The 56,418-nt window shown below is 62.4% G+C and carries 48 protein-coding genes and 1 tRNA gene (1 of these 49 running past the window's edge); 25 read left to right on the top strand and 24 right to left on the bottom strand.

The annotated features are described in order from the left end of the window. Nucleotides 1-41 precede the first annotated feature (41 nt). Nucleotides 42-491 carry a hypothetical protein gene (locus ACLRDN_RS18470; RefSeq protein WP_413457469.1) on the top strand — a complete coding sequence of 150 codons (450 nt, stop codon included), beginning with the start codon at nucleotides 42-44 and terminating at the stop codon, nucleotides 489-491. A 158-nt stretch (nucleotides 492-649) separates the two neighbouring features. On the opposite strand, the gene ACLRDN_RS18465 is transcribed toward ACLRDN_RS18470, so the two are convergent. Next, nucleotides 650-1,749, bottom strand: a protein-coding gene (locus tag ACLRDN_RS18465; protein WP_413457468.1) for an IS3 family transposase whose coding sequence is annotated in 2 segments (ribosomal slippage) — nucleotides 650-1,497 and nucleotides 1,497-1,749 — 1,101 coding nt in all. Because the reading frame shifts where the segments join, the coding sequence is not laid out codon by codon here. Nucleotides 1,750-1,850: 101 nt separating this feature from the next. Here ACLRDN_RS18465 and ACLRDN_RS18460 point away from each other — a divergent pair. The 3 genes from ACLRDN_RS18460 to ACLRDN_RS18450 all read left to right on the top strand — a co-directional run bounded on the left by ACLRDN_RS18460 (nucleotide 1,851) and on the right by ACLRDN_RS18450 (nucleotide 3,647). Continuing rightward, complete coding sequence (locus ACLRDN_RS18460; RefSeq protein WP_413457467.1) at nucleotides 1,851-2,549, top strand: hypothetical protein; 699 nt, start codon at nucleotides 1,851-1,853, stop codon at nucleotides 2,547-2,549. A gap of 95 nt (nucleotides 2,550-2,644) precedes the next feature. Continuing rightward, nucleotides 2,645-2,836, top strand: a complete 192-nt coding sequence (locus tag ACLRDN_RS18455; RefSeq protein ID WP_413457466.1) for a hypothetical protein — start codon at nucleotides 2,645-2,647, stop codon at nucleotides 2,834-2,836. A gap of 196 nt (nucleotides 2,837-3,032) precedes the next feature. Then, on the top strand, nucleotides 3,033-3,647 hold the full coding sequence (locus ACLRDN_RS18450) for a hypothetical protein (RefSeq protein WP_413457465.1): 615 nt from the start codon (nucleotides 3,033-3,035) through the stop codon (nucleotides 3,645-3,647). A 287-nt stretch (nucleotides 3,648-3,934) separates the two neighbouring features. On the opposite strand, the gene ACLRDN_RS18445 is transcribed toward ACLRDN_RS18450, so the two are convergent. Together ACLRDN_RS18445 and ACLRDN_RS18440 are read right to left on the bottom strand one after the other, a co-directional pair. After that, nucleotides 3,935-4,010: transfer RNA gene (locus ACLRDN_RS18445), tRNA-Thr, on the bottom strand. 142 nt (nucleotides 4,011-4,152) lie between these two features. Further along, entirely contained in the window at nucleotides 4,153-4,659 is a 507-nt protein-coding gene (locus tag ACLRDN_RS18440) for a hypothetical protein (RefSeq protein WP_413457464.1), read from the bottom strand. A 293-nt stretch (nucleotides 4,660-4,952) separates the two neighbouring features. On the opposite strand from ACLRDN_RS18440, the gene ACLRDN_RS18435 reads away from it, so the two are divergent. Continuing rightward, nucleotides 4,953-5,279, top strand: coding sequence for a plasmid stabilization protein (locus ACLRDN_RS18435; protein ID WP_413457463.1), 327 nt, complete (start codon nucleotides 4,953-4,955; stop codon nucleotides 5,277-5,279). Nucleotides 5,280-5,535: 256 nt separating this feature from the next. Here ACLRDN_RS18435 and ACLRDN_RS18430 read toward each other — a convergent pair whose 3' ends face one another. After that, nucleotides 5,536-6,678: a branched-chain amino acid ABC transporter substrate-binding protein gene (locus ACLRDN_RS18430; protein WP_252695452.1), complete on the bottom strand. Its 1,143-nt coding sequence runs from the start codon at nucleotides 6,676-6,678 to the stop codon at nucleotides 5,536-5,538. Nucleotides 6,679-6,880: 202 nt separating this feature from the next. On the opposite strand from ACLRDN_RS18430, the gene ACLRDN_RS18425 reads away from it, so the two are divergent. From ACLRDN_RS18425 to rpiA, 3 genes are all read left to right on the top strand, one after another. Continuing rightward, nucleotides 6,881-7,393 carry an Lrp/AsnC family transcriptional regulator gene (locus tag ACLRDN_RS18425; protein WP_008331218.1) on the top strand — a complete coding sequence of 171 codons (513 nt, stop codon included), beginning with the start codon at nucleotides 6,881-6,883 and terminating at the stop codon, nucleotides 7,391-7,393. Between the two features lie 478 nt (nucleotides 7,394-7,871). Next, on the top strand, nucleotides 7,872-9,635 hold the full coding sequence (locus ACLRDN_RS18420; RefSeq protein ID WP_088754804.1) for a cation:proton antiporter: 1,764 nt from the start codon (nucleotides 7,872-7,874) through the stop codon (nucleotides 9,633-9,635). An 84-nt stretch (nucleotides 9,636-9,719) separates the two neighbouring features. Further along, on the top strand, nucleotides 9,720-10,400 hold the full coding sequence (gene rpiA, locus ACLRDN_RS18415; protein WP_039784469.1) for a ribose-5-phosphate isomerase RpiA: 681 nt from the start codon (nucleotides 9,720-9,722) through the stop codon (nucleotides 10,398-10,400). An 88-nt stretch (nucleotides 10,401-10,488) separates the two neighbouring features. Here rpiA and ACLRDN_RS18410 read toward each other — a convergent pair whose 3' ends face one another. From ACLRDN_RS18410 to argA, 3 genes are all read right to left on the bottom strand, one after another. After that, the gene (locus ACLRDN_RS18410; RefSeq protein WP_413457462.1) at nucleotides 10,489-13,254 is read right to left on the bottom strand and encodes a M16 family metallopeptidase; all 2,766 of its coding nucleotides are present in this window, start codon (nucleotides 13,252-13,254) and stop codon (nucleotides 10,489-10,491) included. Between the two features lie 147 nt (nucleotides 13,255-13,401). Then, complete coding sequence (locus ACLRDN_RS18405) at nucleotides 13,402-13,674, bottom strand: oxidative damage protection protein (protein ID WP_008331210.1); 273 nt, start codon at nucleotides 13,672-13,674, stop codon at nucleotides 13,402-13,404. A 98-nt stretch (nucleotides 13,675-13,772) separates the two neighbouring features. Next, the gene (argA, locus tag ACLRDN_RS18400; protein WP_413457461.1) at nucleotides 13,773-15,086 is read right to left on the bottom strand and encodes an amino-acid N-acetyltransferase; all 1,314 of its coding nucleotides are present in this window, start codon (nucleotides 15,084-15,086) and stop codon (nucleotides 13,773-13,775) included. 186 nt (nucleotides 15,087-15,272) lie between these two features. Here argA and hrpA point away from each other — a divergent pair, with 186 nt between their 5' ends. Next, complete coding sequence (hrpA, locus tag ACLRDN_RS18395; protein ID WP_413457460.1) at nucleotides 15,273-19,331, top strand: ATP-dependent RNA helicase HrpA; 4,059 nt, start codon at nucleotides 15,273-15,275, stop codon at nucleotides 19,329-19,331. A 110-nt stretch (nucleotides 19,332-19,441) separates the two neighbouring features. After that, the gene (dcd, locus tag ACLRDN_RS18390) at nucleotides 19,442-20,011 is read left to right on the top strand and encodes a dCTP deaminase (protein WP_008331199.1); all 570 of its coding nucleotides are present in this window, start codon (nucleotides 19,442-19,444) and stop codon (nucleotides 20,009-20,011) included. Nucleotides 20,012-20,115: 104 nt separating this feature from the next. Here the strand turns inward: dcd and arsH are convergent, their stop codons facing one another. From arsH to ACLRDN_RS18360, 6 genes are all read right to left on the bottom strand, one after another. Then, nucleotides 20,116-20,838, bottom strand: coding sequence for an arsenical resistance protein ArsH (arsH, locus tag ACLRDN_RS18385; protein ID WP_413457459.1), 723 nt, complete (start codon nucleotides 20,836-20,838; stop codon nucleotides 20,116-20,118). Continuing rightward, nucleotides 20,819-21,247, bottom strand: a complete 429-nt coding sequence (gene arsC / locus ACLRDN_RS18380) for an arsenate reductase (glutaredoxin) (protein ID WP_413457458.1) — start codon at nucleotides 21,245-21,247, stop codon at nucleotides 20,819-20,821. Before arsC ends, arsH begins: the two co-directional genes overlap by 20 nt. Before the next feature lie 47 nt (nucleotides 21,248-21,294). After that, entirely contained in the window at nucleotides 21,295-22,578 is a 1,284-nt protein-coding gene (locus tag ACLRDN_RS18375) for an arsenic transporter (RefSeq protein ID WP_413457457.1), read from the bottom strand. Nucleotides 22,579-22,652: 74 nt separating this feature from the next. Further along, nucleotides 22,653-23,162: an arsenate reductase ArsC gene (locus ACLRDN_RS18370; protein ID WP_413457456.1), complete on the bottom strand. Its 510-nt coding sequence runs from the start codon at nucleotides 23,160-23,162 to the stop codon at nucleotides 22,653-22,655. 43 nt (nucleotides 23,163-23,205) lie between these two features. Next, nucleotides 23,206-23,541, bottom strand: a complete 336-nt coding sequence (locus ACLRDN_RS18365; RefSeq protein WP_413457455.1) for an ArsR/SmtB family transcription factor — start codon at nucleotides 23,539-23,541, stop codon at nucleotides 23,206-23,208. 160 nt (nucleotides 23,542-23,701) lie between these two features. Continuing rightward, nucleotides 23,702-24,628 carry a LysR family transcriptional regulator gene (locus tag ACLRDN_RS18360; protein ID WP_134137515.1) on the bottom strand — a complete coding sequence of 309 codons (927 nt, stop codon included), beginning with the start codon at nucleotides 24,626-24,628 and terminating at the stop codon, nucleotides 23,702-23,704. Between the two features lie 100 nt (nucleotides 24,629-24,728). On the opposite strand from ACLRDN_RS18360, the gene ACLRDN_RS18355 reads away from it, so the two are divergent. After that, nucleotides 24,729-25,361 carry a chromate transporter gene (locus ACLRDN_RS18355; RefSeq protein ID WP_413460414.1) on the top strand — a complete coding sequence of 211 codons (633 nt, stop codon included), beginning with the start codon at nucleotides 24,729-24,731 and terminating at the stop codon, nucleotides 25,359-25,361. Next, nucleotides 25,358-25,888 carry a chromate transporter gene (locus tag ACLRDN_RS18350; protein ID WP_069374536.1) on the top strand — a complete coding sequence of 177 codons (531 nt, stop codon included), beginning with the start codon at nucleotides 25,358-25,360 and terminating at the stop codon, nucleotides 25,886-25,888. Before ACLRDN_RS18355 ends, ACLRDN_RS18350 begins: the two co-directional genes overlap by 4 nt. Before the next feature lie 80 nt (nucleotides 25,889-25,968). Here the strand turns inward: ACLRDN_RS18350 and ACLRDN_RS18345 are convergent, their stop codons facing one another. Both ACLRDN_RS18345 and ACLRDN_RS18340 read right to left on the bottom strand, forming a co-directional pair. Next, nucleotides 25,969-28,221, bottom strand: a complete 2,253-nt coding sequence (locus ACLRDN_RS18345) for an arginine/lysine/ornithine decarboxylase (RefSeq protein WP_034330200.1) — start codon at nucleotides 28,219-28,221, stop codon at nucleotides 25,969-25,971. 209 nt (nucleotides 28,222-28,430) lie between these two features. Beyond that, nucleotides 28,431-28,925, bottom strand: a complete 495-nt coding sequence (locus ACLRDN_RS18340; RefSeq protein WP_413457454.1) for a dihydrofolate reductase — start codon at nucleotides 28,923-28,925, stop codon at nucleotides 28,431-28,433. A 345-nt stretch (nucleotides 28,926-29,270) separates the two neighbouring features. Between ACLRDN_RS18340 and ACLRDN_RS18335 the strand changes: the two genes are divergently transcribed. From ACLRDN_RS18335 to ACLRDN_RS18320, 4 genes are all read left to right on the top strand, one after another. Next, nucleotides 29,271-30,896 (top strand): glucan biosynthesis protein G, encoded by a 1,626-nt coding sequence (locus tag ACLRDN_RS18335; RefSeq protein ID WP_413457453.1) that lies wholly within the window; start codon nucleotides 29,271-29,273, stop codon nucleotides 30,894-30,896. Then, entirely contained in the window at nucleotides 30,869-33,535 is a 2,667-nt protein-coding gene (gene mdoH / locus ACLRDN_RS18330) for a glucans biosynthesis glucosyltransferase MdoH (protein WP_413457452.1), read from the top strand. Before ACLRDN_RS18335 ends, mdoH begins: the two co-directional genes overlap by 28 nt. A gap of 109 nt (nucleotides 33,536-33,644) precedes the next feature. Next, nucleotides 33,645-34,844, top strand: a complete 1,200-nt coding sequence (locus ACLRDN_RS18325; protein WP_413457451.1) for an efflux RND transporter periplasmic adaptor subunit — start codon at nucleotides 33,645-33,647, stop codon at nucleotides 34,842-34,844. Between the two features lie 45 nt (nucleotides 34,845-34,889). Further along, on the top strand, nucleotides 34,890-36,368 hold the full coding sequence (locus tag ACLRDN_RS18320; protein WP_413457450.1) for an efflux transporter outer membrane subunit: 1,479 nt from the start codon (nucleotides 34,890-34,892) through the stop codon (nucleotides 36,366-36,368). A gap of 40 nt (nucleotides 36,369-36,408) precedes the next feature. Here the strand turns inward: ACLRDN_RS18320 and ACLRDN_RS18315 are convergent, their stop codons facing one another. The 4 genes from ACLRDN_RS18315 to ACLRDN_RS18300 form a co-directional block, all read right to left on the bottom strand. Next, nucleotides 36,409-37,470 carry an NAD(P)H-dependent flavin oxidoreductase gene (locus ACLRDN_RS18315; RefSeq protein WP_413457449.1) on the bottom strand — a complete coding sequence of 354 codons (1,062 nt, stop codon included), beginning with the start codon at nucleotides 37,468-37,470 and terminating at the stop codon, nucleotides 36,409-36,411. A 55-nt stretch (nucleotides 37,471-37,525) separates the two neighbouring features. Continuing rightward, a complete protein-coding gene (locus ACLRDN_RS18310; protein ID WP_413457448.1) occupies nucleotides 37,526-38,497 on the bottom strand; it encodes a thymidylate synthase in 972 nt (323 codons plus the stop codon). A gap of 163 nt (nucleotides 38,498-38,660) precedes the next feature. Further along, nucleotides 38,661-39,593 (bottom strand): 3-keto-5-aminohexanoate cleavage protein, encoded by a 933-nt coding sequence (locus ACLRDN_RS18305; RefSeq protein WP_413457447.1) that lies wholly within the window; start codon nucleotides 39,591-39,593, stop codon nucleotides 38,661-38,663. A gap of 53 nt (nucleotides 39,594-39,646) precedes the next feature. Next, on the bottom strand, nucleotides 39,647-40,432 hold the full coding sequence (locus ACLRDN_RS18300; RefSeq protein ID WP_413457446.1) for an SDR family oxidoreductase: 786 nt from the start codon (nucleotides 40,430-40,432) through the stop codon (nucleotides 39,647-39,649). 375 nt (nucleotides 40,433-40,807) lie between these two features. Between ACLRDN_RS18300 and ACLRDN_RS18295 the strand changes: the two genes are divergently transcribed. After that, on the top strand, nucleotides 40,808-41,449 hold the full coding sequence (locus tag ACLRDN_RS18295) for a DedA family protein (protein WP_413457445.1): 642 nt from the start codon (nucleotides 40,808-40,810) through the stop codon (nucleotides 41,447-41,449). Nucleotides 41,450-41,536: 87 nt separating this feature from the next. Here the strand turns inward: ACLRDN_RS18295 and ACLRDN_RS18290 are convergent, their stop codons facing one another. Together ACLRDN_RS18290 and ACLRDN_RS18285 are read right to left on the bottom strand one after the other, a co-directional pair. Further along, entirely contained in the window at nucleotides 41,537-42,655 is a 1,119-nt protein-coding gene (locus ACLRDN_RS18290; RefSeq protein ID WP_413457444.1) for an NADH:flavin oxidoreductase/NADH oxidase, read from the bottom strand. A gap of 97 nt (nucleotides 42,656-42,752) precedes the next feature. Then, on the bottom strand, nucleotides 42,753-44,594 hold the full coding sequence (locus ACLRDN_RS18285) for an ABC transporter transmembrane domain-containing protein (protein ID WP_413457443.1): 1,842 nt from the start codon (nucleotides 44,592-44,594) through the stop codon (nucleotides 42,753-42,755). Between the two features lie 333 nt (nucleotides 44,595-44,927). On the opposite strand from ACLRDN_RS18285, the gene egtD reads away from it, so the two are divergent. Further along, entirely contained in the window at nucleotides 44,928-45,902 is a 975-nt protein-coding gene (egtD, locus tag ACLRDN_RS18280; protein ID WP_413457442.1) for an L-histidine N(alpha)-methyltransferase, read from the top strand. Between the two features lie 59 nt (nucleotides 45,903-45,961). Then, entirely contained in the window at nucleotides 45,962-47,341 is a 1,380-nt protein-coding gene (egtB, locus tag ACLRDN_RS18275) for an ergothioneine biosynthesis protein EgtB (protein WP_413457441.1), read from the top strand. A 52-nt stretch (nucleotides 47,342-47,393) separates the two neighbouring features. On the opposite strand, the gene ACLRDN_RS18270 is transcribed toward egtB, so the two are convergent. Next, on the bottom strand, nucleotides 47,394-49,139 hold the full coding sequence (locus tag ACLRDN_RS18270) for a methyl-accepting chemotaxis protein (RefSeq protein ID WP_413457440.1): 1,746 nt from the start codon (nucleotides 49,137-49,139) through the stop codon (nucleotides 47,394-47,396). Between the two features lie 328 nt (nucleotides 49,140-49,467). Beyond that, the gene (gene leuA, locus ACLRDN_RS18265; RefSeq protein ID WP_413457439.1) at nucleotides 49,468-51,171 is read right to left on the bottom strand and encodes a 2-isopropylmalate synthase; all 1,704 of its coding nucleotides are present in this window, start codon (nucleotides 51,169-51,171) and stop codon (nucleotides 49,468-49,470) included. A gap of 779 nt (nucleotides 51,172-51,950) precedes the next feature. On the opposite strand from leuA, the gene ACLRDN_RS18260 reads away from it, so the two are divergent. The 6 genes from ACLRDN_RS18260 to ACLRDN_RS18235 all read left to right on the top strand — a co-directional run bounded on the left by ACLRDN_RS18260 (nucleotide 51,951) and on the right by ACLRDN_RS18235 (nucleotide 56,237). After that, nucleotides 51,951-52,592, top strand: a complete 642-nt coding sequence (locus ACLRDN_RS18260; RefSeq protein ID WP_413457438.1) for a paraquat-inducible protein A — start codon at nucleotides 51,951-51,953, stop codon at nucleotides 52,590-52,592. Then, complete coding sequence (locus ACLRDN_RS18255) at nucleotides 52,589-53,350, top strand: paraquat-inducible protein A (RefSeq protein WP_413457437.1); 762 nt, start codon at nucleotides 52,589-52,591, stop codon at nucleotides 53,348-53,350. The genes ACLRDN_RS18260 and ACLRDN_RS18255 overlap by 4 nt, the downstream gene beginning before the upstream one ends. Continuing rightward, the gene (locus ACLRDN_RS18250; protein ID WP_413457436.1) at nucleotides 53,347-54,975 is read left to right on the top strand and encodes an intermembrane transport protein PqiB; all 1,629 of its coding nucleotides are present in this window, start codon (nucleotides 53,347-53,349) and stop codon (nucleotides 54,973-54,975) included. The genes ACLRDN_RS18255 and ACLRDN_RS18250 overlap by 4 nt, the downstream gene beginning before the upstream one ends. Then, on the top strand, nucleotides 54,972-55,607 hold the full coding sequence (locus ACLRDN_RS18245; RefSeq protein ID WP_413457435.1) for a membrane integrity-associated transporter subunit PqiC: 636 nt from the start codon (nucleotides 54,972-54,974) through the stop codon (nucleotides 55,605-55,607). Before ACLRDN_RS18250 ends, ACLRDN_RS18245 begins: the two co-directional genes overlap by 4 nt. Before the next feature lie 110 nt (nucleotides 55,608-55,717). Continuing rightward, nucleotides 55,718-55,978 carry a DUF4160 domain-containing protein gene (locus ACLRDN_RS18240; RefSeq protein ID WP_413457434.1) on the top strand — a complete coding sequence of 87 codons (261 nt, stop codon included), beginning with the start codon at nucleotides 55,718-55,720 and terminating at the stop codon, nucleotides 55,976-55,978. Nucleotides 55,979-55,982: 4 nt separating this feature from the next. Further along, nucleotides 55,983-56,237, top strand: a complete 255-nt coding sequence (locus tag ACLRDN_RS18235; RefSeq protein ID WP_413457433.1) for a DUF2442 domain-containing protein — start codon at nucleotides 55,983-55,985, stop codon at nucleotides 56,235-56,237. A 78-nt stretch (nucleotides 56,238-56,315) separates the two neighbouring features. Here the strand turns inward: ACLRDN_RS18235 and ACLRDN_RS18230 are convergent, their stop codons facing one another. After that, nucleotides 56,316-56,418 carry the 3' end of a DEAD/DEAH box helicase gene (locus ACLRDN_RS18230; protein ID WP_413457432.1) on the bottom strand. 1,463 nt of this gene lie beyond the right edge of the window, so the window shows 103 of its 1,566 coding nt (coding positions 1,464-1,566); the start codon falls outside the window, past its right edge — the gene reads right to left on this strand; the stop codon is at nucleotides 56,316-56,318.

The following is a 56,418-nucleotide window of genomic DNA, read 5'->3' as shown; positions in this document are numbered from 1 at the left end:
GTTCTAATACGGCCACACGCGAATCGTGGGAAACATAAAAAATGGCATATACCCTTCAGGCATTCGTTCTGCCGCGATCTTCTTTAGAAAAAGGAGACTCAGCCGTCTTTCCGGGTTTGGTCGAGTTAAATCAGGGGTTGGCTATGATTCCCATTACAAGCGCTCTGCGAGCGGCCACCGGCATTCCTTTCCTTCCTCTGACGGAGGGTGGTGAAATAGCTATGCCACAGTCATTGATTGTTCTTTGTAAAAAAATCGATCTTCCAGGTCCGGTCCTATACTTGGAAGCCGAATACTTTGGTGGCGTCGGGACACAAGCGTATGCGGTGATCAACGGCGGCGAATTGGTTTCAGCTCCGGTTGTCGGTGTTGACGCAATTAATTCGGCGCTCGCTTTGGTCGGCGTCAATGTCTCCGGCGATCAGGATAGATTTGGCGCTGTGGGACTGAATAAATATCGCGATACGGATCAATGGGTTCCAAGATCGTAGACGTCTGCAATCGGCCAGAAACAGACAATCTGCACTGGCGGAGATTCGCCATATATCAATCACAACGAATTAAAAATATGTCCATTTTTTTCTGGAAGCATTTGCGGCGTGCTCTACATCTGATCCTGCCGTGACCTGCGTCGGTAATTTGTAGCCAGTCAGGCAGTGAGTCGGTTGTCGATCATATTCGATTCCAGCCAAGTTCGACGGACCGTAGCTGGAGGTTGGTAGTTATGTGCGCTATGCGGCCTGCGCTCGTTGTAGAACTGACGCCATCTTTCAATCAGCACTTTCGCCTCTGCCCGGCTGCGGAACCACTCCCGGTTAAGCAGTTCGTCACGCAGTTTGCCATTGAAGCTTTCGACGAATCCGTTCTGCCATGGACTGCCTGGCGCAATGAAGGCGGGACCAACGGAGGCATCCCGCAGCCAGCGCATGACCTTGGCCGCTGTGAACTCGGCTCCATTGTCCGACCGAACGTAGGCCGGCTTTCCATGTAACCGCATCAAGCGCGAGAGCGTCAGGATGACGTCCTGAGAACGCAAATTGGCAGCAACTTCGATGGCCAGGCATTCCCTGGTGTATTCATCGATCACGCACAGCATCTTCAATGAGCGTCCATCCACCATCTGGTCATGAACAAAGTCGTAGCTCCAGACCGAATTGGGCTTGGTTGCTCCAGGTAGCCGAATGTCGTTGCCGCATCGACGCCTGCGAGGCCGCTTTCGGGGGATGCCTAGTTTGAGCGCGCTCCAGAGTCGCCGCACTCGGGACTCGCCCAAGGCCAGCCAGGCAGACATACGCCGATAGCCGAATCGAGGGACCTCTTGCGACGCCGCGATGAGCTGCTGCGTCAGGCTCCGATCCTTTTCTGGTTGTAGCAACTGATAACCCGCTATCCGCCGGCTCAGATCCAGATAGCGACATGCCTTGCGTTGCGACAGCCCCCGACGAGTAAGGACTTCCAGCGCTTCGCGCCGGCCCGCGGAGGTCATCATTTTTTTCGGCTTAACTCCTTCAAGCCATCAATCACCAGCAACTGTTCCGCCACCATGCGTTTGAGCTTGTCGTTCTCGGACTCAAGCTCTCTGAGCCGCCGGGCATCCGAGACATCCATACCGCCAAACTTGTTTCTCCAGCGGTAAAAGGTCTGCTCAGTAATGTTGTGGCGCTTGCACAGATCTACCGTCGCAATCTCCTTGCTCTCTGCTTCTCGCAAGATGCTGATGATCTGTTCGTCCGTAAATCGCTTCTTCATTGAGTTCTCCTTGGCGTTAGCATAAAGAACTCACTTATCCGGTGGCTACAAAATTCGTCTCAGGTCAGCCGACGATATTCATCCTTCTCCAGTCGGGATGCATGGTAACCATGAATGGGGTGACATTGACGGAAGAGCAGCTCCACAAGACAAAGAGGATTGTGGTGGTCTCACTCGCAGCAGACTCCGTGACGTACTATCGGCAGCTTCCGAGCGTGGTACAACGAACCGCGAACGTTTCTTCGTGGCAGTTGGACGCGCAATTTGCGGACCGTTTCGCCAATGGCGTAAGCAGTGCTCTTTCCATTGCAGCTGTTCCGTACAATGGAGAACGGCGCAGCGAATTGGGTAAAGTATATGAATCTGACGCCAGGCTCAGGGCAAACCGTTTTAACTGGGAGGGAATCAAGGCTCCGATTGAAGCCATTGCCAATGAAACCAAATCAGATCTCGTGCTCCTTTTATTGAAGGATTCATTTCAGGATCCGACTGCACGATTTCGCTTTGAGACCAGGGGACTTGCCTTATCTGACAATAGCGCGACGTGCGTGGCATTTGCCCATATGACCCTTATTGCATTGATCCCTGGACAAGCCAAGCCAGTAGCCGGCGCAAACGTCTACGTAACCAACACTGACGGTCGAATTGTGTCTTCGATGAGGAGAGTTCCGGAAGCCGCTTGCCGGACCAATCTCGATGAGTGGAGCATCGGACTGCAGGAATCACTGCGCAAGGTATATCTGGAGATCATTTCGGAGAGGATGGCCAAGGAAACAAGCTGGCGTCTGGCGCCTTTCTAACGTTGATGCAGCGCCCCTTCATGCTGGAAGCCGGAACCGGCCAATAGCAGTCGTCCTCAAGCCAAGCGAAGGAACTGATTGGGAGTAAGAAATAGATGAAGACTGAGGATTTTGTGTCTGCATGGGCTCGTGAGAAAGATAGCTTTGTGCAGATGTTCACGAACGTAGACGAGGAGTGCATGGTATCGACTCTGCTGAAAAGCATGGAGCTCTCGCCGCAGCAGCAAGAGATTTTTACCAAACTGATGGATACCGCGTTATCGGATGTTTTTATGCTTTGCTATTAGGGCTTGATGGCGCCGCGAGCATTGGCGGAACTCAACATACATTTAGCATTCTCGGAGAAGGCAATCTTCCCATTGGAGCTTCTGGTGAGATAGAAGCCGCTGCTTGGCGTCACTTTCACTCAAGTTAATTCTGGGTCCGCAATCGGCCCAAAGCGGACTTCATACAACGTCTTGCAGAAAATCTAGGGGACTGTAAATGCTCAAACTGCTCAGTAGACTTTGGGGACGGAATTCGGGCTCCTCACAGGTGCACTCTGTGGAGGAGGAAGAAATTCTTTCGGACGCACAAATTATCAAAGAATATTGGCCTGTCTCAGAAGAGGATAATCAGGCGTTAAGACGTTTCGTCCGACTAATCACTGTTCAATTAGGAGCGGAGGAAAGCGACCGCTTGACCACATTGGTTATGTCAGTCCGAGAGCCCGGCGACGCAATCGAAGCCGGCATCAACGCCATACTTGATGAAGACGGACAGCGGCGGGGCAAGTGGGTCTTGATACAAGTCGATTGGAAAGCAACCGAAGAAGTAGAGTGGCAGGCGAATGAACTGCTGACTGCTGCCGGGATTGCCGAAACCTGGCATATGGAAAACGGAACGAAAGCGACTGTTCCGCATGCGCTAGTAGAGTTTTCAATCTGGGTCAGGCCGAGGGGATTTCGGTTGCTCCATCTCGACTTGGGAGACGATTCCTATTACGCCTTGCTCGTGCGGGAGGACCAATTGGAAGAGATCGTTCTAGCGGCGGAAGATGCTGGTCTTGACGTTCAAGAATCAGATGATTTTGAGCGTGAGCAATTGGGCGATTGTTGATTTGCCAGAGAAATTGACCTGCGGTGATTTCGTCGGTCACAAGTCCAAGCGAAGTAGAAGGTAGCGGTGCGTGGTCGAGGAACGGACGAGACCGAGTTTCAAGGAGAGGGCGGTTCAAGGCCAGTCAGGCTACAAGAGCGTAACGACGACGGAAATCTACGCTCGAAGGCGGCGGGCCAGAATGTGATGCCGACTAAATGAATTTGCCGCCTTTAGTGCAAAAGATTGCAGAGCAAAGCCAGAATTGCAAAAAAGCGGCCTGCATCGCTGCAAGCCGCTTTTTGTTCTGGTGCTGATGGGCGGAATCGAACCGTCGACCTACTGATTACGAATCAGTTGCTCTACCAACTGAGCTACATCAGCAAAAGTCCGCGATTATAGCGGGTTCTTTCGTCTTCTTCCACTCCCCCCGGGAAATTTCCCCAGAACCAACCCCAACGGGCAGTACAGGGCCGCAATACGCCGCTCCCAGCCCAAGAACCGCGAGGCAAAGCGCGCAAAGCCCTCAGCCATCAATCTTCTTGTCCTCCTCCTTGGCCTCTTGCATGGCGTCCGGCTCCAGCTCCTCGGCCGAACGGTTGCAATAGATGAAATATCCCCACGCCGCCAGCAACACGCCCGTACCCACCAGCAGCGCCGCTGCATAGATCATGTCAGCCGCTTCTTCATGCGCGGCGCGGAAGGTCATCACCAGCCCTTCGATGGCCAGCGCCACGATCACCACCACAAAAAACCGCGACAGGAAACGCCGTACCCGCGTCGGGGCGCTGATGTTGGCGTCGCGCACCACCTCTTCCTCGGTAATGGTCTCGGCAATCTGAAAAGCCACCACCGCCGCCGCCAAAATGCCGATGGCCTCGATCAGCGCCTGCGCCTGGGGCAGGCCCAGGCCCTCCGTCACCGCCTCAAATCCCATGCTCGCGGCAATGGCAATGAGCGCCAGCGCGCCCAGCGCAAACAAGACCGCGATCACCGCATGCACCACGCCAAAGACCGCCGTGATCTGTTTCATTGATTCCTCCCGTTCGTTTTTGATGAGCGGTTGGACTGATGAGGCGGTCAAAGGTTGTCACAGTGACGCGACCTTGAATATTGCCATGGAGAATCATTGGGGCAAGAGTGCCGTGCGGCGGGCATTGCAGGGCTGTTGATGAGCTGGCCTTCCGTCATTCTTACAGCGTTTTCAGACGAGCCGGGATGGCAGGCCTGGTCAGGTCGGCGCAAGATCGAATTACCCGCAGTGAACGTATCCATCACCTGCCCGCAGAGCATCGAGTGGCGGGCGCAACCGGACAGGAGGCCATCATGCCGCAGACCGCATGGAGCAACAAACGCGAACGCCAGTACGAACACATCAAGTCCGGTGCCGTCAAACGCGGCACCAGCACCCGGCGCGCCGAGGAGATCGCCGCCCGGACCGTCAACAAGGAACGCGCCCAGCACGGTGAATCCAAAACAGCCAGCAAGACGTCCACCCAGGACATGGCGCCCTCGCGCCGAGGCGGCCTGCGCTCACATTCCGGCGCAGGCGGCCGTACCTTCAAGCAGCTCTATGCAGAAGCGAGTGAACGCAGGATCAAGGGCCGTTCGTCAATGAACAAGGCCGCCCTGGAAAAAGCCCTGTCCCGCTGAACGGCATCACGGAGCAAAAACTAAGAAACCAGTCCGTGGCCCTGCATCCATAAACTAAGTAAACCGGCAGCAGCCGTAAATAATTAAAACAATATGCGATATCGCTGCGGCCGGCCTTGGACAATACTCAACGGTACAAAAGCCCCTTCAAACGACAACGCCCCCGACAAATCGGGGGCGCTGCATTTTTTACCTACCCTGAAAACCAGCCAGCAAGCCAGCCAGCAAGCCAGCCAGCAGGGCAGGGCGACCAAATTTACTTGGTCACGGCCAGCACGGTACGCTGTCCACCCTTGTAGGTGTACAGGGTCAGCGAACCGTCCTTGACATCGCCCTTGGCATCAAAGGCGATCACGCCGGTCACGCCCTTGTGGCTGATCTTGGCCAGTTCGGGCAGGTATTTCTTGGGATCAGCGGAGCCGGCCTTGGCCATGGCGTCGGCCACGGTCATGGTGGCATCATAGGCATAGGCTGCGTTGTAGACCACGTCGATGCCGAACTTCTTCTTGTAGGCTGCGCGGAAGTCATCCATGCCCTTCTTGCCGGAAGCGTCCACGCCACCGGCTTCGGCGCAGATCACCTGGTCTTCGCCCAGGCCATCACCGGCCAGGCCCGGCAGGGAGCCGGTACAGATGCCGTCGCCGCCCATGAACTTGGCGCCGATGCCCAGCTGCTTCATCTGGCGCAGCATCGGGCCGCCCACGGCGTCCATGCCGCCGAAGAAGATCACGTCCGGCTTCTTGCCCTTGAGCGAGGTCAGGATGGCATTGAAGTCGGTGGCCTTGTCATTGGTGAACTGGGTACCGACGATGGTGCCGCCGGCGGCCTTGGCGCCCTTGGCGAATTCTTCTGCCACGCCCTGGCCGTAGGCGGTACGGTCATCGATCACGGCGATCTGCTTGGTGCCCAGCTTCTGCACGGCATACTTGCCCAGTGCGGCGCCCAGCTGCGCATCGTTGGCCACCACACGGAAGGTGGTCTTGAAGCCTTGCTGGGTATACTTCGGATTGGTGGCCGAGGGGGACACTTGCGGGATGCCGGCATCGCTGTAGATCTTGGAGGCCGGAATGGTGGTGCCGGAGTTCAGGTGGCCGATCACGGCGGCGACCTTCTGGTCGACCAGCTTGGTGGCGACCGCAGTGGCTTGCTTGGGATCGGACGCATCGTCTTCACCCAGCAGTTCGAACTTGACCTTCTTGCCGCCAATGGTGAAGCCCTTGGCGTTGAGTTCTTCGACGGCCATGCGCGCGCCGTTCTCGTTGTCCTTGCCCATGTGGGCGTTGGGACCGGAGAGCGGGCCCACGTGGGCGATCTTGATGACTTCCTGGGCATGCGCGGCGCCTGCGAATGCCAGACCGATGGCGGCAGTTAATGGAATAATGGCGCTCTTGAATTTCATAACACTCCTCTGTAGATTGGATTGACCACTTTTAATGTTTTGTCTCACAACACAGTTATTCAGATCCTTGTTGCGGCGACCAGGCGGACTGCTTTGCTTTCGTCTCCGACTTTCTGAATAATGCGACGGTACAACATAAGAATCGGCCAAGCCAAGCAATTTTTGTGAGGCCGGCCTGAACCATCATCCTCGACTCTGTCCCATGGCCGCCAAACTTCACACCCTCGACAAGGTGGATCGCAAACTGCTCAACATGCTGCAGAAAGACAACCAGATCTCCACACGCGTTCTGGCTGAAAAACTGCACATCTCGCAACCGACCTGCCTGCGCCGCATCCGCGAACTGCGCGAGGCCGGCATCATCAGCGCCGAAGTGGCCATGGTCGATCCCTTCGCCCTCGGCTACGGCATGCTGGCCTTCCTGGAGATCTCGCTGAACAACCAGTCCGACCAGCACATGCAGGACTTCGAACAGCGCATGGCCAAGGAAGCCGAGGTGATGCAGTGCTATTTCGTCTCCGGCGAATATGATTACTTCCTGGCGGTCCATGTCATCGACATGGATGCCTACTATCAGTTCGTCAGACGTGTGATCTCGGGATCAGGCAATGTGCGCCACTTCCAGTCGCGCTTCCCCATGAAGCGGGCCAAGTTCACCACCCGCATCGCCTTCGATGAAAAGGCGGTTGAGGTACAGGTGCGCGTGCCCGGCTGAACGCTCGCCGCCTGCCCGCGCGGGGCTGGCGGCCAAGCTCATCCATTGCGGTTTTGTTAGATTTCGCGGCATCCATCCCTCGGGATGCAGCCGGATTTACTAACTTTTTCATTTTGCTGGATCGTGATCCCGTTGTGCAGGAGTGTTCGCTCGGCAGGGCAGGCACGTACTTTGCATTGCAGTGCGGTTGTCAGTTGTGTTATTTTCGGGGCATCCCGCAGTGTGCGATGAAGAGGTCTCCCGCCACTGCATCTTCGCTGAAGCAGTACCGTGGTCACCAGCAACAAGAGCGGACACAGATCAGCACCCAGCGCCGGCGCCCGTGTGGCCGGCCCGCCAGCAGCACCCGCAATCCCTATCATCCACCGTCCGCGGCCCATGCCGCAGGGCGCAGCCTTGCCCGGTGCCGCAGGTCCTGCGACGCCCTCCAGCCACCCTTGCAGCCCGCTGCAGAACCACAGAAAGGAAATCCCGCACGATGCACGAAGTCGAGTTATTCATCCAGGACATGGCCATCATCATGCTCATTGCCGGCATTGTCACCGTCGTCTTCAACAAGCTGAAGCAGCCGGTGGTGCTGGGCTACATCGTGGCCGGCGTGATCATCGGTCCGCACACGCCGCCCTATGACCTGATCCAGGATGAGAAGACCGTGCACATTCTGTCGGAGCTCGGGGTGATCTTCCTGCTGTTCTCGCTGGGGTTGGAATTCAGTCTGAAGAAGCTGGCCAAGGTCGGTGCCACCGCCTTCATCGCGGCAGCGGCCGAGATCCTGCTGATGATCTGGATCGGCTACGAGATCGGCCTCTACTTCGGCTGGAAGCGCATGGACGCCATTTTCCTGGGCGCCATGCTGGCCGTGTCCTCGACCACCATCATCGTCAAGGCCTTGAACGAACTGGGCATGAAGAACGAAAAGTTCGCCCAGATCATCTTCGGCATCCTGATCGTGGAAGACATCCTCGCCATCGGCATGATCGCGCTGCTCTCGGGCGTGGCCACCAGCGGCTCGGTGGATTCCACCGAGGTCTTCACCACGGTGGGCAAGCTGGTGCTGTTCATGACCGTATCCCTGGTGGTGGGCATCGTGGCGGTGCCGCGCCTGCTGAGCTTCATCGCCCGCTTCAAGAGCAATGAAATGCTGCTGGTGGCCGTGCTGGGCGTGCTGTTTGGTTTCTGCCTGCTGGTGATGAAGCTGCAATACAGCGTCGCCCTGGGGGCCTTCCTGGTCGGCGCCATCATGGCCGAATCGCGCCAGCTGCACCGCATCGAACGCCTGGTGGAACCGATCCGCGACATGTTCTCGGCCATCTTCTTCGTGGCCATCGGCCTGCTGTTCGATCCCAACGTGCTGGTCAAGTACTGGATGCCGATCACCATCATCACGCTGGCGGTGGTCTTCGGCAAACTCATCAGCTGCGGCCTGGGTACCTTCGTGGCCGGGCAGGGTGGCCGCACGCCCATGCGGGTGGGCATGGGCCTGGCGCAGATCGGCGAGTTCTCCTTCATCATCGCCGCGCTCGGCCAGAGCCTGAAGGTCACCAGTGATTTCCTCTATCCCATCGTGGTGGCGGTCTCGGCGGTGACGGCACTGCTCACCCCCTACCTCATCAAGGCAGCCGATCCGCTTTCGGCCAAGGCCGTCACGCTGGTGCCGGCGCGCGTCTCGGGGCTGCTTGGCATGTATTCGCGCTGGCTGGAAAGCCTGCAGCCCACCGGTGACCGCGCCGAACTTACGCGCATCATCCGCCGCATCCTGATGCAGGTGATGGTGAACCTGGCGCTGGTGATTGCGGTATTCCTGGCGGGCGCTTTCTTTGTGGACGGTTTGTCGCGCCAGCTATCGGCTTGGACGCCTGATCCGGATGTGCAGAAGGCCATCATCTGGGGCTGCGCGTTGGTGATTTCCTTGCCCTTCCTGATTGCCACCTACCGCAAGCTGCAAGCGCTGTCGATGCTGCTGGCCGAGGTCAGCGTCAAGCCGGAGTTCGCAGGAGCGTATACTTCCGGGGTGCGCAAGGTGGTCTCGGAGGTCTTGCCCATCATGTCCATCGTGGGCATCATGCTGCTGATCTTCGTGCTGAGCGCCAGCATCCTGCCCCCGCTGAACCTGCTGGCCTTCGTGCTGGCCGCCGCTGCCGGGCTGCTGTGGTTGCTTTGGAGCAAGCTGGTCAAGCTGCATTCGCGCCTGCAGATCGCGCTCTTCGAGACCCTGGACGAACAGCCGGATGACGTGCATTGAGCATTGCCGATCCCGCACGTTGAGAATTTTTGCGTTGCCAAAAAGGGAACGCCCCCGTTTTTATTTACGTTGAACTGAACCATCATGACTCAAGACGAACTCAAGCAAGCCGTGGCCAAGGCCGCCATCGATTACGTGGTTGACGGCGAAATCATCGGCGTGGGCACCGGCTCCACCGCCAATTTCTTCATCGACGAACTGGGCAAGATCAAGCACCGCATCAAGGGTGCCGTGGCCTCTTCCGAAGCCACTGCCGAGCGCCTGCGCTCGCACGGCATCACCGTGTTCGATCTCAACGAGGTCGAGACCATGCCGGTCTACATCGACGGCGCCGATGAAATCAATGGCAGCGGCGCCATGATCAAGGGCGGCGGCGCTGCACTGACGCGCGAGAAGATCGTGGCGTCCGTGGCGCAGAAGTTTGTTTGCATCGCCGATGGTTCCAAGCTGGTGGATGTGCTGGGTACTTTCCCGCTGCCGGTGGAAGTGATCCCGATGTCGCACGCCGTGGTGGCCCGCAAGCTGGCCGCACTGGGCGGTGAGCCACGCCTGCGCCTGAACAAGAATGGCGACGGCAAGCCGCTGGTCACCGACAACGGCTGCTACATCATCGACGTGCTGGGCCTGGCCATCACCGATCCGGCCGACATCGAAGACAAGATAAACAACATCGTCGGCGTGGTTACCAATGGCCTCTTTGCGCGCCAGGGCGCCAATGTCTGCTTGCTGGGGACAGCCGAAGGCGTCAAGAAACTGGAGTTCTGAGCACTTCCGTTTTCTTTGTCCCAGACAAAAATGCCCGTGTCGCAGGACACGGGCATTTTTTTCATCTCGATGATGTCAGGCGGATGCGTCAGGGCTGGCCGGCCTTGGCCTCATCCCGCGCAATCACCACGGTCATGCGCGCCGGATCGATGTACTTGCGCACGGCCGCATTCAATTGCGCCAGCGTCAGGTCGGCCAGCTTCAGGTCCAGCTGCTGCTGCCACAGGAAGCTGCGGTCCAGGTTCATCAGCGCGCTCCAGCTGGTGGCGATGCCGCCATCGCCGGCACGCTGCTGGTTGCGCTGCTGCAGGATGCCGGACTTGGCGCGCAGCAGTTCCTCTTCGGTAAAGCCATCCTTGATGAGGAGGGCAATTTCCTCGCGCACGGCCGCGTCGACCTTGTCCAGGTTCTGCGGGGCAGCGATGGCGCGCACGCTGAAGTAGCCTGCATCGCTGATGGCACCGACCTGCAAGCCGCTGTTGATGCCATAGGACAAACCATCCTTCTGGCGGATGCGGTCGGCCAGGCGCGACTTCAGGCTGGAGCCGCCGAGCAGGTAATTGGCCACGGCCAGTGCCGGATAGTCGGGGTCGTCATCGCGCAGGCGGACGTTCTGGCGGGCCAGGTAGACACCGTTTTCCTTGTCCGGCGTATCGATGAGGATGCGCTTGGGCGGGATGTCGGCCCAGCTCTGCAGTACACGCGCATAGGGGGCGGCACTGGTCCAGCCACCGAAGGCGGCATCAATGGCCTTGCGTGCAGCTTGCGCATCGAAGTCACCGACCACGGCGACTTCGCCATAGGAGGCACCGTAGAAGCGGCGATGGAAAGCTTGCACCTGTTCCAGCGTCACCGCCTGCACGGCAGCGATGCGTTGTTCCAGCGTCTGCGCAGCGCGCCAGTCGCCGTCCGGGTAATGGTTGAAATGCAGTTGCAGCGCTTCGCCGGCACGCGCGTCCGGCTCCTTGCGCGTGGCTTCCAGCGCGGCCACGGTCTCATTCTTCAACTGCGCAAATTCGGCAGGGTCCATGCGCGGATGGCGCAGCACTTCGGCCACCAGCGCAAACGCCGGGACCAGATTCTCGCGCGTGGTCTGGAAGCGATAGACGTTGCCGTTGATCTTCAGGCGCGTGAATTCATCGGCCAGTTGGCGGCGATCCAGATCGCGCGTGCCGCGCATGAGCATGGCCGCCGTCAGCGAGGCGACCGCACGCTGGCCGAACAGGCTCTCGGCATCGCCAAACTCCAGGTTCATGCTCACCGACACCGTCTGTCCACGCGACTGCTTGGGCAGCAAGGCCAGCTTCAGTGCGGTATGGGGCGGCTGGCCTGGCGCTACGCGGGTGGTGCGCTGTTCGATGTTGCCCGGCGCCGGGTCGAAGGCTTCGCCCGAGGCGATGGCCGGGCGCGGCTGGTATTGCGCCAGCAGCGATTCCACGCTCGGGGCGGGCGGGACCTCGGCACGCTGCGGATGATCTTCCGGCAGGTAGAGACCGACCGTACGGTTATCGCGGCGGAAGTAGCGGCCAGCCGCCGCAGCGATGTCAGCACTGGTCAGGCGCTGTTCCAGGTCGCGCTCGATGAAGACCAGGCGCCAGTCACCGCGTGCAATCGCATTGGACATCGCCACTGCCATCTGCTGTGGATTGTTTTGCAGCGTCTCGAAGTTGTTGGCGCTCTCGCGGCGCAGGCGCGCCAGTTCCTCGGCCGTCGGCGGGGTGGTGCTGAAGGATTCGACGGCGCTGATCATGGCCTGCTTGACCGGTTCGATGTCAGCGCCTGCCTTGACCTGCGCCACGATCATCTGCAGCCCCGGCGCGTAGCCGCTCAGCGGCATCGCATAGACCTGCGTGGCCAGACCTTTTTCCACCAGCAGCTTGTGCAGGCGGCCATTGGGCGTGTCGGTCAGGATGTCGCTGGCAAACGAGAGGGCGGTAGCATCCGGATGCAGCGCGGAGGGCATCTTGTAGCCCAGCGCCACCAGTTGCAGGTCGCCCCGGCGGCGGATGGCGAATTGGCGTTCGCCATCCTGGGTCGGCTCCACGGTCCAGAATTCAGGCAGCTTGCGTTTGGGCTTGGGCAGGCGGCCGAAGCTCTGGTTGACCCATTGCAGCACCTGCGCCGGATCGAACTTCCCGGCAATGAGCAGTACCGCATTGTCGGGCTGGTAGTAGGTGCGGTAGAAGGCTTGCAGGTTCTCGATGCGCACGTTCTCGATGTCGCTGCGCGCGCCGATGGTGTTGCGGCCATAGCTGTGCCAGTCGTAGGCCACGCTCTGCATGCGCTTCAGCATCACGCGCGAAGGCGAGGTCTCGCCGGATTCAAACTCGTTGCGCACCACAGTCATCTCGCTGTCGAGATCCTTGCGCGCGATACGGGAATTGACCATGCGGTCGGCTTCCATGGCGATCGCCCATTGCAGGTTGTCTTTGCCGGCCTCGAAGGTCTCGTAGTAGTTGGTGCGGTCCAGCCAGGTGGTGCCGTTGAAGTTCATGCCGCGCTTGCTGAATTCCTGCGGGATCGCCGGGTTGTGCGGCGAGCCCTTGAACATCAGGTGTTCCAGCAGGTGCGCCATGCCGGTCTCGCCATAGTTCTCGTGGCGCGAGCCGACCAGATAGGTGATGTTGACCGTGACCGTTGGTTTGGAATCGTCCGGCAGCAGGAGCAGCTTGAAACCATTGGCAAAGCGGTATTCGCTGATGCCCTCGGCACTAGGGCCCTGCGTGACGCCGGGCGGCAGCGCCGCTGCAGCGCTGGCCGCCGGGCCGGCCGTGGCCGCGTGGGCCCAGGGGGAAACAAAAGTAAGGCCGAGACTGACGGCAAGCACGGCAAGGCGCAGGTGACGCAGGGACAAGATGAGCTCCAGCGGGAAGTCGGTGGGGAATCAAGGTTCGGAGTCGGCATTGTAGACGAGCCGGCCGCCGCGATGCGTCAGCCAAAACAAACGCCGCCGTGGCGAACCAGGGCGGCGTTGCAGCCTTGCGCAAGCGATCAGGTCTATTTACTCGCTCGGCGGCACGTAACCGGCGGCGGCATCGGCGCCTTCGCCGAAGAAGTGCTTTTCCATCTGCGCGGCCAGGTACTTGCGGGCGCGGGCGTCGGCCAGCATCAGGCGGTTTTCGTTGACCAGCATGGTCTGGTGCTTGAGCCAGGCGGCCCAGGCTTCCTTGGAGACACTTTCATAAATGCGCTTGCCCAGCTCGCCCGGATAGGGCGGGAAGTCCAGGCCTTCGGCTTCCTTGTTCAGTTTGATGCAGTGGACCATGCGTGCCATGTCGATTCCTTGGTTCGTTAAGTTGAAATGCCTGGGACGGGCGGGCCAGCGATTGGGGGTCAGCGGTTGAGCCTGCTCACGTCCTGACGGAAAAATGATTAATACAAATTCTTGATCAGGACCTGCGACTTGCGCTGCCAGTTGTAGATCTGCTGGCGATCCTGCGGCAGGTCGTTGACACCGGCCAGCACGAAGCCGCGCTTCAAGAACCAGTGCGAGGTACGAGTGGTGAGCACGAAGAGCTTGGTCAGCCCGGCTTCGCGCGCACGGGTTTCGATGTGCTTCAGGATACGGTCGCCGTCCCCCTGGCCTTGCACTTCCGGGTTGACGGTGAGGCAGGCCATCTCGCCCATGCGTTCCTTGGGGAAGGGATACAAGGCAGCACAGCCGAAGATGACGTTGTCGTGCTCGATCACGGAGAAGTAATGGATTTCCCGCTCGATCAGTTCGCGGCCGCGCTTGACCAGGGTGCCATCGGCTTCCAGCGGTTCGATCAGCTTGAGGATGCCGCCCACGTCCTCGATGGTGGCCTGGCGCAGGCTTTCCAGGTTTTCGTAGGTGACCATGGTGCCCACGCCATCGTGGGTGAACAGTTCCAGCAGCGCCGAGCCATCGGTGGAGAAGGGCACGATGTGGGCGCGCGAGACGCCCGCATTGCAGGCCTTGACCACGCTGGCCAGGTAGAAGGCCGCATCCGCAGGCAGGAAGCCGGCCGATAGCACCGCCTCGGCCTGGTGCGAAGACAGCTCGCGGATTTCAGCGCCGCCGGCATCCTTCATCAGCGGGGTTTCCGAGAGGAAGATCAGTTTTTCGGCGCGCAGCGAGATGGCGGCCGACACGGCCACGTCTTCCATGGTCAGGTTGAAGGCTTCGCCGGTGGGCGAGAAACCCAGCGGCGAGAGCAGCACGATGCCGCCGGCGTTCATGATGGGCTGGATGACGTCGGCGGCGATCTTGCGCACTACGCCGGTCAGTTGCAGGTCCACGCCATCGATCACGCCCATGGGGCGGGCCGTGACGAAGTTGCCGGAGATCACGCGGATGGCCGAATGCGCCATGGGGGTATTGGGCAGGCCCTGGCTGAAGGCGGCCTCGATGTCCAGGCGCAGTTCGCCGGCGGCTTCCTTGGCGCATTCGAGGGCGGCGCTGTCGGTCACGCGCAGGCCGTTCTGGAAGCGCGCCTCGACATTGCGCAGGGCCAGCTGTTCGGCCACCTGCGGACGCGAGCCATGCACTACCACCACGCGGATGCCCAGCGCATGCAGCAGCGAGAGATCCTGGGCCAGCACCTGCAAGCCGCCGGCCGTGACCAGCTCACCCGGGAAGGCGACCACGAAGGTCTTGCCGCGGAAGGCGTGGACATAGGGCGCGACGGAACGCAGCCAGTTGACGAATTCGGTCTGTTTTTCCATGACGCGCATTATAACCAGCGTCGCGGCGGGCCGTAGGCTTGCGGGCCGCATCGGGGCAGATTTCTTGTGCGGATGTTGCAAAGCGGAGCCAACCGGCCCGCAAGCGGCCTCCCAAACCTGCACCATCGGCCGTCCAGCCGCACGCAGCCTGACCGGGCGGGCGGTGGCAGGTATAATGTCGGCCTCATGTCCGTTACCAAAGCACCCAATACTCCCCCCGGCGGCCAGGCGCAGCAGAACCCGCAGCAAGATCGTCCGCGCGGCCCGCGCGAGCAGCGAGGTCCGCGTCGCACCGCCGCCGAAGCTGCCGTCCATGCCGCGCCGCCCGTGCGCAATCCGCTGCCGCCGGTCACTTTCCCCGAAGAGCTGCCGGTTTCCGGCCGCCGCCACGAGATCGCCGAGGCCCTGCGGGCCCATCAGGTCATCATCGTCAGCGGCGAGACCGGGTCCGGCAAGACCACCCAGCTGCCCAAGATCTGCCTGGAGCTGGGCCGTGGCGAGAAGGGCCTGATCGGCCACACCCAGCCGCGCCGTATCGCCGCCTCTTCCACCGCCAAGCGCATCGCCCAGGAACTCAATTCGCCGCCGGGCGAGCTGGTCGGCTACAAGGTCCGCTTCAATGACACGCTGTCCAAGGGCGCGTGGATCAAGCTGATGACCGACGGCATCCTGCTGGCCGAGACGCAGACCGATCCGCTGCTGCGCCAGTACGACACCATCATCATCGACGAGGCGCATGAACGCAGCCTCAACATCGATTTCCTGCTGGGCTACCTGAAGCAGTTGCTGCCCAAGCGCCCCGACCTGAAGATCATCATCACCTCGGCCACCATCGATGCCGACCGCTTCGCCCGCCATTTCGGCCGCGAGGTCAAGGGCGAGCTCGTGCCGGCCCCGGTGATCGAGGTCTCGGGCCGCCTGTATCCGGTCGAGATCCGCTATCGTCCCATCGACAATGCCGACCGCAGCGGCGTATCGACAGAAGTGGCCCAGGCGCGTGCGCGCGCCGAGGGCCGCGCCAGCCAGGCCCAGAAGGACCGCGAACAGCGCGACCTGATGGATGCCGTGGTCGATGCCGTGGACGAACTGGCGCGCATCGGTTCCGGTGACGTGCTGGTGTTCCTGCCGGGCGAGCGCGAGATTCGCGATGCTGCCGAGGCACTGCGCAAGCATCATCCGCCGCATGTGGAGATCCTGCCGCTGTTTGCGCGGCTCTCCGCCCAGGAGCAGGAGCGCGTCTTCAAGACCAGCAATGCCCGCCGCATCGTGCTGGCGACCAATGTGGCCGAAACTTCACTGACCGTGCCGGGCATCCGCTATGTGGTCGATGCCGGTCTGGCCCGTGTGAAGCGTTACAGCTACCGCAACAAGGTCGAGCAGTTGCAGATCGAACCGGTGGCGCAGTCGGCCGCGAACCAGCGAGCCGGCCGTTGCGGCCGGGTGGCGGCGGGTGTGTGCATCCGCCTGTATGACGAGCAGGATTTCCTGCAGCGCCCCAAGTTCACCGATCCCGAGATCCTGCGCTCCTCGCTGGCCTCGGTCATCCTGCGCATGAAGTCGCTGCATCTGACGGATGTGGAGAGCTTCCCCTTCATCGAACCGCCGCTGGGCCGCGCCATTGCCGACGGCTACCAGCTGCTGCAGGAACTGGGCGCGGTGGAAGAGCAGGGCGGCGTCAACCGCCTGACGGCGCTGGGCAAGCAGCTGGCCCGCCTGCCGCTGGACCCGCGCGTGGGCCGCATGATCCTGGCCGGCCGCGACAATGCCTGCCTGACCGAATTGCTCATCATCGCCGCAGCGGTCTCGGTGCAGGACCCGCGCGACCGGCCTATGGATGCGCAGAATGCCGCCGACAACGCCCACAAGAAATTCGCCGACGAGAAGTCGGAATTTGCCAGCTATCTCAAGATCTGGAAGTGGTTCGAAGAGGCCATCGCGCACAAGAAATCGAATCGCCAGTTGCAGGAACATTGCCGCGAGAATTTCCTCTCGCAATTGCGCCTGCGTGAATGGCGCGATGTCCATTCGCAGCTGCTGACCATCGTCAAGGAACAAGGCTGGCGCCTCAACGAAGCCCCGGCCACCTACGATCAACTGCACCTGGCCCTGCTGACCGGCTTGCTGGGCAACGTCGGTTTCAAGAGCGAAGACGATGCGCAATATCTGGGCGCGCGCGGCATCAAGTTCAACATCTGGCCCGGTGCGCACCTGACCAAGAAGCCCGGCCGCTGGGTGATGGCGGCCGAGCTGGTCGATACCGCGCGCCTGTACGCGCGCTGCGTGGCCAACATCCAGCCCGAGTGGCTGGAAAAACTCGGCGGCCATCTGCTCAAGAAATCCTGGGGCGAGCCGCGCTGGGAAAAGCGTGCCGCCCAGGTCACCGCTTCCGAGCGCGCCACGCTCTATGGCCTGGTGGTGTACAGCCAGCGCCGCATCAATTACAGCAAGATCAACCCGGCTGAAGCGCGCGAGATCTTCATTCGCGATGCGCTGGTCGGTGGCGACTTCGAGACGCGCGCGCCGTTCTTTGCGCACAACCAGAAGCTGGTGCGCGAGATCGAGAACCTGGAACACAAATCGCGCCGCCTCGATGTGCTGGTGGACGATGAACTGATCATCGGTTTCTACGACAAGCTGATCCCGCACGACATCTGCAACGGGGTCGATTTCGAGAAGTGGCACAAGGAGGCGACTGCCGCCGATCCCAAGCTGCTGTACCTGAACCGTGACGACTTGATGCGTCACGAGGCAGCGGGCGTGACCACCGAGCTCTTCCCCAAGACCATGAACGTGGCCGGCATCGCCATGGCCTTGAGCTATCACTTCGAACCCGGTGCGGCGCGCGATGGCGTGACCCTCACCGTGCCTCTGTATGCGCTCAACCAGGTCTCCTCGGATCGCTGTGACTGGCTGGTGCCGGGCATGTTGAAGGAGAAGGTGCACCTGCTGCTCAAATCCCTGCCGCAGAAGCTGCGCCGCCATTGCGTGCCGCTGCCCGATTACGCTGCGCGTTTCTGCGAGCGCATGGAAGAGCGCAAGACCTTCGGCCGGGGCAACCTGATCGACGCCATCATTGCCGACATCCGCGAGCAGATCACGATTCTGGTGAAGCCCAGCGACTTCAAGCAGGAGACGCTGTCGGCGCACCATGCGATGAACTTCAAGATCGTCGACGAGCATGGACGCCAGCTGGAGATGGGCCGCAATCTCGCAGCCCTGCAGGCTGAATTCGGCGGGCAGGCGCGCCAGCAGTTCCAGAAGCTGGCCGAGCAGGTGGCCATTGCCCCGCGCGAGGATGAGGACAGCGCCGCACCCGCGCCCGCTGCCGCACCCGGCAAGTCCGGTCCGAGCGCAGCCCCGGCGGCCCCCGCCTCAGTGGGCGAGTACAGCAATCTCACCAGCTGGAGTTTTGGTGAATTGCCCGAGCTGCTGGAGATCACGCGCGGCAGTGGCAAGCAGGCACAGACGCTGATCGGCTTCCCCGCGCTGGTGGATCGCAAGACGCATTGCGACCTGGAAGTCTTCGATGATCCGGCCGAGGCGGCGCGTTTCCACTACGCCGGTTTGCGCCGGCTCTTTGCCTTGCAGATGAAGGAACAGCTGAAGTATCTGGAGAAGAACATTCCGGGCCTGCAGCAGATGGGCATGCAATTCATGGCGCTGGGTTCGCAGGAAGAATTGCGTGAACAGATCCTCAATGCCGGCCTGGAACGGGCTTTCCTGCAGGACCCGCTGCCGCGCAACGCGGACGAATTCAACCGCCGCCGTGATGAGGGCAAGGCGCGGCTGGGTTTGCTGGTCAACGAGATTGCGCGCCTGTGTGGCCAGGTGCTGGCGGAGTACCATGCGCTGCCCAAGAAGCTGCAGGGCATCAAGGCCCATGCGGCTGCGGCGGCTGACATGCAGGCGCAGTTGGCGCAACTGGTGGGCAAGCGTTTCGTGGCGGAAACGGACTACGGAAATCTCAGCCACTATCCGCGTTACCTCAAGGCCATCAACGTGCGGCTGGACAAGCTGCGCGCCGATCCGGCCCGCGATACGCGCCTGCTGGCGGAGTGGAATTCGGTGGCCTTGCCCTACCAGCGCGCCCTGAAGGACCGCGCCGGCCGGGTCGATCCCAAGATGACCGAGTTCCGCTGGATGCTGGAGGAACTGCGCGTGTCGCTTTATGCGCAGGAACTGAAGACGCCCATGCCGGTGTCGGTGAAGCGGTTGCAGAAGGTGTGGGAGAGCATGCAGCGGTGACGGGCCGACCGTGGGCTGGAGGCGTTCTGCAGAGCGCTTCCAGTCTGCATTTCAGCCGATTTCGTCCATTTTCGCGTAAAATGCCGGATTCTTTGAATACGTTGAATACCATGGCCATCAAGTCAGACAAGTGGATCCGCCGCATGGCGGAGCAGGAAGGAATGATCGAACCCTACGAGCCCGGGCAGGTACGCCTGGCCGCTGACGGGAGCAAGATCGTTTCCTACGGCACCTCGTCCTATGGCTACGATATTCGCTGCGCCAACGAATTCAAGATCTTCACCAACATCAATTCCACCATCGTCGATCCCAAGAACTTCGATGAAAAATCCTTCGTGGATTTCAAGGGCGATGTCTGCATCATCCCCCCCAACTCCTTCGCCCTGGCGCGTACCGTCGAATACTTCCGCATCCCGCGCAGCGTCCTGACCATCTGCCTGGGCAAGTCCACCTACGCACGCTGCGGCATCATCGTCAACGTCACTCCCTTCGAACCGGAATGGGAAGGCTACGTGACCCTGGAGTTCTCCAACACCACGCCGCTGCCCGCCAAGATCTACGCCGGTGAAGGCTGCGCCCAGGTGCTCTTCTTCGAAAGCGATGAAATCTGCGAAACCTCCTACAAGGATCGCGGTGGCAAGTACCAAGGGCAACACGGCGTGACCTTGCCCAAGACCTGATGGGTTGAATCCTATAAATGATATAAATCATTTATAGGATTTTGTTGTCCGATAACTGGTGGGCTGCGCAGGCCGATCAAGCGCCTCGCAGCATGTCTGTAGGATCAGATGGCGCGCTGGTTGACGCGCCTGGATAGTTCTTCGGCAGATTCTCTTCGCTCGCTATATCGATCCGTCAGGAAGGGCGAGATGTCGCGCGTCAACAGCGTGAATTTGAACAGTTCCTCCATCACGTCCACCACGCGCTCGTAGTATGCCGACGATTTCATCCTCCCGGCTTCGTCAAACTCCTGATAAGCCTTGGCCACCGAAGACTGGTTCGGAATGGTCAGCATCCGCATCCAGCGACCGAGTATCCGCATTTGGTTGACGGCGTTGAAGGACTGCGAGCCACCCGATACCTCCATGAGGGCCAGCGTCTTGCCCTGCGAGGGGCGAATGGCGCCGTGGGAGAGTGGAATCCAGTCGATCTGCGCCTTCATGATCCCGGTCATGGCACCATGGCGTTCAGGCGAGCACCACACCATCCCCTCAGACCAGTTGGCCAGCTCCCGCAGTTCAAGCACTTTCGGATGTGTCTCTGGTTCGCTGTCGGGCAGCGGCAAGCCGCGCGGATCAAAGATCTTGACCTCGCCACCCAGGGCCTCCAGCAAGCGGGCTGCTTCCATGGTCAGCAGCCGGCTGTAGGAGCGCTCACGAACGGAGCCGTACAGCAAGAGAAAGCGCGGGCGGTGCGACGCTGTACCGATCTTCGCGAAATCGGCGATGGATGAGACCTTGAACTGACCGGGATCGACGTTGGGAAGATCACTTGGCGGAGGTGACACGATGGCCCTCCGCATTGACCACTACTTCGCCGTCTTCCTTGGTGAAAGCACCTTGCTGAGGGTGTTCCAGGATGTCCAGCACCAGTTCGGAGGGACGACACAGCCGGGTTCCCTTGGACGTCACCACAAATGGCCTGTTGATCAGAATGGGGTGGGCCAGCATGGCATCGAGCAACTGGTCGTCGCTCAGAGCGAGGTCATCCAGGCCCAACTCGGCGTAGGGTGTCCCTTTTTGACGGATGGCGTCGCGCACCGTCAGACCGGCATCCTGAATCATCCTGACCAGTTGCTCGCGGCTGGGCGGGTGTTGCAGGTACTGGATGATGGTCGGCTCTTGACCGCTGTTGCGGATCATGGCCAGGGTGTTGCGGGAGGTGCCACATGCGGGGTTATGGTAGATCGTGGTCATGATGAATACCTGTGTTGAAGTTGACAGAGCGGGCAGGGCCATCCTGCTCATCCCCCCAGCCGGATGGCCAGAGCGGACAGGGTGATCAGCAGGACCGGCAGCGTCAGCAAGGCGCCGACCCTGAAATAATAGCCCCAGGAAATATGAATGTTCTTCTTCTCCAGTACGTGCAGCCACAGCAAGGTGGCCAGGCTGCCGATGGGGGTGATCTTGGGGCCAAGGTCGCTGCCAATGACGTTGGCGTAGATCATTGCCTCCTTCAGCACGCCCTGCGCGGTGGTGGCCTCGATCGATAATGCGCCGACCAGCACCGTAGGCATGTTATTCATGATGGAGGACAGCAAGGCCGTCAGGATACCGGTGCCGAGTGCAGCGCCCCAGACGCCATGTTCGGCAAGTCCATTCAGCACGCCCGTGAGGTGGTCGGTCAGCCCCGCGTTGCGCAGTCCATACACTACCAGGTACATCCCCAGCGAGAAGAACACGACCTGCCAGGGCGCGCCCTTGATGACTTCACGCGTGGAAATGACTTGGCCCTTGCCTGCGACCGCCAGGAGAATCACTGCGCCGGCTGCCGCCACGGCGCTGATCGGTACGCCCATATCTTCCAGCCAGAAAAATCCCACCAGCAGCAGCGCAAGCACCCACCAGCCGGCGACGAAGGTCGCTCGATCCTGGATGGCTGCGGCGGGTTCTTGCAGCTGCGTGAGGTCATAGTGTTGGGGGATATCGCGACGGAAGTAGATGAACAGGACGATAAGCGTCGCTACGATCGAGACCATGTCCACCGGGATCATGATCGAGGCATATTGCGCGAATCCGATCTTGAAGAAGTCCGCCGAGACGATATTGACCAGGTTCGAGACCACCAGCGGCAGGCTTGCCGTGTCGGCGATGAAGCCGGCCGCCATCACGAAGGCCAGCGTTGCCTGCGGCGAAAAGCGAAGCGCCAGCAGCATGGCGATGACGATGGGTGTGAGGATCAGTGCAGCGCCATCGTTGGCGAACAGGGCCGATACCGCCGCGCCCAACAGGACCAGCAGCACGAACAGCAGACGCCCGCGTCCGCCTCCCCAGCGCGCCACATGCAAGGCGGCCCACTCAAAAAAGCCGGCCTTGTCCAGCAACAAGCTGATGATGATGATGGCGATGAAGGTACCGGTAGCGTTCCAGACGATATGCCAGACCACCGGGATATCCGAAAGATGGATGACGCCGGCCGCCAGCGCCACGGCCGCGCCGGCACAGGCGCTCCAGCCGATGCCCAGTCCCTTGGGCTGCCAGATGACAAACATCAGGGTGAGCAGGAAGATGAGGAGAGCAGTCAGCACTTTCTAGCCTTGGTCAAGAAATGAGGGGGGGCTCGGCAAGAGCCCACTGACTCCTGCCGAACAGATTAAGCAGCTTAAACAGCAGAGGTTCCGATCGCGTCCATCTCGCGCTTGATCGCGGTCTTTTCGAGCGTGTGGAATGGCAGGCTGGCAAAGAGATTCACTCGGGTCGTGATTTGCCGGGCGACCTTGGAGAAGATGGCGCGCTTCTGCTCTTCGGTGCCGACAAAGGCGGCAGGATCTTCAAATCCCCAGTGTGCCGAAATCGGCTGACCTGGCCACACAGGGCAGACTTCACCAGCAGCGTTGTCGCAGACTGTGATGATGAAGTCCATCTTGGGGGCCTCCGGCGTGGCAAATTCATCCCAGCTCTTGCTGCGCAGGTCGTTAAGCGGATAGCCGGTGGCATGGATCTGTTCCAGTGCCAGCGGATTGACGGTACCGGCCGGATGACTTCCGGCGCTGTAGGCATGAAAGCGGCCTTTTCCCATGGTGTTGAGCAGTGCTTCGGCCATGATGCTGCGCGCCGAATTACCAGTGCATAGGAACAGGACGTTATAGAACTTTTGTTGGCTAGCGGACATGATGAACTCCTTGGCGTGAAAGCCTGTGCGTTCCAGGCGGTAGTTAATTGGTGGTGGTGGATGGTTGGTAGCAGGCGCTCACAGGGGAGCACGGATTGCCGCCGCAGCAGTTATCCGTCAGGAAACCCAATACTTCATTCATTGCGCCGTAGTTGGCCGCGTAGATGACGAAACGCCCCTCCTGGCGGGAGCTCACCAAGCCAGCGTGGAACAGTTCTTTCATATGGAACGATACGGACGACGGTGCGATGTCCAGGGTCTCTCCGATCTTGCTGGCGGCGCAGCCTTCGGGCCCAAGCTGAACCAGGTGTCGGAAGATGGCCAGGCGTGATTCTTGGGCTAATGCGGCTAGTGCGGTGATGACGGTCTTGGTTTCCATATCGCTCTCCTTCAATCCAATATTTCAATTATTGTTGAAATATTGGATTGATGCAAGAGTCCGTTTCCATATCGCCGCCTATCTTCAAGTTGAAAACCACATTCTCATCGGCTGCAAGCCTGCTTTGTATGGATCTGCAACTTGCCATATGCAGCCGATATCAGCGCCGCTTGCGTCCCGCACTCAGTTTCAGCGCCTCCTCACGCATCAGCCGTGCCGCGCTGCTGATGCTGCCGGTGCGGTAAGCCAGGTGCAGCGGTGCTTTCAGCTCGGCTGCACCGGTCAGCTTCAGATACACCACCCCCTCCGCATTGACCCGCGTCATCGACGCCGGGATGACGGCCACCCCCACGCCTGCCGCCACCAGCGAGAGCGTGGAGAGATTCTTGCGTGCCTCCTGGATCACCTGTGGCGAGAAGCCCGCCGCATGGCAGGCCGCGATGATGGTGTCGTACAGGCCGGGGCCGTTGGGCCGGCGCGTCATGATGAAGGACTCCTCGGCCAGCGCGTGCAGGGCGATGCTCTTGCGCTTGCCTTGCTCGGCCAGCGGATGGTCGATCGGCAACGCGGCCACCATGTCTTCCACCAGCATGGTCTCGATGGTCAGGCCGCCGGAATCTCCCACGGGAGAACGCACGAAGGCCAGGTCCAGCCGCTTGGCGCGCAGTGCTTCGATCAGTTCATTCGTATTGCTTTCTTCTACTGTCATCGCCACGTCCGGCGCATCGGCGCGGAAGGCGCGAATGACCGAATGCACGAAGGGATGCAGCGAGGCCGATTCGGTAAAGCCCACGGCGATGCGACCCATCTTGCCCTGGGCAATGCGGCGCACGCTGGCTACCGTCGTATCAAGTTGCGCCAGCAGGGCGCGGGCATCGTTGAACAGGGCGGTGCCGCTGTCGGTGAGCTCCATGCCGCGCGGCAGGCGGTTGAACAGCGTCACGCCCAGTTCGCGCTCCAGCAGGCGGATCTGCTGCGACAGCGGCGGCTGCTGGATGCCGATGCGCTCGGCCGCCTTGGTCAGGTGGCCCTCTTCAGCCACGGCGATGAAGTAGCGCAACAGGCGCAGGTCGATGGAAGGTGACATATCGGTAGAATATGGATAGGGTGTCTGACATATATTAGACAAAAACCCTCCTCAAGCGTAGCCTTTCATGCATGCGGCAATCACGCCGCGCTTGCACGAGATGATGATGAGCACTCCTGACCTCCTGGCCGCTGAACGGCCCGTCCCCACCACCAGAGAATTGTTCCTGGGCTTTCTCGGCCTGGGCATGACCGCCTTTGGCGGCGCGCTGCCGCTGGCACACCGCATGATCGTCGAACGCCGAAAATGGCTGACCGATCCTGAATTCGTCGAGTTGCTGGGGCTGTGCCAGTTCCTGCCCGGGGGCAACATCATCAACCTGTCGGTGGCGCTGGGCATGAAGTTCCGGGGCTGGAAGGGCGCCGTGGCGGGCATCACCGGCTTGATCGCGGTGCCTTCCATGGTGGTGATCCTGCTGGGGATGATCTACCAGCATTTCCAGCATGATCCCAACGTCAAGCATCTGTTCGCCGGACTGGCAGCGGCGGCGGCGGGCCTGCTGATCCAGATGGCCGTCAAGATCGCGCTGCCGCTGCGCAAGAACCTGGTGCTGGCGGCCGTGGCGGTGATCTGTTTCATCGCCATCGCCTTCCTGCGCATTCCGCTGCTGTGGGTGATGCTGGTGATGACGCCCATCAGCGTGGTCCTCACCGCGCGTTACGGTGATCGCTTCGCCGCCAAGACGCAGGCTGCGCCGGCGCAGCGTGAGGGCAAGAAGGAGGGCGCGCAATGAGCCAGACCCTGATCGCATTGGCCATCATCTTCACGCAGTTGTCGGTGCTGGCCTTCGGTGGCGGCAATACCATCCTGCCGGAGATGCAGCGCCAGGTAGTGGAAGTACATCACTGGATGAGCGCCGAGGATTTCAGTGCGCTCTTTGCCCTGGGGCAGGCGGCACCCGGTCCCAACCTGATGGTGGTCACGCTGGTGGGCTGGCATGTGGCCGGCTTCTGGGGGATGCTGGTGACCAGCCTGGCCAAGTTCGGGCCTTCCTCCATCATCACCATCATCATGTTGCACGTCTGGGAGAGATTCAAGGACAAGCCCTGGCGGCGGCACGTACAGGCCGGGCTGCTGCCGGTTACGGGCGGGCTGGTCGCGGCGTCGGCGCTGTTGATCACGCAGGCGTCGATCACCCACGGCTTCCTGGCGGCGATCACGGCGGCCACTGCCATCATCGCGCTCAAGACCAAGATCCATCCGCTGTGGTTGTTGTTTGGCGGGGCGTTGGCGGGGTTCTTCTATCTCGGTACTTTCTGACGGCGCTTCTGCCGGAGCCAAAACAAAACAGCCGATGCCCTCGCAGGCATCGGCTGTTTTTTTACATGCAGCGCTGAGGCTTACTGCTTGACGCAATCCACGAAGTAATCGCGGCGGCCGTTGACTTCACGCTTGACCAGGCCATGCACGTCGGTTTCGAAGCCCGGGAATTTCTCGTTGAAATCCCGCGCAAACTTCAGGTAATCGACGATGGTCTTGTTGAAGATCTCGCCCGGGATCAGCAGGGGGATGCCCGGCGGATAGGGAGTCAGCAGGATCGAGGTGACGCGGCCTTCGAGTTCGTCCAGGGGGACGCGCTCGATCTCGCGGTGTGCCATCTTGGAGAAGGCGTCCGAAGGCTTCATGGCCGGCTGCATGTCCGAGAGGTACATCTCGGTGGTCAGGCGGGCCACGTCGTAGGCGCGGTAGGTCTCGTGGATCTGCTGGCACAGGTCGCGCAGGCCCAGGCGCTCGTAGCGCGGGTTGCGCTGGGCGAACTCGGGCAGGATGCGCCAGATCGGCTGGTTCTTGTCGTAGTCGTCCTTGAACTGCTGCAGCGCCGTCACCAGGGTGTTCCAGCGGCCCTTGGTGATGCCGATGGTGAACATGATGAAGAAGGAATACAGGCCGCACTTCTCCACGATCACGCCGTGCTCGGCCAGGTACTTGGTCACGATGGAGGCCGGGATGCCGCTCTCGCCGAACTGGCCGTTCAGGGCCAGGCCCGGGGTGACGATGGTGGCCTTGATCGGGTCCAGCATGTTGAAGCCCGGTGCCAGGTTGCCGAAACCGTGCCAGTCGTCCTCGGCCTTGATGACCCAGTCCTCTCGCTCGCCGATGCCGTCGGCGGCGAAGCTGTTGGGGCCCCAGACCTGGAACCACCACTCATCGCCGAATTCCTGGTCAATCTTCTTCATGGCGCGGCGGAAGTCCAGCGCCTCCAGGATGCTCTCTTCCACCAGGGCCGTGCCGCCCGGCGCTTCCATCATGGCGGCTGCGACGTCGCAGGAGGCGATGATGGAGTATTGCGGCGAGGTCGAGGTGTGCATCAGGAAGGCTTCGTTGAAGGCGTCTTCATCGAGCTTCACCGTTTCGGACTCACGCACCAGGATCTGCGAGGCCTGCGACAGGCCGGCCAGCAGCTTGTGGGTCGACTGGGTCGAGAAGATCAGCGACTTCTTGGCGCGCGGACGGTCCTTGCCGATGGCGTGCATGTCCTTGTAGAAGTCGTGGAAGGTCGCGTGCGGCAGCCAGGCTTCGTCGAAGTGCAGGGTTTCGATCTCGCCGTCGAGCATGTCCTTCAGGGTCTCGACGTTGTAGACCACGCCGTCGTAGGTCGACTGGGTGATGGTCAGGATGCGCGGCTTCTTGTTCTTGGCTTCGCGGGCGAAGGGGTTGGCTTCGATCTTGCGCTGGATGCTTTCCAGGGTGAACTCTTCCAGCGGGATCGGTCCGATGATGCCCAGGTGGTTGCGGGTCGGCATCAGGAACACGGGAATCGCGCCGGTCATGATGATGGAGTGCAGGATGGACTTGTGGCAGTTGCGGTCCACCACGACGATGTCGCCCGGTGCCACGGTCGAGTGCCAGACCATCTTGTTGGAGGTCGAGGTACCGTTGGTGACGAAGTAGCAGTGGTCGGCATTGAAGATGCGCGCTGCATTGCGTTCCGAGTTGGCCACCGGGCCGGTGTGGTCCAGCAGCTGGCCCAGCTCTTCCACGGCATTGCAGACGTCGGCGCGCAGCATGCGTTCGCCGAAGAACTGGTGGAACATCTGGCCCACGGGCGACTTCAGGAACGCCACGCCGCCGGAGTGGCCGGGGCAGTGCCAGGAATAGGAACCATCCTGGGCGTAATCGACCAGGGCGCGGAAGAACGGGGGAGCCAGGCCATCCAGGTAGGACTTGGCTTCGCGGATGATGTGGCGGGCCACGAACTCCGGCGTATCTTCGAACATGTGAATGAAACCGTGCAGTTCGCGCAGCACATCGTTGGGAATGTGGCGCGAGGTGCGGGTTTCACCGTAGAGGTAGATGGGGATGTCGGCGTTCTTGTGACGGATTTCGCTGACAAACGCACGCAGGGCCTTCAGGGCGTGGTCGGTCTCTTCGTCGGAACCGGCACCCATTTCTTCATCGTCGATGGAGAGGATGAAGGCCGAGGCGCGCGACTGCTGCTGGGCGAACTGGGCCAGGTCGCCGTAGCTGGTCACGCCCAGCACTTCCATGCCTTCGGCTTCGATGGCGTCGGCCAGGGCGCGGATGCCCAGGCCCGAGGTGTTTTCGGAGCGGAAGTCTTCGTCGATGATGACGATGGGGAATCGGAATTTCATGGATTTCTCCAGGCTTTGCGCGCGTGGCGCCGGGCAGGCGCGCGCGCAGGGGGTGAAAAGAAAAGCGCCTGGGCTGGCAGTGCTTGCGCGCCGGAAAAATGAAAGCGGGATTGTCGCAGATATGCGCGCAACGTGCGCGCCAACTGCGCTAAAGAGGTGCGCAGTTTAAGCAAAAAAGGGAAAAAACAACAGCCTCGCGCCAGCGTGGTTCAACGTCTTTCGTATGTCACAAAAGCGTAGTCCAATCCGGAAGTTTCGGACCGGTGGTTCTCTCGTGCGGTCTCCTGCCACAGCAGCGGGTCCAGGGCCGGGAAGAAGGCGTCGCAATCAAACGCCTGGTCGATGCGGGTGATGATGAGGCGATCCACCAGCGGCAGGGCTTCCGCGTAGATCTGCGCGCCGCCGATGATGAAGGCCGGCGCACCCTGCGCCAGCGCGGCGGCGTCCTGCAGCGAGGCCGCCGTCTCCACGCCCGCGTGTTGCCATTCGGCATTGCGGGTGATGACGATGTTGCGGCGGTTGGGCAGCGGCCGGCCGATCGATTCGAAGGTCTTGCGCCCCATCAGGATGGCATGCCCCGAGGTGGTGCGTTTGAAATGGGCCAGGTCTTCCGGCAGGTGCCAGGGCAGGGTGTTGCGGATGCCGATGCCGTTGTTGAGGTCGGTAGCGACGACGATGGTGAGGGAGCCGGAAGCGGTGGTCATGCGGGAATCTGGGTTCGGACGGAAGGCCTGCAGCCCGGCGCACGGCCGGATGCAAGGGCGACAGAAGCATAATGTTACAGCAGCCATGCTGCGGCACGGAACTTTATGCACCGCCGCCTGCCCTTATACCTGAACCGGCTGGCCGCATGCGCGCGCCGGGGCCGGGTTTGCAAGGGAATGAAGTTTCGTTCAGGAAATACTGCCCGTCAGGGCGATTCCCTCTGCAAGCATGCCATCTTCCTATGAACTAGCGAACAATCCCCGCCACATTTGGGTAAACTAGCGCCTGCTTTCCGGTGCGGCGCTGCTTCCAGTGTCTGCCGGGGCAATCAACCAGAAAATTGCATGTCAGACAAAACAATAATGCTGCTTCACACCACCTCCTGGCCGCGCGAGGGACTCGTTTCCCGGCGCAGTGCCGCACGATCGACCTGGTGGCGTCGCCTTGCCGCTCCGGCGACCCTGGCGGGTCTGCTGGCGCTGGCCTTGCCGCAAGCTGCCCTGGCCTTTGATTTCAATACGGTGGCCGCCCGCGCCAAGGCGTTGGCCGGCAAGTCGTACAAGAAGCCCGCCGATGACCTGCCCAAGTCGCTCAAGGACCTGAGCTACGAGCAGGCCAGCCAACTCTACTTCCGCGATGACAAGTCGTACTGGCGTGCCCAGAAGCTGCCTTTCGAACTGTCCTTCATCCATCTGGGCGCAAGCTATACCGAGCCGGTCAAGATCAATGAAGTGGTCGGCGACGCCGTGCGCGAGATCCATTTCAATCCGGCGCTGTTCGATTACAGCGCCAACCGCAGCGTCGATCCGCGCACCCTGCGCAACATCGGCTTTGCCGGTTTCCGCATCCGCTTCCCACTCAATTCGGCCAAGGTCAAGGATGACGTACTGACCTTCCACGGTGCCAGCTACTTCCGCGCCATGGGTAAAGGACAGAGCTATGGCCTCTCCGCGCGCGGGCTGGCCATCGATACCGCACTCTATTCGGGCGAGGAATTCCCGCGCTTCACCGAATTCTGGCTGGAACGTCCTTCGGGCGAGGCCAAGGAACTGGTGATCTATGCGCTGCTGGATTCCCCGCGCGCCACCGGTGCCTATCGCTTCGTCCTCAAACCCGGCGTGGATACCGCCATGGACGTCAAGGCCCAGCTCTACCTGCGCAGCAATGTCACCAAGCTGGGCATCGCTCCGCTGACCAGCATGTTCCTCTTCGGCGAGAACCAGCCAGGTCCGGCCGACGACTTCCGTCCGGAAGTGCATGACTCGGATGGCCTGTCGATGCAGTCGGGCACCGGCGAATGGCTGTGGCGTCCGCTGGTGAACCCCAAGCGCCTGTTGGTGACTTCGTTCTCCTTTGATAACCCGCAGGGCTTCGGCCTGATGCAGCGCGACCGCAATTTCTCGCACTACGAAGACCTGGACTACAACTACCAGTCGCGCCCCAGCGCCTGGGTCGAGCCCAAGGGCAAGTGGGGTTCGGGCCGCGTGGAGCTGGTGCAGATCCCCACGCCCGACGAGACCAACGACAACATCGTGGCCTACTGGATTCCCAACACGCTGCCCAAGCCGGGTCAGCCGCTGAACGTGGAATACCGCCTGTCCTGGCAGAAGGACAACGAGAAGCGTCCGCCGCTGGCCTTCGTCACGCAGACCCTGTTCGGCCACGGCTATCGCCCCAAGCAGGACGGCAAGCCTGATGAGGTGCAGCAGCTGGCAATCGATTTCGATGGCGGCGCCCTCAAGAAGCTGCCCGCCAATGCGCGCGTGGAAGGCGTGGTCGAGGCCGATGCCAATGGCAAGCTGGCCAGCGTCACCACCCGCAAGAATGAAATGACCGGCGGCTGGCGCGTGGAAGTCAAGCTGCGCCGCCTGGAAGAAAACAAGCCCGTCGAGCTGCGCGGTTTCCTGCGCAATGGCAACGGCGGCACAACCTTGTCTGAAACGTGGAGCTACATATTACCCCCCAACTAAGGCAGACTTCGGCAGCCTCGCAGACGCTGGAGGATTACCTCGCGCGTCTGCCGCTGTCGCCTGAGCAACGCCAGGACCTGGCCGCGCGCGCGGGTGCAATCGGCTCCGGCGATCCGGTAGCCGACCTGCACCGCGTGCTGGCTGAGGCCTCCGGGCGCGATGCCAGCCTGGTGCCGGCCGCAGCGCAAGCCTCGGTCGATGCCCGCCTGCGTCTCATGTATCCCGCCGCGCAACCGGCTGCCGTCCCTGCCGTGCAAGCGGCACAGGTGGTGCAGGGTGCGCCCGTTCCGCCCATCGGTGAAGAACGCGGCCAGCCGCGCATTCCGGTCGGCCCGCCCATGCATCGCAAATCGATGGTGCCGCGCCCGTGGGGCGAGCTCAATCCGTTCTCGCGCTGGGTGGAAGAAGAAAACCGCCGCCTGGAACGCCGTCCCAGCCGCTGGCGCCGCGCCCGCAAGGGCCGCGCCAAGGTGGCCGAAGCCGAACCGCCGGTGGATGACGAACCGCGCTACATCGAAGATCACCTGGACCAGTCCGAGGCCCCCGATCCCAAGGGCCACTGGCAGCATACGGGCAACATCCGCCGTATTACGCTCTTGGTGCTGATGGCGCTGCAGACCTCGATGGCCACCTATTTCATGAGCGACGTGCTGCCGTATCACGGCACCAAGCCGCTGGAGATGGTGGTGCTGTTCCTCTTCGGGCTGCTGTTCCTGTGGGTCTCGGCCGGGTTCTGGACGGCCATGACCGGCTTCCTGCTCCTCATGCGCGGTGACGACAAGTACCTCATCTCGCACGAGAAGGCCGGCAACACCGAGATCGCACCGGAGGCCCGCACGGCCATCGTCATGCCGATCTGCAATGAAGATGTGGCACGCGTCTATGCCGGCCTGCGCGCGACTTACGAGTCGCTGGAGCGCACCGGGCAGATTCAGCACTTCGACTTCTTCATTCTCAGCGACAGCGGCGAAGCCGACATCTGCGCCGCCGAAGTTGCCGCATGGGACCGCCTGTGCCGTGAGACCGGCGGCTTCGGACGCATCTTCTATCGTCACCGCCGTCGCCGCGTCAAGCGCAAGAGCGGCAACCTGGATGACTTCTGCCGCCGCTGGGGCGCCGACTACCGCTACATGGTGGTGCTGGACGCCGACAGCGTCATGACCGGCGAATGCCTCACCAAGCTGACCCGCCTGATGGAAGCCCATCCGGGCGCCGGCATCATCCAGACCGCTCCGCGCGCAGCCGGGCGCGATACGCTGTATGCGCGCATCCAGCAATTCTCGACCCGCGTGTATGGCCCGCTGTTCACGGCCGGCCTGCACTACTGGCAACTGGGCGAGTCGCACTTCTGGGGCCACAACGCCATCATCCGCCTGCAGCCCTTCATGAAGTATTGCGCGCTGGCGCCGCTGCCGGGCAAGGGTAACCTGTCCGGTCCGATCATGTCGCACGACTTCGTGGAAGCCTCGCTGATGCGCCGTGCCGGCTGGTCGGTGTGGATTGCCTATGACCTGGATGGCAGCTATGAAGAAATGCCGCCCAACCTGCTCGATGAATTGAGCCGCGATCGCCGCTGGTGCCAGGGCAACCTGATGAACTTCCGCCTGTTCCTGGCGCGCGGCATGCACGCGGTGCATCGCGCCGTGTTCGTCACCGGGGTGATGGCTTATGTGTCGGCACCGCTGTGGGGGCTGTTCCTGATCCTCTCCACGGTGCTGCTGGCGGCGCATACGCTGATCGATCCGCAGTATTTCACGGCGCCGCGCCAGCTCTTCCCGATCTGGCCGGAATGGCATCCGGAGAAGGCACTGGCGCTGGTCTCGGCCACCGCCACCATCCTGTTCCTGCCCAAGATCCTGGCCGTGCTGCTGTTTGCGGTGAAGGGCGCGCGCGGCTTTGGCGGTGCGCTGGCGCTGTTCGTGAGCATGGTGATCGAGCTGCTGTTCTCGATGGCGCTGGCCCCGGTACGCATGCTGTTCCATACCCGCTTCGTGCTGGGGGCCTTCCTCGGCTGGAACGCCGGCTGGAAGTCGCCGCCGCGTGCCGACAATGAAACCGGCTGGGGCGAGGCGGTACGCCGCCATGGCTGGCATTCGGTGCTGGGCGTGGCCTGGGGCGCGCTGGTGTATTGGCTCAATCCGTCCTTCATTTATTGGCTCATCCCGATTGCCGGTTCGCTGGCCGTGTCGGTGCCGGTGTCGGTGCTGTCCTCGCGCGTGACGTATGGCCGTGGCTTCCGCCGTGCGGGTCTGTTCAAGATCCCCGAAGAGACCACGCCACCGTTCGAGCTGCGCGAAACCGTGCGCCATCATGAAGAGACGCCGCCGCTGCCGGGCTTCGTCGAGGCCGTGGTCGATCCGTCCATCAATGCGCTGATCTGCGCGACCGCGCATGCCCACCCGCAGGTACCGCAACTGACGCAGCACCTGCGCGAGAAGCTGGTGCGCACCGCGCTCAAGGATGGACCGGACGCGCTCAACGACAAGCAGAAGAACAGCATCCTGGAAGAACCGGGCCTGCTGTCGCGACTGCACCAGGCGGTCTGGAGCGGTGCGGCCGAAGTCCATCCGGACTGGCATGCCGCCCGCCAGCTACCGGCGCCCGCCATCGCCATCGCATCACCGGCAGTGGCCGCCTGAGGGGGCGGGCCACGACCGGAACAGGGGACGGCCGAAGACATTCGGCCGTCATCTTTTGCAGGGATCATCACGCTGTGTTGAACCTGAATGAACGCTTGCCGCCAGTGACATGACCGAGCCGCACGACCATCTTCCGCACACTGTCCCGACCACCCATGCGCCTGCCCGGCAGAAAGCCTGGTGGAGCCTCGTCGCGCTGGTGCTGCTGCTGGGCGGCGGCTATGCGCTCTATGCACGGCAGTCGCCGCCACCGGCGCCGCCCAAGCCGATTCCGGTGAAGCTGGAGACGGTGGCCGTCGAACGTGCCGACCTGGAGCAGGTGGTCAACGCCACCGGCAATGTGGTGGCCCAGGATTATGTGGATGTGGGTTCCAAGGTGGCCGGGCAGATCTCGGACGTGGAAGTGGTGATCGGCGAGGCGGTCAAGGCCGGACGCCTGCTGGCCACCGTCGCGCCGGCCGTGCAGAACAGCCGTATCGAAAGCAACCGCGCCACGCTGGCGCGCCTGAAGGCCGAGCTGGCCGGGCAGAATGCGCAGCTGGACTTTGCGCAACTGCAGTTCCAGCGCCAGACCCAGTTGAAGGCCGAGAACGCCACCCGCGAAGAATCCTACGAATCCAGCCGCATGAACATGTATGCGGCGGCCTCCCGCGTGGACGCCACCAACGCCCAGATCCAGCAGACCGAAGCGGCCATTCGTGAAGATGAGGCCGTGCAGAAGCAGACCCGCATCGAGGCCCCGGTCAGCGGCACCATCGTCACCCTCAACGCGCGCCCCGGCCAGATGGTCAGCGCCAACCAGGAAGTGCTCATGCGCATCGCCGATCTCTCGCGCATGACGGTGCAGGTGCCGGTATCGGAAGAGGATGTGACACGCCTGCAAAAGGGCATGACCGCGTATTTCACCACCCCCGGTTATCCCGGCAAGCGCTGGAGCGGCAAGCTGCGCCAGATCATGCTGCTGCCGACCGACGACTCCGGCCGCCAGGGCAAGAAGGCGTATTACACCGTGCTCTTCGATGTGGCCAATCCCAGCCGCGAACTGATGAGCGGCATGAGTGCCGACGTGTATTTCGTGCTGGCGCGGGCCGAACACGTACCGACCATTCCGCGCTCGCTGGTGACCAAGCCCGGCATGGATGGCACCCAGGCCGTCAAGGTGGTGCTGGCTGATGGCACGCTGGAGAGCCGCAAGATCAAGATCGGCATTCGCGATGGCGAACGTGCCCAGGTGCTGTCGGGTCTCAAGGAAGGCGAGCAGGTGCTGCTGCCGGCCAATCCACCGGCGCCCGCTGCCGCTGCCAAGTAGTAGCAAACCGTTTTTCTTCGTTTCCGTCTGTCGACGTTCAAGGCCATGACACTGCGTAGTTCACTGCTGCTGAAATCTTCTCCATCGCTTCGCCTGGCGCGCGTGGCGATGGCGGTCGCGCTGGCCGTGGCCGTGGGCGGCTGCGTGACCCGCGAAGCGCAGCCCGACCCCATCCTAGAAATGCAGGTGCCGGACAAGTGGAATGGCGGTGCCTCCGCCGACGTGGCGCACGCCGAGCAGCTCTGGCCGGATACGGACTGGTGGAAGCAGTTCGACAGCAGCGAATTGTCGACCCTGGTGCAGGAAGGCCAGCACAACAATTACGAAATCGCCGCCGCCTTCTCGCGCATCAAGCAGGCCGAGGCACAGGCCCGCATCGCCGGTGCGCCCCTGTTGCCCAATGTGGGCCTGAACGTCGGCGCCAACCGCGAGATGCCCATCTCCGGGGGCACGCCCACCAACAGCGCCAATGCCAGCCTGCAGGTGAGCTACGAAATCGATTTCTGGGGCAAGAACCGCGCGGGCGTGGAAGCGGCTGAAGCAACCCTGCGCGCCAATCGCTACGACCGCGAGACCGTGGCCCTGACGGTCACCAGCGGCATCGTCTCCACCTATCTGCAGGTGCTGTCGCTGCGCGACCGGCTGGAAATCGCGCGCCAGAACGTCAACAATGCCGAGCGCGTGTTGCGCCTGGTGGAGGCGCAAAGCCGCGCCGGTTCGGCCTCGCCGCTGGACCTGGCGCGCCAGCGTTCGGCCCTGGCCAACCAGCGCCAGCTGATCCCCGACCTGCAGCAGCAGGAGCAGGATGCGCAGACCGCGCTGGCCATCCTGCTGGGCCGTCCGCCGCAGAATTTCAAGGTCGAGGAGAAGGGCCTGGCCAGGATCCAGATGCCGCGCATTTCGGCCGGCCTGCCTTCCGAACTGCTGACCCGCCGCCCGGATATCCGCCGTGCCGAGGCCAATCTTGCGGCCGCCAATGCCAACGTGGCCGTGGCGCGGGCTTCGCTCTTCCCGAGCATTTCGCTGACCGGCTCCACCGGTGCCCAGAGCAATGCCTTGCTGTCGCTGTTCAATGGTCCCAACCTGTTTGCCAATATTGGCACCAGCCTGATTGCGCCCATCTTCGACGGCGGCACCCTGCGCAACCAGCAGGCGCTAGCTGAGGCACAGAAGGAGGAACTGGTGCAGGTATACCGCCAGCGTGTCATTACCTCGCTGTCGGAAGTGGAAAAGGCGCTGGGCGCCATCCGCAGCCTGGAAGAGCGCTATCGCCTCAAGGTCAATGAGGTGGACCAGGCGCGCTTCGCCTTCGAGCTGGCCGAGATCCGCTATCGTGCCGGCGCCGAGGATCTGCTGGTAGTGCTCGATACCCAGCGCACCTTGTCGGAAGCCCAGAACCAGCTGGGCCAGATCAAGCTGCAGCGCCTGCAGGCGACTGTCTCTCTCTACAAGGCTCTGGGCGGCGGCTGGCAAGACAAGCAGGTGCCGGGCGATACCGGCACCAGTACCGACACGGTCTCCTGAATCTCCTGAATCTCCTGAATGCAGGGTGCAGGGTGCAGGCTCAGGCCTGCGCCTGCCACTCCTGCACCAGCAGGTGCACCAGCTCCCCTACCGTATAGCCATCCCGGATGAGCGCCGCACCCTGGCCGGCCCAGTGCGCGCCGAACTCATGCACCTCCTTGGCGGTCGCCATGGCGTGCAACTGCTTGCCGGCGTCGTAGGCGGCGGGGTACGCAGGAATGGGGGCTGCAGCCGATGTGTCGATTTCTTCCATGAAGCGGTTGACGATGCCCCGTGCGCGGCGGCCGGAGATGGCGGCGGTCACGCGGGTGTGTTGGGCACGTGAACTTTTGAGCAGATTTCTGTAAGCGGCGTTGGCGCCCGATTCGCGCGTGAGCAGGAAGGCCGTGCCCATTTGCACCGCCTGCGCGCCCAGCCGCAGGGCGGCCGCGATGCCGGCGCCATCCATGATGCCGCCGGCCGCGATCACCGGCAGCCAGCACTGTGTGGCCAGCAAACGCACCAGGGCGAAGGTGCCGATTTCCTCATCCTTGTGTTCATCGAAGATGCCGCGATGGCCGCCGGCTTCGATGCCCTGCGCCACGATGGCATCCAGCCCGGCTGCTTCGATCTGGCGCGCTTCGTCCAGGTTGGTGGCGGTGGCCATCAGGAACACACCGGCGTTTTTCAGTGACTGGATCACGGCCGCATCCGGCAATCCGAAGTGGAAACTCACCACAGCCGGGGGCTGTTCCAGCAGCAGTTGCTGCATCCCGGTATCGACGATGAAGCTCTGGTAGATCTCTTTGAGGGGCAGGCTGATGCTGCCGCCGAATTCATCCAGATGGCCTTGCAGGTGGCTGATCCAGGCCGCATCGCGGGCAGCATCCAGCACGGCCGGCTGGTGGCAGAAGAAATTGACGTTGAAGGCTTTGTCGGTCAGGGCATGCAATTGCGCCAGGGCTTCGCGCGCCTGTGCGACTGACGAGGCACCCAGTGCCAGTGAGCCCAGTGCGCCCGCATTGGAGGCCGCAGCGGCCATGGTCACGGTGGAACTGCCCGCCATGGGGGCCTGGATGATGGGATGGGCCAGGCCCAGTCGTTGCAGCAGCGCGTTGGACATGCGAACTCCCGAAGTGCAAGCCGGCGCTCGTCTGGCGCCGGCTTGCCGAGGTGGATCAGACCGCCATGGGCGCGGTCAGCGGGGCGTGGTGCTGGTAGTTGACCAGCGAGAAGTCGGTCGGCTCGACCAGTTCCAGCCATTGCGGGGCGTACTCCCCGGTCTTGGCGAATTCCGGTACGCGCTCGGCGATGGCCAGTTGCGGCAGCGGGTAGGGCTCGCGTGTCAACTGTTCCTTGACCATGTCGATATGGTTTTCGTAGATGTGCGCATCGCCCACGAAGTAGCTGAACCAGCGCGGCTTGTAGCCGGTCAGGCGCGCCACCAGGTGCAGCAGCGCCGCACCCTCGGCCAGGTTGAAGGGCGTGCCCAGGCCGATGTCGTTGCTGCGCACGTACAGGCAGAGCGAGATCTCGCCGGTGCTCTGGTTGGGCAGGAACTGATACAGCAGATGGCAGGCGGGCAGGGCGATTTCATCCAGCACCGCGCAGTTCCAGCCGTGGAACAGGATGCGGCGGCTGCCGGGATTCTTGACGATGATGTCCAGGCACTCGCGCAGCTGGTCCACGGCCTTGTAGAGCAGGACTTTTTCCACACCGTTGTCCTGCAGCGAGGAGACGATGGCAAAGCCCTTGGCACGGGCCGCGTCGATCTGTGCGGTGTGCGCGGCGTCGATCAGCTTGTAGGCCGGCCATTCGCGCCACTGCACGCCATACACCGGGCCCAGGTCATCGGTACCGGTGCGGAAAGGATTGGCCAGCCAGTCGGCGTTTTCGTTGGCGTTCTGGTCCCAGACCTTGCAGCCCAGCGCGCGGAAATCGGCCGCGCTGCGGGTGGCGCGCAGGAAGCCGCACAGTTCACCCACCACCGACTTGAAGGCCAGGCGCTTGGTGGTCACTGCCGGAAAACCCTTCTGCAGGTCGAAGCGCATCATGGCCCCGGGAATGCTCAGGGTGCGGATGCCGGTGCGGTTGTCTTGCCAGGAACCGTTGGCGAGCACGTCCTGGATGAGGTCTTGATATTGTTTCATTGCAATGTTTCGGGAGGCTGGCCGGGAGGCCGAAGGATGGGGGATTGTAGCCTATCGACGGCCCGAACATCTGTCGCCACAACAGCTTGTCATCGCAGCAATATGAAGCAAAACACCGGAGGCGGTCACCCGCTCCGGTGTCATCTACGGGGGCGCGCCGGCCTCAGAATCCTACGTTCTGCCCGCCCTTGAGCTGCAGCATTGCGCGCGCTTCATCGGGCGTGGCCACTTGCAAGGACAGCGCCTCGATCACCGTACGGATACGGCGCACCTGGTCGGCATTGCTCTTGGCCAACTGGCCGGGCCCATCCCAGAGCGAATCTTCCAGTCCCACGCGGGTATGCCCGCCCATGGCCGCGGCCATGGTGGCAATCGGGATCTGGCCGCGCCCGGCACCCAGCACCGACCAGAAGTAGGCATCGCCAAAGAGGCGGTCGGCGGTGCGCTTCATGTGCATGACGTCTTCGACATCATTGCCGATGCCGCCCCGCAGTCCGAAGACCGACTGGATCAGGAAGGGCGGCTTGATCAGTCCACGGTCGATGAAGTGCGCGGCCGTGTAGAGATGGCCGATGTCATAGCACTCGATCTCGAAGCGGGTCTGGTTGGCGCTGCAGGATTCAAGGATGTAGGCAATGTCCTTGAAGGTATTGCGGAAGATGCGGTCGTCTGAGCCTGCCAGGTACGGCTGTTCCCAGTCGTATTTGAACTCCTTGAAGCGATTCAGCATTTCATACAGGCCGAAGTTCATCGAGCCCATGTTCAGGGAGGCCACTTCCGGCTTCAACTGCAAGGCCGGTTGCAGCCGCTCTTCCACCCCCATGGTGGGCGCGCCGCCCGTGGTGAGGTTGATGACCACGTTGGAAGCGGCCTTGATCTGCGGCAGGAATTTGCGGAACTCCTCCGGATCCTGCGTCGGTTTGCCATTCTGCGGATCGCGCGCATGCAGGTGCACGATGGCTGCGCCGGCGTCGGCCGCAGCCAGGGCTTCATCGCGGATCTGTTCGGGCGTGACCGGCAGGTAGGGCGACATCGAGGGCGTATGAATGGCGCCGGTGATGGCGCAGGTGATGATGACTTTGCGAGGCTGGGCCATGGGGCTAGCTCCTGGAGAAGATGAAGAAAAAGGAAAAAGGCAGTCGCGCCGGCTCAGGCCAGCGTTTCCACGTTGCCGCACACCGACAGGCTCTGGCCGCTGATGGCCGCGCCGGCGGGCGAGCAGAGGAAGAGGATCTGGTTGGCGATATCCTGGGCGCTGACCATGCGCCGCAGCGAGACCTTGGAGAGCAGCCGTGCGCGCATTTCTTCATGTTCGATGCCATAGGCCGCCGCCTTGGCCGCCACGATGCGCTCCTGGCGCGGTCCTTCGACGATGCCAGGCAGGACGGCATTGACGCGGATGTTGGACGGCCCCAGTTCGATGGCCCAGGTCTCGGTCAGGCCGATGACGCCATACTTGGAGGCCGAATAGGGCGTGCGCAGTGCAAAGCCGAGCCGGCCGGCCACCGAAGAGATGTTGATGATGGCGCCGCCGCCGTTTTGCTTGAGCATCGGCACCGCGCGCCGGGTGCAGAGGAAGGGACCGGTCAGGTTGATGGCGATGGTCTGGTCCCAGTCGGCCGGGGCGATCTCTTCCACCGGCAGGGTCGGCCCGGCGATGCCGGCATTGTTGACCAGCACGTCCAGCCGTCCATCCCAGCGCGAGGCCAGGTCGGCAAACATGGCATCGACCTCCTCGGGTCTGGCCACGTCAGTGCGGCTGAAACTCACCGCCGCGCCTGCCAGACGGGCACGGGCATCGGCCAGGAAAGCCTCATTGATGTCGCAGACATGCACTTGTGCGCCTGCTTTGATGAATGTTTCGGTAATTGCGAGGCCGATGCCCTGGGCACCGGCGGTGACGATCACTTTCTGGTCCTGCAGATTGAGTTCCATGCGGCTTGTCTCCTGAGGGGGTTGTCCGGCCCGGATGCCGGCGCAGGCCGGTCTTGTCGTGGTGGGGCGGTGGGTTGCGGACGACTGTAGTAGAGCCCGGCCGGAGCGTCAACGACAGCATCCTGACCAGTGGCAGAGCGGTAAATCAGCCGACCGCGCCGCCGGAGCCCGTGGCAAGGGGCTGGCGCGCTGCGGCGATGAGGGCTGGGCGCGCGCAGGATGAACAGATTGCGCCGCAGAGAAAAACTTTCATCAATGCCGGGGACGAACAGGCGGTGAGGGCGCCCCTGCGGCACTGCATCAATTTTCGCGGGAGTGCGGCGGGCTGTTGGTACAATGCCCACTTTCCGCCACCTTCCACTTTCTCACAGGCTTATGGATATCCTTCTGTTCCTGGTCGATTTCATCGTCCATATCGACCGTCACCTGGCCGAACTGGCCGTTTCCTATGGACCCTGGCTGTTCCTGATCCTGTTCCTGATCATCTTCTGCGAAACCGGCCTGGTGGTCACCCCCATCCTGCCGGGCGATTCGCTGCTCTTCGTCACCGGCGCACTGGCCGCCACCGGCGCCTACGACATCCACCTCATGCTGCTGACCCTGATCGTGGCCGCCATCCTGGGCGACAGCACCAACTACCAGATCGGCAAGATGCTGGGCATCAAGGTGTTCGACAAGCCGAACTCGCGCATCTTCAAGAAGGAATACCTGGAGAAGACCCATGCCTTCTTCGAGAAGCATGGCGGCAAGGCCATCATCATTGCCCGCTTCGCCCCCATCGTGCGCACCTTCGCGCCCTTCGTGGCGGGCGTGGGCGCGATGACCTACCAGCGCTTCTTCCTCTACAACGTCATCGGCGGCATCGCCTGGGTGGCCAGCTTCGGCTATGCCGGCTACTTCTTCGGCAACCTGCCCATCGTCAAGAAGAACCTGAGCCTGTTGATCGTGGCCATCGTGATCCTGTCCATCCTGCCGGGCATCATCGAGTACTTCCGTCACAAGCGCCGTCCGGGCTGATTGCTCCACCGACGTCAAGGCGATAAAAAATGCCGGTCAGCGCAGAGCTGACCGGCATTTTTCTTTTGCGAGGCTGGCGGGAGCGGCTCAGTCCTGCTTGCCGCCGTATTGCACATCCGGCCGCAACGGTGTCTTGCTGGAGGCGGCCCGCACGTATTGCGGCGGCCACGCCACGTCTTCGCGCAATTGCTGGGCGGCATGCAGCGGCCAATAGGGATCGCGCAGCAGTTCGCGCGCCAGCAGTACCAGGTCGGCCTGGCCGGTGCGCAGCACGTGCTCGGCCTGGATGGCTTCGGTAATCATGCCGACCGTGCCGGTGGCGATGCCGGTCTCGTTTTTCACACGGGCTGCAAAGCCGGTCTGGTAGCCGGGGCCGACGGGGATGGGCGCTGAGGGCAGGTTGCCGCCCGTGGAGACATCCACCAGGTCCACCCCCAGGTCGCGCAGGCGCGCCGAGAGGGCGACCGTGTCATCGGCGTTCCAGCCGCCTTCGGTCCAGTCGGTGGCCGACAGGCGCACCAGCAGCGGCAGCTCGGCCGGCCAGACGGCGCGGGTGGCTTGCACCGTTTCCAGCAGGAAGCGGATGCGGTTCTCGAAGCTGCCGCCATAGTGGTCGGTGCGCTGGTTGCTCAGCGGCGAGAGGAACTGGTGGCCCAGGTAGCCGTGCGCACCGTGCAGTTCGATCACCTTGAAGCCGGCCGCCAGGGCGCGCTGCGCGGCCGCGGCAAAGGCCTGTACCAGCGCGGCGATCTCGGCCACCGTCAAGGCGTGCGGTTCGGTATAGGTGGTGTCGAAGGGCAGGGCCGACGGCGCCTGCGGCAGCCAGCCGCCCTCGGCCACCGGCACGCTGCCGGCCGGGCCATCCCAGGGGCGCAGGGCGCTGGCCTTGCGGCCGGCATGCGCCAGCTGCACGCCCGGCACCGCGCCCTGTTGTTCGATGAAACGGGTGATGCGGCGCAGGGGCGCGATGTGCTCATCCTTCCAGATGCCCAGGTCGGCGCTGGTGATGCGGCCTTCCGGGACCACTGCCGTGGCCTCCATGATGACCAGGCCGGCACCGCCCACAGCGCGGCTGCCCAGGTGCACCAGGTGCCAGTCGTTGACGAAACCGTCCTCGGCCGAGTACTGGCACATCGGCGAGACGGCGATGCGGTTGGGCAAGGTGACCCCGCGCAGGGTCAGGGGCGAAAACAATTGACTGCTCATGCAAGAACTCCTGTCATGTCGTGGCATCGGGAAGATGCCGAGATGCGCAGTCTAGGGGATTTCCGGAAAACGCGTCGGCGACTCCCGCTGTGCTCTCTTATTGCGTCTCGAACTGCAGCGCCGCCAGGCTGGCGTAGAGGCCGTCGCGCGCCACCAGTTCGGCGTGGGTGCCGGTCTCGACGATGCGCCCGTGTTCCAGCACGATGATGCGGTCGGCCCGCTGCACGGTGGCCAGCCGGTGCGCGATGACCAGCGTGGTGCGGCCGACCATGGCGGCTTCCAGGGCGCTTTGCACCAGCCGTTCGGATTCGGCATCCAGCGCGCTGGTGGCCTCGTCCAGCAACAGCAGCGGCGGGTTCTTCAGCAGGGCGCGGGCAATGGCGATGCGCTGGCGCTGGCCGCCGGAGAGGCGCACGCCGCGTTCACCGAGGAAGCACTGGTAGCCGTCGGGCAGGCGTTCGATGAATTCATGGGCGGCGGCCATCTGGGCGGCGGCGATCACTTCGGCGTCGCTGGCACCGGGCCGGCCGAAGCGGATATTTTCCATGGCATTGGCCGAGAAGATCACGGTGTCCTGCGGCACGATGCCGATCGCATTGCGCAGGTCCTGCAGGGTCAGGTAGCGGATGTCCACGCCATCGAGCCGGATGCTGCCCTGCTGCGGGTCGTAAAAGCGCAGCAGCAGCTGGAACAGCGTGGTCTTGCCGGCGCCTGAAGGACCGACCACGGCCACCGTTTCTCCCGCGTGCACGTCCAGCGAAAACCCCGACAGCGATGCGCTGCCGGGGCGCGAGGGATAGTGGAAGTCCAGCCCCTCGATCTGCAGCGCGGCGCCATTGGCGGTGCGCGGCGGCAATTTTTCCGGCAGCAGCACGGACTGCACCGGCGACTGCGCCGCCAGCAGGTCGAGCAGGCGTTCGGTCGCACCCGCAGCACGTTGCGTATCGCCCATCACTTCCGACAAGGCACCCAGCGAACCTGCCACGAGGGATGCGTAAAGGATGAACTGGCCCAGCTCGCCGCCGCTCATGCTGCCTTGCATGACCGCATGCGCACCCAGCCACAGCACGAAGACGATAGCGCCGAACACCAGCAGGATCGCCACCACCGTCAGCAGAGAACGTGCGCGGATGCGGTCCATGGCGGTCTGGAAGGCGCGCTCGACCGAGTCGCCGAAGCGGCGCGCCTCGATCTCTTCATGGGTGAAGGCTTGCACCGTCGGCATGGCGTTGAGGATTTCACCGGCCATGGCGGCGGCATCGGCCACCCGGTCTTGCGAGGCGCGCGAGAGCTTGCGCACGCGGCGGCCATAGAACACGATGGGCAGCACCACGGCCCCCAGCATGACGATGATGATGGAGGTCAGCTTGGCACTGGTGATGAAGAGCATGCTCATGCCACCCAGGAACAGCAGGGCATTGCGCAGCGCCATCGAAATGCTGGTGCCCACCAGGGTCTGGATGAGCGTGGTGTCGGTGGTCAGGCGCGAAAGGACTTCGCCGGTCTTGGTGGTCTCGAAGAATTCGGGACTCTGTGTTACCACGTGGGCATAGACTGCGCTGCGCAGGTCGGCCGTGACGCGTTCACCTAGCCAGGAGACCATGTAGAAGCGCGCCGCCGTGGCCACTCCCAGCACGCAGGCTACGCCGAACAGCGCCACGAAATACAGGTTGATGTGCGTGGCGCTCTTGCTGCCGGCGGCGCCAAAGCCGAGGTCGATCATCTGCTTGAAGGCATAGGGCACGGCCAGCGTGGCACCGGCCGCCACAATCAGCGCCAGGCCGGCCAGCAGGAATTGCTTCTTGTAGGGGGCGAGAAAGGGGGCCAGTCCGCGCAGCGCCGCCAGGGCCGATTTGCGGGCGGTGGGCGAATCAGCGGCGGGTGTCACGCCAGCAGCAGGGGAGGCAATGCGAGGAGGAGTCGTGGATGACATGGACATGGATGAGCAGTTGAGACGGCCAGATAAAGCGCGCCGTGCATGTTGCCACACGGCCAGTGGATCTGCAGTGCAGGGAAAATCTTGTTGCTGCGTTGAACCACCGGGCGGCTGCCTTAGTCGGAAGAGGCATAAGTATAGACAGTCCGCGCAGAGATCGCGCAGAGATCGCGCAGTTTGCACACCCCGGCAATGTTGTTCGTCAGCCATTGCTTGCCTGCATCCCCCTGCTACAGTATGCGGACTTGAGCCCGTCAGCTCGACCGGAGCAGCGCAGCAGCAGGCAGCAGCAGGCATCAGCATCATCCCAACCCCATCACAGGCAAGGAGAATCGCTTGGCCCAACCCGCACTGATCCCCTCCCGCTGGGAGGACGCGCCAGACCAGCGTGCGCCGCACGCCGAACTACTGGCCGGGCTCGCCGCCCGCGAGGCAGTCATCTCTCCCAAGTACTTCTACGATCCGCTGGGCAGCAAGCTCTTCGAGGCCATCTGCGCCTTGCCCGAGTATTACCCCACCCGCACCGAAGCCGCGATCTATGCCTCGCACCAGCAGGCCATTGCCGCCTCCGTGGGCCAGGGCTGTACGCTCATCGACCTGGGCGCGGGCAACTGTGCCAAGGCGGCCTCGCTGTTCGAGGCCTTGCAGCCGCGCCAGTATGTGCCGGTGGATATCTCCACCGATTTCCTGCATCAGTCGGTGGCCGGTTTGCAGGAGCGCTTCCCGCAACTGCCCATGCTGCCGCTGGCCATGGATTTCTCGGCCACGCTGGAACTGCCCGCAGCGGTGGATGGGCAGCGCCGCTTGTTCTTCTATCCCGGCTCTTCCCTGGGCAACTTCGACCCTCAACAGGCGCTGGCTTTCCTGCGCCGCGTGCGTGCTGCCTTGCCGCCCGGAAAGGGCGACGGCGGCATCCTGATCGGCCTGGACCTGGTCAAGGATGCGCGCGTGCTGGAGGCTGCCTATGACGACGCCATCGGCGTGACCGCCTCCTTCAACCTGAACGTGCTCAACCACGTCAACGCCTTGACCGGCGCCGACTTCAACGCCCGCGACTGGCGCCACGTCTCCTTCTACAACGCCCGCCAGCAACGCATCGAGATGTATCTGGAAGCACGGCGCGACCTGATCGTGCGCTGGCCGGACGGGCGTCGTACCTTCCATCAGGGCGAGCGCATCCATACCGAATACAGCCACAAATTCACCGAGCAGGACATTCTCGGTTTGCTGGAGCAAGCCGGGTTTGGCAACTGCCGCATGTGGTTCGACCAGCGGCGCTGGTTTGCGGTCTGTCATGCGCAAGCGCGCTGAGTGCCGCTGCCAGATGGCCCGTGCGCGATACCGATTCACTGATTTTTGCAGGAGACCGGATGCCTTCCGTCATCACCCACGCCCCCGACACCGCACAGGATGAAGACCAGCCCGGCGGCCACATGGCGGTGGTAGCCGCGGCGACCGCAGCCACCATCGATGCCGTCATCGATGCGGCCGTCCAGCAGGTCAACCACCGTCCGCGCGAGCGCCTGGGTGGCCGCTACCGGCGCCTGCGCCGGCAGTCGCTGCTCATCGCCGAACCGCTTTCGGCCGAGGATTGCTGTGTGCAGGCCATGCCCGATGCCAGCCCCATCAAGTGGCACCTGGCGCATACCACCTGGTTCTTCGAAACCTTTTTGCTGGAACGCTTCCAGAGCGGTTTCACGCCATTCCACCCGCAGTTCCGCATGCTCTTCAATTCGTATTACGAAGGGGTGGGCGAGAAATTCCCGCGTCCGCAGCGTGGCCTGCTCACGCGTCCTTCGCTGGAGGAGGTGCTGGCTTACCGCGAGCAAGTCGACGCGCGCATGCTCTTGCTCATTGATGCGCTGGAAGCGGATGCCCATGTGGACTCGGAAGAGAGCGGCAGCGAACACCCGCAACTGGCCGGCTTCCTGTCCCTGCTGGAATTGGGCATGCAACACGAGCAGCAGCACCAGGAGCTGATGCTCACCGACATCAAGATCCTGCTGTCGATGAACCCGCTGCAGCCGGCCTACCAGCCACTGCCGATGAGCTTGCGGCTGGATGACCCGGCTGAGCTGGATTTGCAGTGGCATCGCATCGAGGCTGGCGTGGTCGAGATCGGCCATGCTGGCAGCGGCTTTTGTTTCGACAACGAGACGCCGCGTCATCGCCAGTTCGTTGAGGCTTACCAATGCGCTTCGCGGCTGGTGAACAATGCCGAATACCTGGCCTTCGTGGAGGCCGGCGGCTACGAGGATGCCGGGCTGTGGCTCTCTGAAGGCTGGGAGTGGAAAAAGCGCGAGGGGCTGTCGCATCCGCTGTATTGGCGGCGTGGCGCCGAGGGGAAGTGGCACGAATTCACCGAGTACGGTGTGCAGCCATTGCAACCGCATCGCGCCGCCGTGCACCTCTCGTATTTCGAGGCCGATGCCTACGCCCGCTGGGCCGGGGCACGCCTGTTGACCGAGGCCGAATGGGAACATGCCGCGGCTCGCCTGCAGGGCGGCGGACGTGAATTCTTTGGCGTGGCCTGGCAGTGGACCAGCAGCAGCTATGCGCCGTACCCGGGCTTTGCGGCCGCAGCGGGTGCGGTAGGTGAATACAACGGCAAATTTATGGTCAACCAGTACGTGTTGCGGGGATCCTCGTCGGCCACGCCGCTGAACCACGCGCGGCTGACCTATCGGAACTTCTTCCCCGCCACGGCGCGCTGGCAGGTCAGCGGCATTCGCCTGGCCCGCCAGGGCTGATTGGCTTCGGCCCTGCAGCGCAGGGCCGTCAGCGAACCTGGGCTGCAAGGGCTCAGAAGGTCTCCCACTCTTCCGATTTGTCTTCCTTGGTGGCAGCCGGCAGCGCACGCGGTGCCGGCGTGGCAGCCGCAGCACGCACGGCCTGCGGCTTGGCCGCAGCCGGCTTGCCAGGCAGGGCGGATGCAGGCGCCGCTGCAGCGGTGCGCAGGGGCGCAGTACGCATCACAGGTGCGGGCGAGGGCGCAGCGCCCAGCTCATCGAGACGGAATACGCTCACCAGGTCCAGCAGGCGCTGTGCCTGATCCTGCAGGGCTTGGGCGGCGGCGGCGGCTTCTTCCACCAATGCAGCGTTTTGCTGAGTGGTGTTGTCCATCTGCATGATGGCCTGGTTCACCTGTTCGATACCGTCGCTTTGCTCGCGCGTGGCAGCCGAGATTTCGCCGACGATGTGGCTGACCTGCTCGATGCTCTGCACGACCTCATCCATGGTGCTGCCGGCCTGGGCGACCAGTTCGGTACCTGCCGTGACCTGGCCGACGGAATCATTGATGAGCGCCTTGATTTCCTTGGCGGCGGTCGCGGAGCGCTGCGCCAGGCCGCGCACTTCGGAGGCCACCACGGCGAAGCCGCGTCCCTGTTCGCCGGCGCGCGCCGCTTCCACGGCGGCGTTCAAGGCCAGGATGTTGGTCTGGAAGGCGATGCCGTCGATGACCGAGATGATGTCCACGATCTTGCGCGAAGAATCATTGATGGCACCCATGGTCTGTACCACCTGCTTGACCGCCTCGCCACCCTGGTTGGCGACCTGCGTGGCATTGCCGGCCAGCTCGCTGGATTTGCGGGTGTGGTCGGCGTTCTGCTTGACGCTGGAGGTCAGCTGTTCCAGTGAGGAGGCGGTTTCTTCCAGGGCGCTGGCCTGCTCCTCGGTGCGCGAGGACAAATCCAGGTTGCCGGTGGCGATCTGGGTCGAGGCGGTGACCATGGAATCGGTACCGCGCCGCACTTCCAGCACGATGGCCTTGAGCTTCTGGTTCATGGCCGCCAGCGCTTGCAGGAGGCGGCCGGTTTCATCGGTCGAATGCGCATCGATGACCGCAGTGAGATCGCCCGCTGCGACGGTCTCGGCTACTTCGACCGCGCGGCTCAGCGGGCGGGTGATGCTGCGCGAGATGGTCCAGGCGATGAAGGCGGCAAACAAGGCAGCCAGTACGCCAGACACCAGCATGATGTTGCGTGTGATCTGGTAGGTCGCCTCGGCTTCGGCGACCGACTTGTCCATCAGCTTTTGCTGCATGTCGGAGAGGTCGTCGAGCTGGGCGAAATAGATCTTCTGCAGCGGCACCATTTTTTCCAGCATCAACTTGATGGCGGCATCCTTTTCACCGGTGGTGGCGAGCCGGTCGATCTCCTTGCGCAGGGCCGAGTAGCTCTTGCGGGTTTCGGTCACCTTGTCGAACTTGGCGCGAGCTTCAGGGTTGGCGATCAGGCTGCCCAGTTGATCGTAAAGTTTGGTATTTTCGGCCGACAGGGTTTCGATGATCTTCTGCTCACTGGCAATCTGCACCGCATCGGTCATCAGCAACTGGTTGCGCAGCGAGATGGCGACATCATCCACCTTGCCGGATATGGTATTGATGATGTTGATTTTCTTGTAGCGGTCATTGACCACCAGATCCAGTGCGGTGTTGATGTCACTCAGGCGGGCCAGGCTCAGTGTGACGATGGCAGCGATGACGACGATCAGGGCCAGGAATCCGATGGCCAGGCGTGTAGAAATGTTCAAGTTGTTGAAGCGCATGATTTTCCCCCCGAAAAATTTGGCTGCGGCTTGCTTGTATTGGGGCCGTGACGCGCGGCCTTGATCTGGTGTGACGACCAGAAAATCAATAATAAGCCAGTTACGTTAAATGGGAACATTTGGTGCAAGTAAATTCTTCGTACTTGCCTGGCGACAATGAAAGGCCGCGCCTATCGGTATTGCCGCTCTTCGATGTGGTGTTGACATCACCTGGGGAGGGTAAAGCTTGTTGTAATGACAGCGGCGGCAGGCGGTAAACGCAACAACGCCGCCCGGTAGGGCGGCGTCGCGTTCAGAAAGTGGCCGGGATCGCCAGCCGGATTCCGTTTCAGGCAGCCTTGGCCTGTGCGGAGCCAGCCTGGTTGGCGCTCTCGCTGATGGCGATCTGGCGGTTCACGGCAGACAGCACGGCCTTGAAGGAGGCAGTCACGATGTTGGCATCGATGCCGACACCGAAACCGGTCGGCGCTTCGTTCAGGCGCAGCTCGATGTAGCTGGCGGCCTTGGCGTCGGCACCGGCGCCGATGGCGTGTTCATGGAAGTCCATCAGCTTGATGTCCAGGCCCAGCGCATGCACGAAGGCGTCAATGGGACCGTTGCCGCTGCCGCGCACGGTGACCGGCTGGCCATTGCGCACGATGTCGACTTCGATGTTGATGGACTCGGCCTTGGCGGTGTCTTCCGACATGCGGTGCGCGCGATAGACGTAGGGTTCGACGCGCTCCAGGTATTCACGCTGGAAGATGGCGTGGATGTCGGAGGCAGCGATTTCCTTGCCGGTGGCATCGGCCTCGCGCTGGATGGCGCGCGAGAACTCGATCTGCAGGCGGCGCGGCAGGGCCAGGCCGTATTCCTGTTCCAGCAGGTAGGCCATGCCGCCCTTGCCGGACTGGCTGTTGACGCGGATGACGGCATCGTAGCTGCGGCCCAGGTCGGCCGGGTCGATCGGCAGGTAAGGCACTTCCCAGATGGCGTCGGGCTGCTGCTTGGCGAAGCCCTTCTTGATCGCATCCTGGTGCGAGCCGGAGAAGGCCGTGAAGACCAGGTCGCCCACATACGGGTGGCGCGGGTGCACCGGGATCTGGTTGCACTCTTCCACCACCTGGCGCACCACGTCGATGTCGGAGAAGTCCAGGCCCGGGTTCACGCCCTGGGTGTACAGGTTCAGGGCCAGCGTAACCAGGTCGACGTTGCCGGTGCGCTCGCCATTGCCGAACAGGCAGCCTTCGACGCGGTCGGCGCCGGCCATCACGGCCAGCTCGGCCGAGGCCACGGCGGTGCCGCGGTCATTGTGCGGGTGTACCGAGATGATGGCGCTGTCGCGGTGCTTCAGGTTGCGGCACATCCATTCGATCTGGTCGGCGTAGACGTTGGGGGTGGCGCACTCCACGGTGGAGGGCAGGTTCAGGATGATCTTGCGTTGCGGGGTGGCGCCCCAGGTTTCACAGACGGCATCGCAGATGTCCTTGGAGAAATCCAGTTCGGTGGTGCTGAAGGATTCCGGCGAGTATTCAAAACGCCATTCGGTGCCCGGACGCGCATCGGTCAGTTCCTTGACCAGGCGGGTGCCGGTGACGGCGATGTTCTTGATCTCCTCGCGCGACATGTTGAAGACGATCTTGCGGAAGGCCGGGGCCACCGAGTTGTACAGGTGGACGATGGCTTTCTTGGCGCCTTCCAGCGATTCGACGGTGCGGCGGATCAGTTCTTCGCGCGACTGGGTCAGCACGATGATGGTGACGTCATCGGGAATGCGGTTCTCGACGATGAGCTTGCGCACGAAATCGAAATCGGTCTGCGAGGCGGAGGGGAAGCCGACTTCGATTTCCTTCAGGCCGGTCTTCAACAGCAGTTCGAAGAAGCGCAGCTTGCGCTCGGCGTTCATCGGTTCGATCAGGGCCTGGTTGCCGTCGCGCAGGTCTGTGCTCATCCAGATCGGCGGCGTATCGATGACCTTGCTGGGCCAGGTGCGGTCCGGCAGGTCGATGGCAGGGAAGGGACGGTATTTGGCGGCGGGGTTGCTTAACATCATGATGGACCTCTTGGTTTCCGGATGGCGTGGAATGCTTCAGTTCAAGTACTGGAATGCTTCAGTGCGTCAGATGTGGCGGATCGGGTTGCCTGGCTGCCACGAGCGCGTGGCCAGGCAACCCTTCATAGAGCCAGAGGCGGCATCTCCCGCAGCGCGTGGCCGGCCTGCAAGGGCTGCGTGCGCTGGTTGCGGTTTGTGCGGATCATCGAATGCATATGCTTCGCCTGGTGGGCGGCGACGTCGGCTCTCATCATGGATAGCGCGTCACTGCCTGGTTGTACTGCCCGGTACTGCTAGATTTTTTAGGGTTGCCGGATCGCGGGGAATCAGCGGAAACGGCAAGAACTACGGATTTTAGCGCGAGGCTAGTAGTAGCGACACCGATAGCAACGCTAGCAGGGCGCTGGCGCTGTTGTGGCGGATGGAGGTGATTGCTGCGGAAGTCATCCGTGCAATGTAGAAGATCGGGTCCGCCTCTGTCAAGGGCTATCTTTTTTACAAGCGCAAAAGAAGAGCACGTTCGAATAATTTCGTTGCTAGAATCTCTGTATTAATAACCGGCTGGTCATTTATTTGTATTGCTGCTGCATCAATTCCTTGTGAGGATGGAACGCTGCCGGGTGAAAATGCTCCAAAACAAGCGCTGCAGTGGCCCTTCTTCTCTATCGGGCTCACTTGTCGCACCGGCACCAGCGCCCACGCCGGCCACGAACAACAAACAACAGTAGGGCGACGCTTCTGCCATTGCGGGAGCGCATCGCCAGCAACCGTCATCATCCATGCAAAAACGCACCGACCTCATCGTTTGCGAAGAATGCGACGCCGTCTACCAGCGCATGGCGCTGGGCGAGCGCGAGATCGCCCGCTGCCTGCGCTGCGGCGCCGAGCTGGAGCGCGATACCGGACGCCGCCTGCAGCACCTGCTGCCGCTGACCATCGGTGCGCTGATCCTGTTCGTGATCGCCAATACCTTCCCCATCGTCACCATCGAGCTGCAGGGCTTGTCCAGCCAGACCACGTTGATTGGTGCAGTGGTGGCCCTGACCCGCGATGGCATGTCGGAAGTGGCGCTGCTGGTGCTGGCGACGACCTTGCTGTTCCCGCTGATCCAGCTGGGTGTGCTGCTCTACCTCCTGCTGCCGGGCGCGCGTGAGCGGCGACCGCCCGGATTCGTGCTGCTGCTGCGCCTGATGCAGGCGGCCCGCCCCTGGGGCATGATCGAAGTCTTCATGCTGGGCGTGCTGGTGGCGCTCATCAAACTGTCCAACATGGCCGAGGTGATCCCCGGTCCGGCGCTGTGGTCCTTCGGTGGATTGACGGTGCTGCTGACGGTGGTGGTGTCCTTCAATCCGCGCTATCTGTGGCACCTGTGGGAACAGCAGCAGGCCGAGCAATACGGGGACAAGGGGGCTGGTGCATGAGTCTCTTCAACCGCCAGGCCGCATCGCACACGCCCGACATCACCCAGGAGCCGGATGAGGACCTGCCCGTACAGGATGCCGCATCCCTGGGCGTGATCGGCTGCCATCACTGCGGCACCGTGTGGGAAGGCGCGCAGCCCCATCAAGCCTGCGGCGTGTGCCATGCACCGCTGCACGTGCGCAGGATCGACAGCCTCACCCGCACCTGGGCGCTCCTGATTGCCGCCTGCATCATGTACATCCCGGCCAACATGATGCCGGTGATGGTCACCAGCACCTTGTTCGACGAGCAGCGCGACACCATTCTTTCCGGCGTCATCTATTTCTGGACTTCCGGCGAATGGGGCCTGGCCCTGGTGGTATTCGTGGCCAGCTTCCTGGTGCCGCTGTTCAAGCTGGTGGCCTTGGGCATCCTGGTTTTCTCGGCCCGCCGCCGCAGCCGCTGGCGCCGTCTGCAGCGCGCCAAACTGTATCGCGTGGTCGAGGCCATTGGACGCTGGTCCATGCTGGACGTCTTCGTGGTCTCAGTATTGACCGGACTGGTCAAGATCCACGGCTTTGCCAACATCCACGCCGGCATCGGCATCGCCGCCTTCGGCGCAGTGGTGGTGCTGACCATGCTGGCTTCGCTGGCCTTCGATCCGCGCCTGATCTGGGATGAACGCGCGATCGATCCGAACGCGGAGGTATCACGCGAGCCCCTCCCCGAACCTGTTTCTCCCAATGACAACGCCAACACGCCACAGGAAACCGCATGACTCCACCCGACCATTCCGATGACAAACCGGCGCTGCTGCAGCCGCGCCGCGCACGCCAGCGCAACTGGCTGCCCTCGCTGGTGTGGCTCATTCCCATCGTCGCCGCCATCGTCGGCCTGACCCTCGTTGCCAAGATCCTGGTCGAGCGTGGCCCGGTGGTCACTGTCAGTTTCCGTTCCGCAGAAGGGCTGGAAGCCGGCAAGACCAAGGTGAAATACAAGGATGTCGAAATCGGCCAGGTGCAGAGCCTGAAGCTGGCTGCCGATCGTTCGCACGTGCTGGTCGGTATTCAGCTGAACCAGGATGCCTCCGGTTTCAATGCCGAGGACACGCGCTTCTGGGTCGTCCGTCCGCGCATCGCTGCCTCCGGTATTTCGGGATTGGGCACTTTGCTCTCCGGGGCCTACATTGGCGCCGATGCAGGGGCCTCCGAAGAAACCAAGAAGAACTTCGTCGGCCTGGAGCAGCCCCCCATCGTCACGCGCGATGCCTCGGGACGCCAGTTCGTGCTGCATACCGATGACCTGGGTTCGCTGGATATCGGTTCTCCCATCTTCTATCGCCGCATCAAGGTCGGCCAGGTGGTGGCGTATGACCTGGACAGCGATGGCCGCGGCGTGACGCTGCGCATCTTCGTCAATGCACCCTACGACAAGTTCGTCACCCAGGCCTCGCGCTTCTGGCATGCCAGCGGCTTCGACATGGAACTCAATGCCAGCGGCTTCAAGCTGCATACGCAGGCGCTCTCGACGGTGGTGCTGGGCGGCATTGCCTTCCGCGACCGCGATGAAGAACAGGTCAGCTCCCCCGCCAAGGAGGGCGCAGAGTACGCCCTGGTGGAAGACGAAAGTGCAGCCATGAAGGAACCGGACGGCGTACCACAGACCGCCTTGCTGTATTTCGACCAGTCGCTGCGCGGCCTGCAACCGGGTGCCACCGTGGACTTCCGCGGCGTGGTGCTGGGCGAGGTCAAGAGCATCGGGGTGCAATACGACAAGGCACGTGGTGAATTCCGCATGCCGGTGCTGGTACAGATCTATCCGGATCGTTTGGGACGTCGCTTCCACGAAGAGACCGGCGAGCAGCGTCGTTCCAACGCGCAGTTGCTGCGCATGCTGGTCAAGCGCGGCATGCGTGCCCAGCTGCGCAACGGCAACCTGTTGACCGGCCAGCTGTACGTAGCGATCGATTTCTTCCCCAAGGCCAAGCCGGCACAGATCGATCCGGACAAGGTCCCGCTGGAACTGCCGACCATCCCGGGCAGCCTGGATGAATTGCAGCAGCAGCTCTCCGACATTGCCGGCAAGCTCTCCAAGGTGCCGTTCGACGAGATCGGCCGCGACTTGCAGACCACGCTCAAGACCTTGAACAAGACCTTGACCACGGCCGAGCAGACGGCGGCCCGCATCAACAACGACATCGCGCCCGAGATGCAGGCCGCGATGAAGGATGCGCGCAAGACCCTGAATGCGGCCGAGCGTACGCTCTCGGACGACGCGCCGCTGCAGTCCGATATCCGCCAGACCATGCAGGAACTGGGCAAGGCCGCTGCCTCGATCCGTATCCTTACCGATTACCTGCAACAGCATCCGGAATCGCTGATCCGGGGCAAACAGGAGCCATGATGCAAAACAAGACTTCGTTCTCCCTCAAGACCCTGGCGGCTGCCACATTGGCTGCAGCACTGTTGGCCGCGTGCGGCAGTTCACCGCCGACGCAGTTTTACACGCTGGCGCTGCCGGCCGATGGTGCCGCCGCGCGTACGGCCAGCCAGGGGCCGCAGACTTTCATCGAAGTGATGCCGGTGTCGGTGCCGGAGCGTCTGGCGCGCCCGCAACTGGTGGTGCGCAGCGATGCCACGCGGGTGGAGGTATTGGAGCAGGACCGCTGGTCCTCTCCCTTCAACAATGAGCTGCGCGATGCGCTGTCTGCGGGCGTGGCGGCAAGGCTGGGGGCCATCGACGTCTCACGCGGCGGCCGACCCGCAGACCAGGCCAGCTATCGCATCAATGTGGAACTGCGCGATTTCGACGCAGCCCGCAACGGCCAGGTCCAGGCCAGCTTCGGCTGGACCATCACGCGCTCGGATGACCGTCGTGGCGCGGCCTGCCGCCTGACCGTGGTGGAACGTGTCGGCGGCGGTGCCAATGCCGACGTCGTCGCCGCCACGCAGAAGGCGGTGGGGCAGGCGGTGCAGGCGATTGCCGATCATGTGCGAGCTTTGCAGGCGGGGCAGGGTGGGCAGTGCTCCGCTTGAAGTGGTATTAAAGGCCTTCGGAAATCGCTGGCGCAGTGGGATGCATGTAGAATCGCCGACGGGAGGGAATAACCCAAATCGGATTGAACCGATTTACCCGAGGGTGACCCGTGCCGACGATCAGCATGTTTTATGGAATTGTGATCCAGATGTTTTATCGAGATCACTCACCGCCGCATTTTCATGTGCGATATGGTGAATACAAGGCAGTAATTGATGTGAGGAAGCTGGCGCTGATGGATGGCCGATTACCTCGAAGAGCCCTGCAACTGGTGCTTGATTGGGCTGAACTACATCAGGCAGAGTTGATGGAAGACTGGATGCTGTGTCAGGAAATGCAGGCTCCCAAGCCGATAGCGCCACTGGAGTGATGTCATGGAATGGGATGTCGTTGAAGTCAAACTTTCCGGCGAATATGCATTGCAGGTTCGCTTCAGGGATGGCATGGAAGGGTCGGTCAGATTCCTGCCGAGTTTCTTTCGCGGTGTGTTTGCTGAGCTGCAGGACCCCGCGCAATTCAGTCGGGTGCGCTTGGTCGATGGTGTGGTGACCTGGCCTGGTGAGCTGGATCTGGCACCAGACGCCATGCATGATGAGATCAAGCGCAATGGCCAATGGCTGCTTGCATGATCAAACCGCGATGAGCGCACCAAAGAAAAAGCCGCTTCCTTGGAAGCGGCTTTTCAACATCAGGACAGCGTCCAGCGATCAGCGATCGCCGTAGGAGCGGCGCGGGCCGTCGGCGCGGAAGCCGCCGCCATTGCCCTTGTAGCCACCACCGCCGCCGCCTTCGCGACGCGGGCCGTTGCCG

Source organism: Herbaspirillum huttiense (assembly GCF_047300815.1).
Lineage (GTDB): Bacteria > Pseudomonadota > Gammaproteobacteria > Burkholderiales > Burkholderiaceae_D > Herbaspirillum > Herbaspirillum huttiense_A.
Note: the sequence above shows the minus strand (reverse complement) of the source record. Positions and strands in the feature narration are given on the sequence as shown.

What these genes read in the sequence shown, in the direction of transcription:
- ACLRDN_RS18345 (WP_034330200.1), bottom strand. Translation starts at nt 28,221, where the DNA reads ATGAAATTCCGATTCCCCATCGTCATCATCGACGAAGACTTCCGCTCC.
- ACLRDN_RS18455 (WP_413457466.1), top strand. Translation starts at nt 2,645, where the DNA reads ATGAAGACTGAGGATTTTGTGTCTGCATGGGCTCGTGAGAAAGATAGC.
- ACLRDN_RS18430 (WP_252695452.1), bottom strand. Translation starts at nt 6,678, where the DNA reads ATGAAATTCAAGAGCGCCATTATTCCATTAACTGCCGCCATCGGTCTG.
- arsC (WP_413457458.1), bottom strand. Translation starts at nt 21,247, where the DNA reads ATGACCACGATCTACCATAACCCCGCATGTGGCACCTCCCGCAACACC.
- ACLRDN_RS18355 (WP_413460414.1), top strand. Translation starts at nt 24,729, where the DNA reads ATGATGATGAGCACTCCTGACCTCCTGGCCGCTGAACGGCCCGTCCCC.
- ACLRDN_RS18450 (WP_413457465.1), top strand. Translation starts at nt 3,033, where the DNA reads ATGCTCAAACTGCTCAGTAGACTTTGGGGACGGAATTCGGGCTCCTCA.
- ACLRDN_RS18320 (WP_413457450.1), top strand. Translation starts at nt 34,890, where the DNA reads ATGACACTGCGTAGTTCACTGCTGCTGAAATCTTCTCCATCGCTTCGC.
- ACLRDN_RS18255 (WP_413457437.1), top strand. Translation starts at nt 52,589, where the DNA reads ATGAGTCTCTTCAACCGCCAGGCCGCATCGCACACGCCCGACATCACC.
- ACLRDN_RS18365 (WP_413457455.1), bottom strand. Translation starts at nt 23,541, where the DNA reads ATGGAAACCAAGACCGTCATCACCGCACTAGCCGCATTAGCCCAAGAA.
- ACLRDN_RS18310 (WP_413457448.1), bottom strand. Translation starts at nt 38,497, where the DNA reads ATGAAACAATATCAAGACCTCATCCAGGACGTGCTCGCCAACGGTTCC.
- ACLRDN_RS18260 (WP_413457438.1), top strand. Translation starts at nt 51,951, where the DNA reads ATGCAAAAACGCACCGACCTCATCGTTTGCGAAGAATGCGACGCCGTC.
- leuA (WP_413457439.1), bottom strand. Translation starts at nt 51,171, where the DNA reads ATGATGTTAAGCAACCCCGCCGCCAAATACCGTCCCTTCCCTGCCATC.
- ACLRDN_RS18470 (WP_413457469.1), top strand. Translation starts at nt 42, where the DNA reads ATGGCATATACCCTTCAGGCATTCGTTCTGCCGCGATCTTCTTTAGAA.
- ACLRDN_RS18435 (WP_413457463.1), top strand. Translation starts at nt 4,953, where the DNA reads ATGCCGCAGACCGCATGGAGCAACAAACGCGAACGCCAGTACGAACAC.
- argA (WP_413457461.1), bottom strand. Translation starts at nt 15,086, where the DNA reads ATGGAAAAACAGACCGAATTCGTCAACTGGCTGCGTTCCGTCGCGCCC.
- ACLRDN_RS18360 (WP_134137515.1), bottom strand. Translation starts at nt 24,628, where the DNA reads ATGTCACCTTCCATCGACCTGCGCCTGTTGCGCTACTTCATCGCCGTG.
- ACLRDN_RS18405 (WP_008331210.1), bottom strand. Translation starts at nt 13,674, where the DNA reads ATGGCACGCATGGTCCACTGCATCAAACTGAACAAGGAAGCCGAAGGC.
- ACLRDN_RS18340 (WP_413457454.1), bottom strand. Translation starts at nt 28,925, where the DNA reads ATGACCACCGCTTCCGGCTCCCTCACCATCGTCGTCGCTACCGACCTC.
- ACLRDN_RS18290 (WP_413457444.1), bottom strand. Translation starts at nt 42,655, where the DNA reads ATGAGCAGTCAATTGTTTTCGCCCCTGACCCTGCGCGGGGTCACCTTG.
- ACLRDN_RS18295 (WP_413457445.1), top strand. Translation starts at nt 40,808, where the DNA reads ATGGATATCCTTCTGTTCCTGGTCGATTTCATCGTCCATATCGACCGT.
- ACLRDN_RS18235 (WP_413457433.1), top strand. Translation starts at nt 55,983, where the DNA reads ATGGAATGGGATGTCGTTGAAGTCAAACTTTCCGGCGAATATGCATTG.
- hrpA (WP_413457460.1), top strand. Translation starts at nt 15,273, where the DNA reads ATGTCCGTTACCAAAGCACCCAATACTCCCCCCGGCGGCCAGGCGCAG.
- rpiA (WP_039784469.1), top strand. Translation starts at nt 9,720, where the DNA reads ATGACTCAAGACGAACTCAAGCAAGCCGTGGCCAAGGCCGCCATCGAT.
- ACLRDN_RS18440 (WP_413457464.1), bottom strand. Translation starts at nt 4,659, where the DNA reads ATGAAACAGATCACGGCGGTCTTTGGCGTGGTGCATGCGGTGATCGCG.
- ACLRDN_RS18460 (WP_413457467.1), top strand. Translation starts at nt 1,851, where the DNA reads ATGGTAACCATGAATGGGGTGACATTGACGGAAGAGCAGCTCCACAAG.
- ACLRDN_RS18420 (WP_088754804.1), top strand. Translation starts at nt 7,872, where the DNA reads ATGCACGAAGTCGAGTTATTCATCCAGGACATGGCCATCATCATGCTC.
- ACLRDN_RS18270 (WP_413457440.1), bottom strand. Translation starts at nt 49,139, where the DNA reads ATGCGCTTCAACAACTTGAACATTTCTACACGCCTGGCCATCGGATTC.
- ACLRDN_RS18245 (WP_413457435.1), top strand. Translation starts at nt 54,972, where the DNA reads ATGATGCAAAACAAGACTTCGTTCTCCCTCAAGACCCTGGCGGCTGCC.
- ACLRDN_RS18250 (WP_413457436.1), top strand. Translation starts at nt 53,347, where the DNA reads ATGACTCCACCCGACCATTCCGATGACAAACCGGCGCTGCTGCAGCCG.
- ACLRDN_RS18315 (WP_413457449.1), bottom strand. Translation starts at nt 37,470, where the DNA reads ATGTCCAACGCGCTGCTGCAACGACTGGGCCTGGCCCATCCCATCATC.
- ACLRDN_RS18370 (WP_413457456.1), bottom strand. Translation starts at nt 23,162, where the DNA reads ATGTCCGCTAGCCAACAAAAGTTCTATAACGTCCTGTTCCTATGCACT.
- ACLRDN_RS18300 (WP_413457446.1), bottom strand. Translation starts at nt 40,432, where the DNA reads ATGGAACTCAATCTGCAGGACCAGAAAGTGATCGTCACCGCCGGTGCC.
- ACLRDN_RS18285 (WP_413457443.1), bottom strand. Translation starts at nt 44,594, where the DNA reads ATGTCCATGTCATCCACGACTCCTCCTCGCATTGCCTCCCCTGCTGCT.
- ACLRDN_RS18335 (WP_413457453.1), top strand. Translation starts at nt 29,271, where the DNA reads ATGTCAGACAAAACAATAATGCTGCTTCACACCACCTCCTGGCCGCGC.
- egtB (WP_413457441.1), top strand. Translation starts at nt 45,962, where the DNA reads ATGCCTTCCGTCATCACCCACGCCCCCGACACCGCACAGGATGAAGAC.
- ACLRDN_RS18325 (WP_413457451.1), top strand. Translation starts at nt 33,645, where the DNA reads ATGACCGAGCCGCACGACCATCTTCCGCACACTGTCCCGACCACCCAT.
- dcd (WP_008331199.1), top strand. Translation starts at nt 19,442, where the DNA reads ATGGCCATCAAGTCAGACAAGTGGATCCGCCGCATGGCGGAGCAGGAA.
- ACLRDN_RS18425 (WP_008331218.1), top strand. Translation starts at nt 6,881, where the DNA reads ATGGCCGCCAAACTTCACACCCTCGACAAGGTGGATCGCAAACTGCTC.
- ACLRDN_RS18305 (WP_413457447.1), bottom strand. Translation starts at nt 39,593, where the DNA reads ATGGCCCAGCCTCGCAAAGTCATCATCACCTGCGCCATCACCGGCGCC.
- ACLRDN_RS18350 (WP_069374536.1), top strand. Translation starts at nt 25,358, where the DNA reads ATGAGCCAGACCCTGATCGCATTGGCCATCATCTTCACGCAGTTGTCG.